We start from the raw sequence: 57,671 nt of genomic DNA, 5'->3' as shown, positions 1-57,671 counted from the left end.
AGGGCGACGCGCGGAAGCACGCCGCCGATGACGCTGTACCAGGCGTCGGCACCTGAAAGCAGCGCTTCGGCCGCGCGCCAGTCGCCGCTGTAGCCGATCGCAAGCCTGGTCTTCTCTCGCAATGCCGCCAACTCGCCTGCGAAATCGCCGTCAGCAGGCAGAGGCATCTTCACGGCGCTGACCGTCTCGAAATCGGATAGGCGCTGCAGAAGATCCCGGCTGAAGGTGAAGTGGGTCGTGCCGGGATTGTTGTAGATACAAAGCGGCAGCTTCGCCGCCTCGGTAACCGCCAGGAAATGCTCGTACGCTTCGTCCTGGGTCAGCGGCGTGTAGGACACCGGCGCAAGCAGAAGAGCGTCTGCACCGGCGACCTCGGCATCCCTTGCCAGGCTCCGAGCATGGTCTGTCCTCAGAGCACCGACGCCGACGACGAGGGGAATACGACCGCGAATGCACTCGACCGCAGCCTCGACGGCTCGCCGTCGTTCCTCGCGTGTGAGAAAGGCATAGATCCCGGTGCTGCCGAGAAGGCCTATCGACGCGACGCCTGCATCACACAGGCGTTCCAGCAGGCGGCCGAGGGCTTCGGTGTCGACCCGGCCATCTCTATCGGCGGGCGTGGGCGGAAAGGCCGAAAGACCATGAAACGGAGAAGCGATAGACATGATGAAAATCCGGTCAATGTGAGAACAGAAGGCGCGATCCGGCGCCCGCGAAGAAGACGGCAAGACTGCCCTCGATCCACCGCCGCGCACGGGCGTAGCCGCGCACCATCGGTGCCGTGGAGAAGAGCACGGCATAGCCGGCAAAAATCGAGATCCCCAAGAGCACGCAGCCGCCGAAGGCGGTGACGGCCATCTCCGGCGAAGCGCCCGGCTTGAGGCCGAGCGACATGATCGCCACCCAGGCCAGAACCGCCTTCGGATTGCCGAGATGCATCAGAACGCCGCGACGATAGAGCGCGCCGCGTTGCGCGGCAGGCCGCACGGCCTCGCTTGCCGGCCTATCCGGGGCGGCGGCCGAGCGGGCCGCTCTCCAGGCGAGCCAGAGAAGGTACAATCCGCCTGCGATCTTAAGGAACAGCAGGGCATGGGCATAGCGGACGAGGAGTGTCGAGATGCCGGTGACCGCGATCAGCCCCCAGCATGTCGACATCGTTATAACACCAGCGGCAAGGGCGAGCGCCGGTCGACGCCCTTGCCGCATCGCCACATTCATGATGGCCATATTGCTTGGTCCGGGACTGCCTGCAGCGATTGCGTAGGCAATGTAGACGACGAGAAGATCCTGGTAGACGACGAGAAGATCCTGCATTTACGTTTTTTTCCGAAGTTTGCGCCCGCACGCCCCACGAAGACGAAGAATGCCCCGTCGGGAACCGCCAATAAGCTTCCTTTTCTTCCAAAATTGGTTCATCATGAAGCGCCATTTTGAAGAATTTGTATAGACCATTTTGCGATGTCCAAACGGCGCAGCACCATCGAAATACCATCGCTCGAGGCGATCGATCGAACGGCCAATGTCGGTCGCCAGCTTGCGCAGGCCCTGCGGAACGCAATCGCCCGCAGTGAGCTGAGGTCGGGAGAACGCCTTCCTTCGACGCGTAGCCTTGCGGCTTCGCTGAAAATCGCGCGCGGCACTGTCGTCGAGGTGTTCGATCAGTTGACCGCAGAAGGCTATCTCGAAGCGCGGGTCGGAGCCGGAACCCGCGTTGCCGCTGATCTGATGGACGCGACGCCGGCCCGCCCGCCCACTCCGGCAGTGCCGTCTACTGCGGATGCTGTCGATCTGCCGTCCCAGGCGGCCCGGCTGATTTCCATCGCCCGTGCGCTCACCCCTCACCCGCCCGTTCCCTTCGCCATCGCCGTCCCGGCCTGCGGTATTGCGCCGGACGACAACTGGCGCCGTCTCGGCAACCGTGTGCGCGCGTCGCGACAGGCCGCCCCCTCGGGTTACCACGATCCTATGGGTTTGCTCGAACTCAGGTTTGCCATTGCCGATCACGTCCGCCGCGCGCGGGCCGTTCATTGCGAGCCGGAACAGGTCATCGTCACGTCGGGCACCCAGCAAGGCCTCTATATGGCAGGCCGGGTGCTTCTCTCGCGTGACGATGCGGTATGGGCCGAGGATCCAGCCTATCCCGGGCTGACGGCGGTGCTCGACGATCTCGACGTCCAGACGCACCGCCTGCCGGTCGATGCACAGGGAATGAACGTGGAACGCGGCCTCGAGCTATGCCCGCAGGCGCGCGCCGCATTCGTGACCCCGTCGCACCAATATCCGATCGGAATGCCGCTCAGCATGGCTCGGCGCAATTCCTTGATCACCTGGGCCGACCAAAATCGCGCCTGGATCGTCGAAGACGACTACGACAGCGAGCTGCGTTATGCCGGACACCCCTTTCCCTCGATGCAGGGATTGCGTCCCTCACGCGTCATCTATCTCGGCACCTTCAGCAAGGTGCTCTTTCCCTCCCTGCGCCTCGGCTACGTCATCGCCCCTTCGCCACTCGCGGAAGCCTTTGCCGGCGCCCGTGCCATTCTCGACCGGCATTCGCCGACCGCCGAACAGCACGTTCTGGCGGCCTATATGCGGGAAGGCTATTTCGAAGCGCACATCCGACGCATCCGCGGCCTCTATGCCGAGCGCCGCGCTGTTCTGCTTTCGGCGCTCGATCGGGCCTTGCCTGAGGGCTGCCGCGTCCAGCAGAGCGACCAGGGCATGCATATTCTTCTATGGCTGCCCGAGGAGGTCGACGACGTGCAACTCGCAGCCCGCGCCCTCTCGGCCGGCCTCGCCGTGCGGGCGATCTCCCCGATGTATGCCACGCGGCCGGCGCGCCCCGGCCTGATGCTGGGCTTCGGCGGATTTTTGCCGGACCAGCTGCAGGCGGCGGTCGGCGAACTCGTCAAACTGCTGAGCCAGCAGATGTCTCAAGCGGGAGGCCCGCAACAAGCTGAAGGCTAAACCGTCAGCCGTTCCCAGCTGTCGTCCATCTGGTTGCGGAACCATGTCATTTGCCGCTTGGCATATTGCCGCGTCGCCGCAGCACCCTTCTCCAGCACCTCGTCGCGCGTCATCTCGCCCCTGACCATCGCCGCAATCTGCGACACGCCGATTGCCTTCATCACAGGCGCCTCGGCCGGCAGGTCGAGCGCAAGCAGCGCCCTCACCTCGTCTTCCGCACCTTGCTGCAGCATTTTTTCGAAACGCCCGTTGATGCGCTGATGCAGCACCGCCCTATCCGGCAGCACGACGATCTTACGGGCCTCATCGGCGTCGATCACCACCGGCCCCGACCGGCCCTGGAAATCGACGATCGACCGTCCCGTCGCCTTGATCACCTCCAGCGCCCGGACGATCCGCTGCCCGTCCTGGCGGTTGAGGCTTGCCGCCATGGCGGGATCGGCCTCGGCGAGTTCGGCATAGAGCCCGTCCGGCCCCTCCTCCACCAGCCGCGCCCTGAGTTTCTCCCGCAGCGCCTCCGGTACCTCCGGCATATCGGAGAGCCCGCCGGTCAGCGCCTTGAAATAAAGTCCCGTGCCGCCGACGAAGACCGGCAACCGCCCTGCGGCCCTGAGCGTCGGCAGCAGTGCTGTGACATCGCGCAGCCAGGCGCCGGTGGAATAGGCCGCATCCGCCGGCACGTGGCCGTAGAGATGATGCGGCACGCCCTGCATTTCCTCTTCCGACGGGCGCGCGGTCAGCACCCGCAGCGTGTCGTAGACCTGCATGCTGTCGGCGTTGACGACCGCGCCGTCATGGCGTCTGGCCAATTCGACGGCGAGCGCGGACTTGCCGCTGGCGGTCGGCCCGGTTATCAGGATCGCGTTCACTGTGCTCAGAAGGTTTTCCATCATGGCCCTCGTTGCCACGCTTGTTGCCAATCCGTCAAATCCCGTGCTGACACCGGAACTCGCCGAGCGGGCGGCCGAGGCCGTGAACGCTTCCGGTCTCTACTGGCTGGCCGATGGCGTTGCCTGCGACATCGCGCTGCGCGACGGCAGCGATAGGCAAGCGGCCGAGGCCAATATCCTTGCCGTCATATCAAGCGCGCCCATCGACCTCGTTATCCAGGAGCAGGAGACCCGCCGCAAGAAGCTGCTGATCGCCGATATGGATTCGACGATGATCGGCCAGGAATGCATCGATGAACTCGCTGCTGAAGTCGGCCTGAAGGAGAAGGTGGCGAACATCACTGCTCGCGCCATGAACGGCGAGATCGCTTTCGAGCCTGCCCTGCGTGAGCGTGTCGCCCTGCTGAAGGGGCTGCCGATATCGGTCGTCGACGAGGTCATCGCCAAGCGCATCACGCTCACCCCGGGCGGTCCGGAACTGCTTGCCACCATGAAGTCGAAAGGCCATTACACCGCGCTTGTCTCCGGCGGCTTCACCGTCTTCACCAGCCGCATCGCCGCTACCCTCGGCTTCGACGAGAACCGTGCCAACACGCTGCTCGAAGACGGCGGCATTCTCTCCGGCTTCGTCGCCGAACCGATCCTCGGAAAACAGGCGAAGGTCGATGCGCTGAACGAAATTGCGGCAAGCCTCGGCATTTCGCCGGAAGAAGCGATCGCCGTCGGCGACGGCGCCAACGATCTCGGCATGCTGCAGCTAGCCGGCTCCGGCGTCGCCCTCCACGCCAAGCCCACCGTCGCTGCTCAAGCGCAGATTCAAATCAACCACGGCGACCTGACCGCCCTGCTTTATATCCAGGGTTACCGCAAGACGGATTTCGTCACGGCTTGAAGGCGATACCAGCGACATTCTCGAAATCGGGGCTGATCTCTGGCGGCTCGCACGGAAGGGCAACCTCCGTCAGCCCGCCAAATAGCCCTGTCACCTTCGGACCGCTCCGCCAACGGTCTCGTTTCGAAAGGCCGCCCGACACACTCTCTCCGCCCTTGTGCTCGTCACAGGAATCCAGCCACCACGCGTCTGCGCGGTGAACGACTTACGCCAAGAGAGAAGAGTCTTCTGAGCCCAAGGACCTTGGGCGCACTGGATTCCTGTGACAAGCACAGGAATGAGGGAGAGTTGGAGACCACGGCGGCTAATTCACTACCGCCGTAGTTCCCCTATTCCATCGGCACCGCCACGAACCGCAGATCGCCATTCGCCCCTGCGATCATCAGCTGGGCGTTGCGGCGGCCTTCCTGTTTCAGCGCCTGCACCTTGGCGGCGACCGCATCCGGCGACTTCATGAACTCCTGCGCCACCTCGACGATGACGTCGCCGGGCTTCAGCCCCTTTTCAGCCGAGGCGGAGCCGGGTGTCACTTCCGTCACGACGACACCATCGACACTCTCGGCGATGCCGAAGGCCTTGCGCGTCTCAGCGCTCAACAGCGACAGCGACAGCCCGAGCACGTTCTTCGGCGTGGCCGTATCCGGCGACACCTGGCCCTTATGCTGGTCAGGTGTATCGGGTGCAGGCTTGGCCTGATCGCCGGAATCCGGCTGGTCCATGTCATTGTTCTCGCCGGGATCCGGAGTGATCACACCGTCGTCCTGCGAGCCATCGGGTGCTGCATCGTCGGATGCAGCCGCCTGATCGCTGTCCTCGAGCCGGCCGAGCTTCACCTTGACGGTCTGTTCCTTGCCGTCGCGCAGCACCACGACGTCGACTTCCTTGCCGACCGTGCTTTCCGCCACGACGCGCGGCAGGTCGCGCATTTCGCTGACGGTCTTGCCGTCAAATTTCAAAATGACGTCGCCAGCCTTGATCGAGCCGTCGTCGACGGGGCCGCCCTTGATGACGCCGGCGACCAGCGCGCCCTTTGCAGTGTCGAGCCCGAGGCTGTCGGCGATATCGTCGGTCACCGGCTGGATGCGCACGCCGAGCCAGCCGCGCCGCGTCTCGCCATATTCGCGCAGCTGGTCGACGACGCCGGAAGCAAGCTCCGACGGCACCGAGAAGCCGATACCGATCGAGCCGCCGCTCGGCGAAATGATCGCCGTGTTGATGCCGATCACTTCGCCCTTCATATTGAACAGCGGGCCGCCGGAATTGCCCTTGTTGATCGCCGCATCGGTCTGGATGAAGTTGTCGTAAGGACCGGCATTGATGTTGCGGCCACGCCCGGAAATGATGCCCACCGTCACCGAACCGCCGAAGCCGAACGGATTGCCGATCGCCATCACCCAGTCGCCGATGCGCATCGTGCTGGAATCGCCGAATTTCACGGATTTCAGCGGCGTCTTCGGCTCGACCTTCAGCACCGAAAGATCGGTCTTCGTATCGGTGCCGATCAGCTTCGCCTTGAGCTTCGAACCATTGGCGAAATTGATCTCGATATCGTCAGCGCCCTCGATCACGTGGTTGTTGGTGACGATATAACCGGCTGGATCGATGACGAAGCCGGAGCCAAGCGAGCTGACATTATGGTTGCCGCCCTTGTTGCCCTGCTGCTTGTTGAAGAAGTCGTTGAAGAACTCCTGGAAAGGCGAGCCGTCGGGCGCGCGCGGCGCCGGACCCGCGCCCTCATCGTCCTTCACCTTCTGCGAGGTTGAGATGTTGACCACGGCGTCGAGCAGCCCCTCGGCGAGATCGGCGACGGAAGCCGGGCCGTTATTGGGCACGGCGGCCTGGATCGGAGCGGTCTGCTGTGGTGCGCCGGCTGCGGGAGGCGTAGGAGCGGGCGCAGCCGTTTCCGGAGTAGCTGGAGCGGGTGCAATAACCCCGGGTGCGGTCGTCTCAGGCGCGGTTTGCGCATAGGCAATCCCGCTCACGCCGGCTTGCGCCAGGATTGCGGCGCTGGCCATAAGCGCGAGCGTTCGTCTGAAGGGCGAGCGAATCGTGGGGGCCATCAAGCTTCCTCATAAGGGTGCAAGCGCACATTGAGCATCAGCATAAGGCGGAATGATGGAGGGTGAAATCACCTTTTCGCGAAATCCCCGTGCAATGTGACGTGGCCTCGCAAAAGCCTGATCGTCTCAATCATTCCACGAAAAAAGGGCCGGCGCTCGGGCCGGCCCTTCCGAAATTGTCGGTGGTCGTTTCGCTGGCTGTCAGTTCGCCGGGACCGGTGCCGCGGGAGCAGCTGCGCCCGGAACTGCCGGAACTGGCGCGGCCGGATTTGTCGGCTGCAGGGTGCCGGCGGCATTGTCGAAATAGCGGAAGAATTCCGAATTCGGCGACAGCACCAGCGTCGTGTCCTGCGACGAGAGAGCGGAGGAATAGGCCGCCATCGAGCGATAGAACTCGAAGAAGGCTGGATCCTTGCTGAAGACTTCGGCAAAGACGCGGTTTCGTTCCGCATCGCCCTGGCCTCGAAGGATTTCCGCATCGCGCTGGGCGCCCGCGGTGAACTCGACAACCTGACGGTCGGCGATGGCCCGCCGCCGCTGGCCTTCCTCATTGCCCTCGGCACGGATGCGCTCGGCCTCGGCAAGGCGTTCCGAACGCATGGCGTTATAGGTGTTGGGCGCAACCTCCGGCGAAAGGTCGGTGCGGCGGATGCGAACGTCGTCTATATGCAGGCCGAGATTTTCGGCATCCGTGCGCAGGTCGTCGCGAATCTCCAGCATCATCGCGACACGCTCTTCCGAGAGAGCGGCATTGTAGTCACGCAGACCGTAGACACGACGAAGCGATGAATCGAGCTGCGCTCTCAACCGCGCTTCCGCGGCTTCGCGATCGCCCGAGACCGTTTCGCGGAAGCGGCGAACATCCGAGATGTTATAGATCACGAAGGCATCGACGTCGAAGGTCTGGCCATCCTGGACCTGAACGCGAATATTGTCGAGATCGAGCCTCAGCGCCTGCTTTTCGACCAGCTGAACGCGGTCGGCATCCATGAAGCCGAAGGGCAGCTTGAAATAAATGCCAGGCTCGGTCTTGACCGACTGGATCTGGCCGAAACGGACGACGATGGCCTGCTCGCGTGCATTCACCACGAAGATGGACGAATAAAGCCCGACCAGCACGATGGCGAGGATGATGAGAATGATGGGAAGTCTGTTCGATGTCATGACTCAACCTCCCTGCTGCGCCGGCTTGCCGAGCTCATTGAGCGGCAGATAGGGCAGGACGCCCTGCTTCTCGTCGATAATGACCTTCCGGGAATTCTTCAGCACCTGCTCCATCGTTTCGAGATACAACCGCTTGCGGGTCACGTCGGGCGCCTTCGAATATTCGTCGTTGATCGCCGTGAATCGCTGCGCTTCACCTTCCGCCTCCTTCACGACGCGGTCTTTGTAAGCGGCTGCATCTTCACGGATTCTGGCCGCATCGCCTCGCGCCTGGCCGAGCTTCTGGTTCGTGTAGCGATTGGCCTCTTCGATCGTGCTGTCGCGGTCACGGCCGGCACGCTGCACTTCTTCGAAAGCATCGGCGACTTCCCGCGGCGGCGCCACATTCTGGATCGTCACGCCGGTCACGGTCACGCCCGCGCCATAGCGGTTCATCGTGTCCTGCAGGATATTGAGCACGTCCACTTCGATCGGCTGACGATTGCTGCGGAAAGCGTCCTGCGCCGGACGTCGGCCGACGATCTCACGCATGGCACTGTCGGATACCTGCTGCAGCGTCTCCGCCGGATTTTCGACGTTGAAGAGATAGGCTTTGGGATCGCTGACGGTATAGAAGACCGCGAACTGCACGTTGATCACGCTTTTGTCGCTGGACAGCATCAGGCCGTTCGAAGACGATGCCGAAGTCGCCCCGATGTTCAGCTGCTGTACGGTCACCTTGACCGTCTCCACTGTTTCCATCGGCCAAAAGTGGAAATGCAGGCCCGGCATGGAAATCTCGTCCTTCGGCGTGCCGAACCGCAGCTCGACGCCGCGTTCGTCCGGCTGCACGACATAAATGCACTGGATCAGCCAGAAGACCGCGACGATCGCCGCGACGATCACGGCCACGCCGCCGTTGAAGCCGCCGGGTATGATGTTGCGCAGCTGGTCCTGGCCGCGCCGGATAATATCTTCCAGATCAGGCGGTCCGCCCTTGCCGCCGCCACCGCGCGGCCGGTTCGGCCCCTGTCCCCATGGTCCCTGATTATTACCGCCGCCGCCGCCCCAAGGGCCGCCGCCGCCATTCTGATTGCTCCAGGGCATCAAAACCTCGTTGTTCGTTAAGTCTCCACGCATCCGAACCGTGGGGGCTGACCGGCGGACGCGTTGGTGACCGTTATAGGTATCGCCGCATCGGCTTTCAACGCAACGTGAGAAACTTGGTCAATTTAATTGGAAAATAGTTCATTTTCAGGCGTATCGGCACTCAAGATTTGATGGAACGCGTGTCTGGAAAGAATTCATACTGCACGCCATCATCATCAGAAGCGACAACCTTTTTCTCATACAACTCAAAGTATTTATCGAAATCCGGCTCCCTACCCATAAATTCTTCTTTAGATTTGAATCGATGTTCAGGCTTTCGCCTCTCATAACGAGTTATTCGAAACGGGTATTGATCATGCTCACTCTTAGGGTAATCGTCTTCGAACCCATGCTTCCACTCGGACTTTGATCCAACTGAATCCTTCTCGAAATCGGTCTCGAATTTCGCGTCTCCATTGATAGGACCACAAAAGACTTCCGTCAGAAAAACCTGATTTATATAGCGCTCGAATATCGTATAGATTTGCTCTCCACCTATAACAAAAAACTCAAGCTTCCCAGATATAATTGAGCTTACATCGGCGAATAACAACGCCGTTTCAACGTCTCTCGCCCATTTTACAAAAGGTGAATTTGAAAGGATTTCCGAGCGAGAAAGAACAATATTTGTTCGATTTGGTAGCGGCCGATTGCCAAGTGATTCAAAGGTTTTTCGGCCCATTATAATAGCATGGCCAGACGTTCTTTTTTTAAAAATCTGCAGATCAGTGCGAAGATGCCATGGCAATCGATTCTCAATGCCAATGACATTATCCGGATAACTGCGAGCAACAATTGATGTCGCCGACGGCATTTTCACCCGTTTTCTTTTGATTCTCATTGTATGCAATCTTCGGTTGCAGAGCGCTTATCCGATGTGGTTACAGTACAGAGAGATCGCATTCAAGTCGAATGTGACTAGTTGAAATCAAAACCACGAATGAAATATCAGACGGCGATCGGCGCCTTGATGCTGGCATCGGCCTCGTAGCCGATCAACTCGAAATCGTCGAAGGTGAAGCCGAAAATGTCCTTCACATCAGGCTTGATGCGCATGAAAGGCAGCGGCTTCGGCCGGCGCGCCAGCTGCAGCTTCGCCTGGTCGAAATGGTTGTGATAGAGATGGGCGTCGCCGAGCGTGTGGACGAAATCGCCAGGCTTCAGCCCGGTCACCTGAGCCACCATCATCGTCAGCAGCGCATAGGAGGCGATGTTGAATGGCACGCCGAGGAAGATATCGGCCGAGCGCTGGTAGAGCTGGCAGGAGAGCTTGCCGTCAGCCGCATAGAACTGGAACAGGCAATGGCACGGCGGCAGCGCCATTTCGTCCACTTCGGCCGGATTCCAGGCCGAGACGATGTGGCGGCGCGAATTCGGATTGTTGACGATGCCTTTGACGAGATTGGCGATCTGGTCGATATGGCCGCCATCGGGCGCTGGCCAGGAGCGCCACTGGGCGCCGTAGACCGGCCCGAGATCGCCGTTTTCATCGGCCCATTCGTCCCAGATCGAAACGCCGTTCTCTTTGAGATAACGGATGTTCGTCTCGCCCTTCAGGAACCATAAAAGCTCATGGATGATCGAGCGCAGATGCAGCTTCTTCGTGGTAAGGACGGGGAAGCCTTCTTCGAGGTCGAAGCGCATCTGGTAGCCGAAGACCGAGCGCGTGCCGGTGCCGGTGCGGTCGCCCCGGTCGGAGCCCTTTTCCATCACATGATTCAAGAGATCGAGATATTGCTTCATGTCGCGCTGATTCCCTTTCGGCCAATTTAAGCCTTCGGAGCCGGGAAACCAATCACCGGCCGGTATTTTCCCAATGTTTCTGATGGGTCGCATAACGCTTTTATGACGTTTGCCCTTTCCTTGGGCTGAGGAAACCACTATATCAGCCTTGCCGGCTTTCGGGTCGGCTATGGCGATAAATGAGCGGTGTAATAAACCTATTGGACCCGGGGGCGGTACCCGGCGCCTCCACCAAAAACCGGCGGTCTTAGAGGCCGGCTTTTGATGGGGGCGAAACAGGATCGACAAGGGTGTAAAGATCGTCTTTTTGCTCGGCATTGTACCGCCGTTATCGGGCTAAAATTGTAGTTGCAAACGACAACTATGCGGAAGCTCGTCTCGCTGCTTAATCGCGGTGTGACACTTCAATCAAAGTCCTAGTGGTTCGCACCTCTAGGCGGGGTCCGAAGGCACCTGGCAACAGAAGCCTTCACCTTCTCCCTGCCGCCGAAATCATGTATGCTGCTTAAAAACGTGACTCGGCTCCGGTCTTTCCCAAGGCGCCCGGACGTGGCATATAACCTTGTGAAAAGACTTCCGAACCGACGAAAGACAGGAAAAGCATGGGGCAGGATCATATCCGCTACGACATTCTGGCACAGGATGCACTTCGCGGCGTCATCCGCAAGGTTTTGGCGGAAGTCGCAGCGACGGGCCGTCTGCCCGGTGATCATCACTTCTTCATCACCTTCCTCACCGGCGCCACCGGCGTGCGCATCTCCCAGCACCTGAAGTCGAAATACCCCGAGCAGATGACCATCGTCATCCAGCACCAGTTCTGGGACATGAAGATCACCGAGACGCATTTCGAGATCGGTCTTTCCTTCTCGGACGTTCCGGAAAAGCTGGTCATTCCATTCAATGCGATCCGCGGCTTCTACGATCCCTCCGTCAACTTCGAGCTCGAATTCGACGTACCGCTCGCCGATGGCGAGGAATTGCCGTCCGGCGAAATCACCGCCTATCCGGTGGATGCGGCCGGGAAGCCCGTTGACGCCGCAGGCGCAAAACCCGCCGACGGCGAGGAGAAGAAACCGGGCTCCGTCGTCTCGCTCGACTCCTTCCGCAAGAAGCAGTGATCTGGAGGGAGGCCAAGCCTCCCTTTTTCGTGAGGGTCCAGGCAACCGCATGAGCGCCGAAATCATCAATCTGCGCCAGTTCCGCAAGAAGCAGGCCCGCTCCGAAAAGGAGAAGCAGGCCGAACAGAACCGCGTCTCCTTCGGCCGCACCAAGGCCGAGAAACAGCTGACGCGCAGCCTCAACGACAAGGCCGACAAAGCCCATCGCGACGGCCGGATCGAGACGGATGACGACGGCGCGTGACGGTTTCACGCAACGCGTGAAAGCCGGAATGGATTCTGCGATCAGCCACTTGCGCACTTTCCTTGAATCGATCTGCCAACCCACCCTTAATTTGATGGAGAGTCCTGAGCGCGAGCGCGTCGTCTCGGACGCGCTGTGCTCTATCCGGGATGTGAAGGCCCAATGATTCGTAAGCATTCGGCGACATTGCACGGCCATCGCACCAGTTTCTCGCTGGAAGATGAGTTCTGGGCCGAACTGAAGACGATCGCCGGAGCCCGTTCGATGCCGCTCGCCGCCCTGATCTCCGAAATCGACGACCACCGCCCACCGGACAGCAACCTGTCCTCGGCGCTGCGCTTGCATGTGCTTTCCTGGCTGAAGGCCGCCGCCAGCCACCAGGCTTGATGCATGTTGCTCAAAATCGCGCAGCGATTTGGGATGACATCAATGAAAACAAAGGCCTGAAGCGTCTTGCATGAATCAAATTCTCTGCGCTTTCACTGCGCCTGAACGCCCGGCAACTGGTCGAAATTGAGCGGACCGGGCTGCGCCTGCCCGCTGCGCCGTGCTGCTTCCGCCTCGGCCGCGGCCCTCGCCTGCGCATCCGCATCCGCCTTTGCTTTGGCTTCCGCCGCGCGTGCGGCCTCCGCCTCGGCAGCAGCCTTCTCAGCGGCGGCTTTCCGCGCCAGCGCGCGCAGCCGCACTTCCTCTGCCTGCCGTTGCCGCTCGATCTCGGCCGCCTTGATGCGCTCGGCGTCGTTGAACCGGTAGAGCGCCACTTCGCGGCGCAGCCGCTGTTTTTCGAGCACGATCGCCTGCAGCCGCTCGACGCGCCGGCGCTCGCGCTCGAAGGCCCGCAGCGACAGATAGCTGGTGATATCGGTCACATCCATCGTCTTGCCGGGCGACGGCAGCATGCCGGAAAAATTCAGCCGGAGCGCCGGCTCGGCGCCGGAAAGCGCTTCCGTGCCAGGATTGAATCCGACACCCAGCGTCGCGCTGATGCGCTCTTCCGGCAGCGCGATCTGCGCATCGGCGGTGATGCGGGCGAGATCGTTGGCGACGGTGACATTCTGCACCCTCAGCGTCCCGTCGGCGATATTGAAGGGGATGCCGAGCGGCGGCAGCTTCGCCTCGCCGTTGCTGAGCAGCGTCTCGATGATCGGATGCACCTTGCCGGCATTGATCTGCTCCTGCATCGTATCGGTCGCGGCAAGCAGCGGCGGCAAGATGGCAAGATTTAACCCGCGTATGCTGGTATCGCCGAGCCTCAATTCGCCCGAACCATTGAGCGAACTGGCGATCTCGCCGATCGTCTTGCCCGAGGCCTCCATCGACAGCGACAATCCGAATTTGCCGTTGGCGATCGGCGCGCCGTCGCGCAGCCAGACGACGCCGGAAAGATCGGAATCGGCAAGCGCAAGCTTCGTCTGCAGGAAACCTGTGCCGCTGGCATTGGTGAAGAGCAGATTGCCGGAGAGCTTTCCGCCGTCCCAGTTCCCGGCCATGTCGTTGAGCTGCAGCTCATCGCCCTTGTAGGCAACATCGCTGGTGAAGTCCGACACCGCCGTTTCCGGCAGGCCGGGCCAGAACTCCTTGGCCGCCAGCTTCACGTTGACGTCGAGATCCTTGAAGATGGGCAGCCCCAGCGGCGCCGTCATCAGCTGACCGTTGGCGGGATCGACGATCTGACCGAACACCGCCTCGCCGAGCCAGCCGGCATCGGCCTTGGCGAGTGTCAGCCCGCCGCTCGCGGTCGTCTTCGCAGCCTTCCGGTCGAAGGTCAGCGCACCCGAAAATTCGTTGTCGGCCGCATGTCCCTTGAGATCCGAAAAGACGATCTTGTCGCTGTCGACGGCGGTATTGACCTGCAGGCCGAACGGCAGCCCGGTTCCGGTCTGCGGCAAGGCTATGCCGTTCATGATGAGATAAGGGTCGATATCGGCGCTGTCGAGCGAAAGCGCGATCTGGCCGTTCATGAAGGTCTCCGGCCGGACGTCGACCTTGCCGTTGGCCATGAACGAGGTCCGGTCGGTCGCAAAGGTCAGCGCCGCGTCGGCGGGATCGTTGCCCGATGCCTTCACCTTCAGCGTTAGTCGGCCATTGGCGCCGACATCGACCGGCAGCGGGTCGAGCCCGGCCTGGCCGAACAGGACTGATGGCACGGCGTTTTCGAGCGTCGCCTCGAGGCTCGTCGTGCCGTTGCCGGTCAGCGCCAGGAGGTCGGACATGCGGTAATCGAGATTGACGCGGCTGCCGTTCGCCACACCGGCAAGCGTCACCGTCAATGCGTCGCCCTCGTCGCCGCCGAGCGTCAGTGCGCCGCGCAATGCCGTATTGCCGTACCAGCCGGCGTTGCGCACCAGCCGGTCGAGCACTGGGTGATGCGGCAGGTGTTCGCGCAGCATGGTGAAGAAGCCGCCGGGATCAGCCGATTTGAAGGTGATTTCGCCCGCACCCTTGTAATCGAGCAGCGAACCTTCCGCCCTGCCCGTCGCCGTCAGCTCGGCGCCGGCGATATTCTTGATCGACAGCCGGTCGACGGCAAGCGCCCCATCGGCGATCGTAAACGTGGTCTCGACATTCTCGGCACTGACGCCGAAGGCGGTGAACTTGTCCGCCTTGAGCTGGGCGGCGATCTTGTGGTCAAGCGCGTTGTCGCCGGCATCCTGGCCGGTCATCAGCCCGCTCAGCGCCTGCAGCGCGTCGAGATCGAGCGTATCGCCGTTTAGCGCCACCGACAGCGTCGGCGGCTGGCCGGAGATTGCCTGGCGCTCCAGCCGACCCTTCAGCGTCGCCGGTCCGATGGCGATCTCGAGATTTTCAAAACGCTGCAATTCGTGCGTCAGGCTGACATTGGCGGAAAAGCCCGCCTGCCGCAATTGCCGGATGGCCGGATCGACCGAGCCGGCAAGCCAGGAGGCAAGCCCGGTCGGCTGGCTGGATGCCATCACGATCTGGCCGTTGAACGAAGGTTCGCCCTGAAGCAGGAGCTTGCCCTTGCCTTCCACTTGCGTGCGCCCCGGCAGCGTGCCGGTGGCGCTGTCGATCATCCAGCCGATGCCGGCCGGTTCGAGCTCCAGCTGCACGTCGCGCAGCGTCGTATCGCCGGCGACGATCGCCGGCAGCTTGACGCTCGCCTTGCCCGGCACCTGCGGGATCGGCACCTGCGCGACGATGTCAATCAGCGAATTCAGCCGCTGGCGCGCCGAAACAGCGGGATCCCGCGTCGTCTTGCCAGCCGAGCCCTGATTGCCGATGCGGTTGACGTCGATCTGCTGCCCGACGGCGGTCAGCAGGAATTCCGGCGCATTGCCGGTATCGAGCGTCGCCTCGCCGGTTATGACATAGGGATCGTCCGTCGGGCCGATCTCCATCCGGTATTCGGGGATGCGGATGCGTTCGTTGGTGAGCTCGAAGCGGCCCTTGACGCGCGGCGGCTGCTCTTTCTTGTTGGCGGGCTTGGCGCTGTTGCGGATCTCGATCGCTGCCGAAAGCTGGCCCTGATAGTTCGGCTTGCTGTCGACGAGCTTCAGCTCGCCATCGAGATCGACGCTGACAGGGTGCTTGTCCGGCGAGAGCCTCGTGCGCATGCGCAGCACGCCCTTCTCGTCCGGCTGACTGCTCGAGATCGAGAAGCCGCCGTGCTCGCCATCGAGCGCAGCGTCGCCCTCGATGCGCCAAGGACCGGCCAGCGACTTTGCCGACATTTCCGCGTTGAGGCCGGTGATGCGACGCGAGCGACCCGACTGATCGTCGATGAATTCGACCTCGCCGCCGCTGACATGCACGTTTTCGAGAACGACGGTTCTTGCCGGTATTTCCGCGCGGCTGCCGCGCATCCAGTCGAGCGTGCCGTCCTTGAGCAATCTCAAGCGTACCTTCGGATTGACGACGCGCATGTCGAAGATCAGCGCTTCGCCCGACAGGAAAGGTGCAAGCTCCGCATCCATGGAGAACTGCTCGACCTTGACGATCGGCGTGCCGTCCGCTTCCTGGCCGACGCGCACGTCATGCAGCGTCACCGACGGGAACGGCAGCAGGCGCGCATCCACCGTGCCGTAGACGGTGACCTTCTTACCGATGATGCGGCTTGCCTGATCCTCGAAATTCTTGCGGAAATCCGTCCAGTCGATGAACAGCGGCGCAAGCAGCGCCACAAACAGCACTACGACGATCACTCCCCCCAGAAAGACGAGGAACCGGCCTACCAATGCAAAGCGTCTCCATTCGGGATTCTGTTGCCGACACTAGAGCATGATGCCGAAAAGTGTGAGCGGTTTTCGGACGACATCATGCTCTAACTCTTTAATTGAGAACAGGATTCAGATTTCAAGGCGAGCCGGCCTAACATCATCCTGTTCTAGCGCCATTCATGCCGGGGGCAAGACCCAACTTCATGAGAATGTTCCGTTTTCAGCCATGGTGGAAAATCTTGCCGGGATTGAAGATATCGTCCGGATCGAGCGCCTGTTTCACCTGTCGCATCAGATCCACCGCGCCGCCGAGCTCCTGTTCCAGAAACGCCATCTTGCCCTGTCCGACCCCGTGTTCACCGGTGCATGTTCCGTCCATCTCGAGCGCCCGCCGGTTGAGCCGTTGCACGAAAGCCTCGGCCACGGCGACGCCTTCGGTGCTCTTGTCATCAAACAACAGCAGCACATGGAAGTTCCCGTCGCCGGCATGGCCGACGATCGGCCCCAGCAGCCCATGCTCCTCGATATCCGCCTGCGTTTCGGAAACACAATCGGCAAGCCTCGATATCGGAACACAAACATCGGTCGAAAGTGCGGCAAGCCCGGGCGCCAGCGCCCTTGCAGCCCAATAGGCGTCATGGCGCGCCTTCCAGAGCTTCGTCCGCTCCTCGGCATTGGCGGCCCATAGGAATTCGCCGCCGCCGCATTCCGCCGCGATCTCGGCAAAGGCTGCCGATTGCAGCGGCACCGTCTCGTCGGTGCCGTGGAATTCGAGGAACAGCGTCGGGCTTTCGGCATAGGAAAGCTTGGAATAGGCGTTGCAGGCCCGCATCTGTACCGTATCGAGCAACTCGATACGCGCCACCGGAATGCCCATCTGGATCGTCATGATGACGGCATCGCAGGCGGCCTTGATGCTCGGAAAGGCACAGGCCCCCCCGGCAATCTTCTGGGGGATCGCCTGCAGGCGCAGCGTCACCGAGGTCAGGATGCCAAGCGTGCCCTCGGCGCCGACGAAGAGCCGCGTCAGATCGTAGCCCGCCGAGGACTTGCGGGCGCGCCGGGCCGTGCGGATCTCCTCGCCATTGGCAGTGACGGCGGTGACGGCAAGCACATTGTCCTTCATCGTTCCATAGCGCACGGCATTGGTGCCGGAGGCCCGCGTCGAGGCCATGCCGCCGATCGAGGCGTTGGCGCCGGGATCGATCGGGAAGAACAGGCCGGTATCGCGCAGGTAGATGTTCAGCGCCTCGCGTGTCACACCCGGTTCGACGGTGCAGTCGAGATCTTCGGGATTGACCTCGATCACCCGGTTCATGCGGCTGAAATCGATCGAAATACCGCCATTGGCGGCATTGACCTGCCCCTCCAGCGAGGTGCCGACGCCGAAACCGATTACCGGCACCTTGTGGGTCGCGCAGGCATTGACCGCCGCCTTCACATCCTCGGCACTCTCGGCGAAAAGCACCCCGTCGGGCAGTTGCGGCGGAATATAGGTGGTCGTATGGGCATGCTGTTCGCGGAAGGACTGGCGGGTCTGGAAACGCTCGCCAAAGCTCTGCTTGAGAATGCCGAGCACAGCGGCAATCCCCGCCTCGTTGCGTGTGCCCGCCTTCGCATCCTTCAGCGCCATCCCTTTGATCTCCCTGCCATTCCGCAGAAACCATATCGTGTTCTGCAGGCTACAGCGCCGCGCGTCTTTTCAGCCGCGCAAAGGACGCTGTAGGACTCTAGAATTGCTGCATAATTTCATCCTTAAATCGATTCCGATTTAAGGAATTATGCAGTAGGCTGGGTATGCGGCAAGTCAAAGCGGCTGTCCAGTTAAGATTGGCAGAAGATTTCATTCCCCTTTTGTTATAGGGCGGTTGCTATAGCCAAGTCCGCCGCCCTCGCACCTCAGACAATCGGCGGATTGAGCCGTGCAAAACCCTCCTGCCGCCGATAGGGAAAATAGGGATAGGGCGCCGTCACGGTGCTGACCGCGTCGAGCCTTTCGATCTGCTCCCTCGACAGGCTCCAGTCGACCGCGCCGAGGTTCTGCCTGAGCTGCTCCTCGTTGCGGGCGCCGATGATGACGCTCGATACCGTCGGCCGGTTAAGCAGCCAGTTGATGGCGATCTGCGGCACCGTCCGACCGGTCTCACCTGCGATGGCGTCCAGGACCTCGACGATGTCGAACAGCTTCTCGTCGTCGACGGGCGGGCCGTATTGCGCCGTCTCGTGCAGCCGGCTTGCCTTGGGCAGCGGCTGGCCGCGGCGGATCTTGCCGGTCAGCCGTCCCCAGGCAAGCGGGCTCCAGACGAGAGCTCCCACACCCTGGTCGGCGCCGAGCGGCATCAGCTCCCATTCGTAATCGCGCCCTGCCAGCGAATAATAGACCTGATGGGCGACATAACGCGGATAACCGTGGCGCTCGGCGGCGGCGAGCGACTTCATCAGTTCCCAGCCGGCAAAATTGGAAACGCCGACATAGCGGATCTTGCCTGCTGCAACGAGCCCGTCGAGCGTCGACAGCACCTCCTCGACCGGCGTCGAGGCATCGAAAGCATGAAGCTGCAGCAGATCGATATAGTCGGTCCCGAGCCGGCGCAGCGCATCCTCGGTCGCGCGGATCAACCGCGCCCGCGACGTTCCCCAGTCCTGCGGCCCCTCGCCCATCGGCAGCGCCGTCTTCGTTGAGATCAGCACAGCGTCGCGCCGGCCGCGGATGGCCTGGCCGAGCACCTCCTCGGACGCGCCGGCCGAATAGACGTCGGCCGTGTCGAAGAGATTGACGCCGGCTTCCAGGCAGATGTCGATGAGCCGCCGCGCTTCCTCGGCATCGGTATTGCCCCAGGCGCCGAACAGCGGCCCGCTGCCGCCGAATGTGCCCGCGCCGAAGCTCAAGACCGGCACTCTGAGGCCGGAGGCGCCGAGATTTCTATAGTCCATGGATCTGTCTCCTCTATTTCCTATGAGATAGACCTCGGACGTTCGATGATATAGAGTGCCTATCAGCAAATCATCTGTGACTTGAATTCATTATGAGCCGCCAGGACATCAACCGCTCCGGTGAAATGGAAGTCTTCGTCAGCGTCGTCGAGCGCGGTGGCTTTTCCGCCGCCGCCACGGCCCGGCGCATGACGCCATCGGCTGTCAGCAAGCTCCTCGCCCGGCTGGAGACACGCCTCGGCGCTCGTCTCGTCAACCGCTCCACCCGCAGGCTGCAGCTGACGCCGGAAGGCTGTGCCTTCTACGAGCGCTGCGTCGCCATCCTTGCCGATATCGCCGAGGCTGAACGCCAGGCCTCGACAGGTGAACAGGCCTCAGGCCGGATCCGCATCAACACCAGCGGCTCTTTCGGCAACCATGTGCTGGCGCCGCTCGTGCCGGCCTTTATGGCGCTTCATCCGGCCGTGACGCTGGATATTTCCCATACCGACAGGATAGTCGACTTGATGGAAGAACGCGCCGATGTCGCAATCCGCGCCGGCCCCCTGAAGAATTCCAGCCTGATCGCCCGCAAGCTTGGCGCCACCGGCAAGATCATCGTCGCATCGCCGGATTATCTCTCGCGTCATGGCAAACCACGCACGATCGCCGATCTCCGCCGCCATTGCCGTATCGGCTTTTCCTACGCCCGCGCCACCGAGGGCTGGCCGCTGCGCGAAGGTGGCGAAACGGTAACGATCCCGATCACCCCGGGCCTGCAGGTGGGAGACGGCGAAGCCATGCGTCACCTCGCATTATCAGGCGCCGGACTTGCCCGGCTCGCCGCCTTCACCCTGCGCACCGATATCGATGCCGGCCGCCTGGTGCCGGTGCTCGAAGAGGCCAATCCCGGCGATCTCGAGGAGTTCTATGCCGTCTATATGGGCCAGGGCGGCCCGCTGCCGGCGCGCGTACGCGCACTGCTCGATTTTCTCGTCAGCCATGTCCGTTTCTGAGGCACCCAGCCCGAAACCGCTCAGCGCTTTTGGAATGATGACATGCATAAAAACAACGACTTGAAGCGGTCGCATGAATCAGTTTCGCATTCCAGGGCGCCGAGAAGCCAGATTTCGCAATTGACCGCCCGCCTCGCGTCCGCCTATACCGAACCCGCGTCAGTCGGTCCTTGCAGCCGGCCTCTCTTCGTCATGCCGGAGCCTCTTCCCATCTTCAGCCCTTAAGGGCTCGCGCCGGTCATGCTCTAACTATTTAATTAGAGCAGGATTCAGATTTTGGCCGCCCCGGCCTAAAATCATCGTGTTCTAGGAAAGATACGGAGATCATGTCATTCAGCGACACGAGCCGCCTGCTGCGGGATGCCGGTCTGCCGAAATGGGCGCTGCTGCTGGCACTTTCGGCCGCTCTCGTCGTCTTCCTCGAACTCTTCGCGCTGCCGGCCTCGCTGCTGATCGGACCGATGGTCGCGGCGATGGCACTGGCATTGACCGTCGGCAAGGGAAAGCTTCGCGTGCCCTTCTGGCCGCTGCAGTTCGGCCAGGTCCTGGTCGGCCTGATGATGGCGCGCACCATCACCCCTGACATTCTCGGCACCATGGCGAAGGACGCACCGCTCTTTCTGCTGTTCATCTTCTCGGTCATCGCCATCGCCACCGGCCTCGGCTGGCTTTTGACGCGCTGGCAGGTGCTGCCGGGCACGACCGCGGTCTGGGGTTCTTCGCCGGGCGGCGCCTCCGCCATGGTCATCATGTCGGAAGCCTATGGCGCCGATGCCCGTCTCGTCGCCTTCATGCAGTATCTGCGCGTTGTCTTCGTCGCCGTCGGCGCCTCTGTGGTCTCGCGCCTGTGGGTGGCAGCCGACGGCGCCGAGCCGCCGCCGCTCGTCCTCTTTCCCGAGATCGACTGGCCGGCCTTTGCAGCGACGATGGCTTTTGCTGCCTTTTGTGCCTATGGCGTCCGGCGCCTGCGCCTCCAGGGGGGCACGATCATCGTGCCGCTCTTTCTCGGCGCCTTGCTGCAGGGCGTGGGCCTCCTGAAAATTGAATTACCGATGTGGCTGCTCGCCATCGCCTATGCACTGGTCGGCTGGAGCATCGGCCTGCGTTTCACCCGCTCGATCCTCAGCCACGTGGCGCGCGCCCTGCCGAGGGTATCGGCCTGCATCGTGCTGCTGATGGCGCTCTGCGGCTGCATGGCGGTGGCGCTTCACGTCTTCGCCGGCATCGATCCGCTGACCGCCTATCTCGCCACCAGCCCCGGCGGGGCCGATTCCGTCGCCATCATCGCCGCCTCCAGCGATGTCGACGTGCCTTTCGTGATGGCGATGCAGACCGGCCGTTTCCTGGTGATCCTGATGATCGGACCGATGCTCGCCCGTTTCATCGCGCGCCGTTCCGGCCTTGCGGAAAATCCCGCCTGATGCCCTGCCTGGGGTTATGCGCCAGCGCTCCCCATTGGCCGGGCGTCATGCCATAGGCCTTCTTGAAATGGCGGTTGAGATGGCTCTGGTCGGCAAAGCCGGTCGCCGCCGCCACATCGGAAATCCCCTCACCCGCACCGATCATCGCCCGCGCCCGCTGCAGCCGACGCATCAGGAGGTAGCGATGCGGGCTGGTGGCGAAGGCCGCCCGGAAATGCCGCGACAGCGCGAAACGATCGAGCCCCGTCACCGCCTCAAGCTCGCCGGAATTCACTGCCCGGGTCGCATGCGCCTCGAGATAATCCCGTGCCGCCCGCGCCTGCCGCCAGGCGACGAGGCCCAGCGGCCGCGGCGGCCGGCGCGCATGCCGCGTCAGCCCGCCCGCCACCTGCGATACGAAATCGTCGACGAAAAGCGCGTCCAGTTCGCGGTCGAGTTCGCCGAGAGCCGCCAGCAGCACGCCCGCCAGCGCCGGATCGCCGATAACGGGTTCATCGACGAAAGGCAGGCCGACGCCATCCGCCTTCAGGCATTCAAGAAGCAGCGACGGTTCCAGATAGAGCATGCGGTATTGCAGCCCATCCTCCGTCCCCGCCCCGCCGTCATGCTCCTCATCGGGGTGCAGCACGATCACCTGCCCCGGCAGGCTGAAACGCCGCTCGCCGCGATAGCGGAAGGTCTGAACCCCCTTCAGAGTCACGCCGAGTGCATAGGTGTCGTGCCGGTGCGGCTCGAAAGCATTGCCTGAGAACTGCGCCTCGATGCGCTCGATGCCGGGAAAGGCCGGCGCAGCCAGGATGGCGTTGCCGGATGGTCCCGCGCACAAACGTTCAAGACCTTCGAAGACCTGCGGATGTAAGTCCTGGTTCAACGCGCCCGATACTCCATAACCCGTAGACAGGTGAAAGATCGTCCGATGTTTGATACCAAAATTGCCGTCGTCCTGCGAAACAATCTTGCCGGCTGGCAGAAGCTGAACGTCACGGCCTTCCTGATGACAGGCATCGCCGGCCGGCATCCCGAGATCATCGGCGAAGCCTACAGGGACCGCGCCGGCAATCTCTACAATCCCCTATCGATCCAGCCGATCATCGTGCTCTCCGCCGACGAGGCGACGATATCAGCCGTTCACCGCCGCGCGCTGGAGCGCGATATCACCAGCTCGCTGTTTATCGAGGAGATGTTTGCGACCGGCCACGACGCGGCCAACCGCGCCGTCTTCGCAGAATTTTCGCCCGAAGACGCCAAGGTGGTCGGTATCGCTCTGCGCGCCGAAAAGAAGATCGTCGACAAGATCACCAAGGGCGCAACGATGCAGCACTGACGAAAAAGGCCGGGCGTGACCCGGCCTTTCCGCAAACGGTATGAGCCAGAATCAGCCCTGCGTGATCGGCGCGATCTGGATCTCGACGCGGCGGTTCTGCGCGCGGCCGGCCTCGCTCGCATTGGAGGCGACGGGCTGCGACGGGCCGAAACCGACGGCGGAGACGCGGCGCTGGTCGATGCCCTGGCCGCCGAGATAATCGGCAACCGAAAGTGCGCGGCGCTGCGACAGGTCCTGATTGTGCTGCAGGCTGCCGGTCGAATCCGTATGGCCGTTGACGTCGATCAGCGTGCGGTTGAACTTGCGCAACACGATCGCTACCGAATTCAGCGTCGGATAGAAGCCCGGCTTCACAGCGTCCTGATCGACGTCGAAGGTGATGTTCGACGGCATGTTGAGGATGATGTTGTCGCCGTTGCGGGTCACCGAAATGCCGGTGCCTTCGAGCTGGGCGCGAAGCTCGGATTCCTGCTGGTCCATGTAATTGCCGATCGCACCGCCGGCGAGAGCGCCGACGCCTGCGCCGATCAACGCCGCATTGCGCTTGCCGTGGCCGCCGCCGCCGACAGCCACGCCGACGAGAGCACCGCCGAGCGCGCCAAGCGCCGCGCCGCCGGCCGTATTGGAAACCTTCTGTTCACCGGTATAGGGATCGGTCGTCGTGCAGGCGCTGAGATAGCTTGCGGCAATAGCGAGAAGTATGAATTTTTTGATCATGGACAGGACGGTCTCCGTTCGACTGATGCGAGCAAATGGCAAGGATTGCGGCAAGAAAATGAAGATGTTCTCCTGATAGGGCAAATTCGGGCGCCGAAACACAGCCATGTTGCGGGAATGCGCTGATATCACCAGTTTTAGCGGATGGCCGCCCCTGCGCGGCGGCAGGCACAGCGATCAGCCCTCATGGTGCGGGTGAGGAGCGGAGCAATCGATCCAGTGAATCGATTGCAGTGACGAACGAAGGGCCGTGTCAAACCACGAGGGCGGCTGGCCGGAGGATCGTACCTTTAGAAGTTCTGGAAGAGCTGCCGCATTGTGTCGTAAGTGGCGTTGGCGATGTTCAGCGACTGTAGGCCGAGCTGCTGCTGCGTTTGCAACGCCCGCAGTCTGCTCGACTCCTCCTCCATGTCGGCATCGACAAGCCGGCCGATGCCGGCGGTGATGTTGTCGTGCAGTTTCGTGGCGAAGTCGTTCTGCAGGTTGATGCGCTTTTCCAGCGCGCCGAAGGCCGAACCGACCGTCGTCAGCTGCGTCAGCGCGGCGTCGACGACGCTGATCATCTGGCCGATCTGGCCCTGTGTCGTGCTTGATGTCACCGAGATCACCACCTGCCCGGTGGTGGTGCCATTCTTGCTCGTCATCAGCACGTAATTTTGCGCAGCACCGAGTTCGGTGGCGAAATAGGCCGATGTCAGCACCCCATATTCGCCGGAACCGGTGGCACGGTCGTCGATCAGGTAGCGCGCGTCCTTGGAGGTCGTCGCTCCCACCGGCGTATTGTCGATATGGTAGCTCAGCATGCCGATCGAGATCGTGCCGTCGGCGTTGCGGATGAACGAGGCCGGGATCTGGCGCGGCTGCGTCGGCGTCGCATCGTTGGTGAGGACCACCCAGTTGTCGCTGTTGAAGGTCGCCGATTCCGAAACGCTGCGCAGTTGCTCCTGCAGCTGTTTGATCTCTTCGTTGACCTTGTTTTTGTCGATGCCGTCTTCGGTTGCGGCAACCAGCTTTGCCTTGATTTCGGAGACGACGTCGATGACGCTCTGAACGCCGGTATAGGCCGTTCCCATCGTCGCCGCGGCCATGCCAAGCGCATCCTGGATCGCCGAAACCGCTTTATTGTCGGTCCGCGCGGTGGTGGCGATCGACCAGTAGACGGCGTTGTCGCTGGCCTTTTCGACACGCATACCCGTCGTGATGTGGTTTTGCGTGACCGTCATATTCCGATTGATATCGCGCAGCACATAAAGCGCCGCATCCACGGAGACGCGCTGATAAATACTCACGGGACTAAACTCCAAAACACAACAGACGCAAACTGAACTAAAAATGAACCGTGCCGCACGGACATTCATGTCCGGGGTCGCTGAAACTCCAGCGCATCGCAGCCTTCAAGAAACGAAGAAGACCAGTCGGTTACTGGTCACAATCATTGCCGTTTATGCTTAACAAACGACTAAACTTCAGAAGTAATTTAGCTAATTTTTCAAGGTTTCATACACCATGAGAAACGCCGCCGGACGAGGTTGGCCGGCGGCGTTTCGCAGTCGGATAAAACCTTATTCGGCGGCCTGCAGCTGCTCGTCATCGGGTGCGGCGCGTGGCCGTGTGGCGACCGACATCTCTTCGTGCAGGCGCGCTTCCTCGTGGGCGTGCGGCTTGGCGAAGCGGGCAAGCAGCAGATAGGCGACCGGCGTGATGAACAGCGTCACAAGCGTCGCGAAACCGAGGCCGCCGACGATCACCCAGCCGAGCGCAACGCGTGCTTCGGCGCCAGCGCCATGGGCAAAGACCAGCGGCACGCCGCCGAGGATGGTGGCGATCATCGTCATCATCACGGGACGAAGGCGCAGCGCGCAGGCCTTCTCGATCGAGGACCGCACATCCTCGCCCCGGTCACGTAGCTGATTGGCGAATTCGACGATCAGGATACCGTTCTTCGCCATGACGCCGACGAGCAGCACCAGGCCGATCTGGCTGTAGATGTTGAGGCTGGAGCCGGTGATAACAAGTGCGAAGACGGCGCAGGCAAGACCAAGCGGCACCGTCGACATGATGATCAGCGAGGACAGCACGCTTTCGAACTGCGCGGCCAGCACCAGGAAGATGATGACGATGGCGAAGCCGAAGGTCAGCGCCATGCCGCTCGAATTCTCTTCGAGCGTCGCCGCCTCGGCCAGTGGCAGCAGGCGGGAGCCTGGCGGCAGCAGCGGCTCGGCGAGCGCCGTCACTTGGCTGACGGCATCGCCGAGCGACATGCCGTTCCTGAGGCCGGCAGTGATCGCGACGGAGGCGAGCTGCTGCTCGCGGTTGAGCTGCGGCGCGACCGAACCTTCCTTCATCGTGGCGATGACCGACATCGGTACGATCTTGCCGTCGCCGGTCTTCAGAAACACGTTCTCAAGATCGGTCGGATCGTCGATCGGCCGCGTCGTCGAGGTCAAAAGCACGGGATAGGATTCGCCGTCGACGAAGACGTCGACCACCGAGCGCCCTTCGAGCAGCGATTGGATTGCCGTGGAAAGCCCGGTTATGTCGATGCCGAGATCCGAGGCGCGCTCGCGATCGATCGCCACCGATACCTGCGCCTGGCTGGGCTCGTTGGTCAGGCGCGGCGTATCATACTGGCCGGTGGCCTCGAGCGACTGCACCAGCTTGGCGGCCGCCGCCGTCAGCGCCTCGTGATCATTGCCGATCAGCGCCATCTGCAGACCACTGCCGGCACCGCGGATGCGAAGGCTGTTCGATGATATAGCATTGCCGCGCAGGGCCGGCACCCTGGAGGCTGCCTGGTTGATATCTCCGACGATCTCCGTCTGCGTCCTGTCACGCTCTCCCCAGGGGGCGAGCGTCAGCACCATGAAGCCGCTGTTCAGCGAACCGCCTTGCCCGGAGATCGAGAAGACATTGCGGATGTCGCCGCTGTCGACCAGCGGCTGCAGATATTCTTCGACGAGTTGCATCTTGTCGCGGGTATATTCGAGGCTCGATCCCTGCGGCGTCGTCAGCCGCATCATCACCAGCGACCGGTCCTCTTCGGGCGTCAGCTCGCTCTTCACCATCGAGAAAGCGACGAGTGCCGCACCGGCGAAGATCACCGAGAACAGGATGACGACGAAAGGCGCGTTGAGACAGCCGTGCAGCGCCCATTTGTAGAGATCGGCAAGCGTTGCACCGAAGCGGCCGAGCGCGCCGTGATCCTCGAGCATCGGTTTGGTCAGCATGCGCGAGGCGAGCATCGGACATAGCGTCAGCGCCACGATCGACGACAGACCGACCGAGAAGGCGAGCACGAAGCCGAATTCGCGGAAGAGGCCACCGACCTGTCCCGGCAGGAATGAGAGCGGAATGAACACCGCGGCCAGCGTCGCCGTCGTGGCGATGACGGCGAAGAACACCTCGCGCGTTCCGAGCACGGCGGCAGCGCGCGGCCCCATGCCTTCGGAGCGCCGGCGTACGATATTTTCAAGCACCACGATCGCATCGTCGACGACGAGGCCGGTCGCCAGCACGATCGCGAGCAGCGTCAGGATGTTGATCGAGAAGCCGACCATGTAGATCGCCGCCAGCGTGCCGATCAGCGCCACCGGCATGCTGACCGCCGGGATCAGCGTCGCCCGCCAGTCGCGCAGGAAGAGGTAGATGACGGCGGTGACGATGACGGCGGCGAGCACCAGCGCCAGCACCACCTCGTGGATCGCACCCTGGATGAAGACGGCGTCGTCGCTGGTGATGGCGATCGTCGTGCCCTCGGGCAGCGTCTTCGACAATTGGTCGACGGCCGCCTTGATGCCGGTCGATATGTTCAGCGTATTCGACTGCGCCTGGCGGATGATGCCGAGGCCGATCCCCGGCTTGCCGTTGGAGCGCAGCGCCGTTTCGCCGTCGCGTGGTCCAAGCATCACCGTCGCGACATCGCCGAGCCTGACGCGGTCCTGCAGGATGACGTTGGAAAAATCCGCCGGGGTCTGCAGGTTGGCGGTGGCGCGCACCACGATATCCTGCGTATTGCTCTTCAGCGAGCCGGCCGGCACGTCGAGTGCCGCATTATCGAGTGCCTTCGTCAGGTCGCCGATGGTCAGCCCGCGGCTGGCAAGCGCCCCCTGGTCGACATCGACGCGGAAGACCTTCTCCTGGTCGCCATATTCCTCGACGTCGGCAACCCCGTCGACAGAGGCGAGGCGATCGATCACCTCGTTTTCGACAAGCTGGGTCAGATCGTCCATGTTGAGATTGGTGGAGGTGACGGCAAGGCGCATGATCGCCGAGGAATCCGAATCCGCCTTGACGATCTGCGGCGCATCCGCTTCGTCGGGCAGGTTCTGGGTGATGCGGCCAATCGCGTCGCGCACGTCGTTGGCGGCGACCGAGAGATCGATCGCATCCGAGAATTCCAGCGTCACCCGGCTCTGACCGAAGGACGAGGTCGATGAAATCGATTTCAGGCCGCTGACGCGCGCGACCGCCCCCTCGATCACCTTGGTCAGTTCCTGGTCGATCGTCTGCGGCGATGCGCCATCGAAGGTGGTGCGCACGGTGACGACGGGACGGTCGACGTCGGGCAGTTCGCGCACCTCGACGCCGACATAGGCGGCAAGGCCGGCAACGACCATCAACGTGTTGAACACCAGCGCCAGGATCGGCCGGCGAACGAAAAGTGCAGTGAAGCTCTGCTTGCCCGACGCCCTGTCCTGATGAATCTCGGTCACGTTCATTGCGTGGCGACCTCCGCAGTCGCGGCGACATCGGCGCTCACACGCACCGCCCCACCCTCACGCACGCGCTGCAGTCCCTGTGTGACGATCACGTCGCCATCCTTGAGATCGGCTTTGACCAGCACGAAATCCGGATTGCGCTGCACGATGCTGACCCGCACCTTGTGCGACTTGTCGTCATTGACCTGCCAGACGAAGGAGCCCTGCGAATCCCACTGCACGGAGACGGGATCGACAGCCGGATATTTGTCGCCAGGAAATTTCATGCTGACACTGAAGGACATGCCGGCACGCAGCTCATCGGAACTATTGTCGATCCGGGCGCGCAGACGAAGCGTGCGGCTTGCCGCATCGATGCGGTTGTCGACGGCTTCGACCACGCCTGAAAACACCTGCCCCGGCCTTGCCACAGACATCGCCTCGACCGGCTGGCCGACCGACACCGTATTGGCGAAGCGCTCCGGCACCCAGTAGTCGACGAGGATTTCCGAACGGTCATCGAGCGTGACGATCGGGATGCTCGTCGTGACGTTGTCGCCGATATTGACCGGCACGATGCCGACGATGCCGTCGATCGGCGCGGTGATGTTGCGCCGGGCGAGATTGAGCTCGGCGGCCTGCAGCTGCAGCCGCGCGCCCTGCTCGGCGATCTCCGAATCGAACACGTCCATGCGCGACACGCTGGACTTGATGTTGTGATAGAGATTGGACTTCTCGACGGCGGCCTTGACCGCCACATCAGCCTGGCCGCGGGCGATCACCTGCTCCTCGCTGTCGAGCTTGGCGAGCACCTGACCGGCCTTCACCCTGTCGCCCGACTTGATGAGAATTTCGCGGATCGTGCCCGATGCCTGCGGCGTGACCGCGACCGAACGGATCGCATCACCGGTGCCGATGGCGTTCAGCCGGTCGTTGACGATACCCTGGACGACCGCCTGCGTCGCGACGAGAATGGTGTTGTTGCGCCCGCCGCCATTGCGGCGGTTCCCCTGTCCCTGCCCCTCACCACGCTGCTGCCCTTGCGCCCGGGCCGGAGCGTCGGCATCGGCCGTCTCCTCGGCCTTCGGCGCGATCTTGGAAACGATGCTGTCTGGAATACCTGCATCGCGCATCGTATCGCCGGCGCCGGGCACGAAGAAAACCCACGCGGCAAAGCCGGCAATAATGACGATGAGCGAAAGTACAAACTGCTTCCAGAAGGCCATTCACGTCTCCGGAGGGACTCGAGGTTGGACCAGGGTCGGTCGAAAGAGGCGCTGCGGGATCGAGATTCCCGTCTGATGCGACAATATCGCGCGTTTACAGCTTACCGGCAAGCATAAGCAGCCGGCATTACCGATTTGTAATATCAACAAAGAATGGAAATAACCCAGCCGCTCACTTTTGCTTGAATGAACACTCGCCCGTGTCTTTGATCCCGCCGATTGTCGGGCAAGATACCGTACAAAATCCCTGAGGATGCGGGTTGGATGCCTATCGGCGCATCGACCACCGCACGCCCATCACGGCCGCAATGCCCAGTATCGGCCACACCGCCCAGAACTGCCCCGTCCAGGTGAAGAGGTTGATGCCGGCAAGGCCGAGCGCCAGGATCGCCAGCAAGGTGATCTTGCGATTGAACCGGGTCTGGTCGCGGTTCCAGGCGAGCGCCGCGACGACGGCAAGCGCGAGCACCGGAAAACGCGCCCAGAAGACGCCCTGCCACGACAGGAGATTGATACCGATCAGGGCGGCGGCGATGACGCCGAGCACGCCATATAGCCTCTGTTGTCCGCCCGGTGCTGGGGTTGTCTCGGCCTTTGTTGCCGCCATAACCGGCGCCGGCTGCGGCTGCGGCCGCGCGGGGCCGGATCGTTCGGCAGATGGCATCTCGTCCCTGGCATCGCCGATCTTCACCGCGTAACTTGGCACGCCTTCGTCGACATTCTTCACCATAAGCGATCCGAGAAACTCGAAACCGACCGCCACCTTGTTGCGGACCTGGTCATAGACGGTGCTCGATATCACGATGCCGCCTGCCGCAGCCGACGTCTGCAGCCGCGCCGCAATATTGACGCCGTCGCCATAGATGTCGTCGCCCTCGACGATCACGTCGCCGAGATTGATGCCGATGCGGAAGAGCATGCGACCGTCGGCCGGGCGGTCGGCATTGAAGCCGGCGAGTTCGTTCTGGGTGTCGACGGCCGCCCGCACCGCCTCGACCACGCTCGGGAAATCGGCGATCAGCCCGTCGCCCCAGGTATTGACGACGCGGCCGCCATGGCTTTCGATCAGGCGCCCCATCGCCTCCCGGCAGCGCTTCAGGCTTGCAAGCGTCCCCTCCTCGTCAGCCCCCATCAGCCGCGTATAGTCCTGCACGTCAGCACAGAAGATCGTCGTCAGCTTGCGCCGCGTTTCACTCATGGTCTTTCGTCTCCGCGCTCTCTGCCCCCGGGAAAGCTCGCTGCAAAGGCTGAAACTGGTCGATTGGAGATCATGGGCTATTGCAGCGGCGGTAAGTTACTAAGCCTTTGTGTTCGTTACCACCGATAATTGCCGACCCGCGTTTTCCGGGCATGAGAGGCAGCGTGGGCGATTCAGCTTCCTTCATTCGCCCAGTCATCGACCTTTAAAGGCTCCGAGACGCGGGCAAAAGCCTTGTCGCGCGTGACGAGAGTTGCGGCAGTTGCAACGGCATGGGCGGCAATCATCATATCGAGGGGCGCCAGGGTCACCCCTTTGGCTTCACAGGCAGCGCGCAGGTCTCCATAAGTTCGCGTGACATCGTGATCCCAAGGCAGAATGTCGACCCGGAGCAGGAATTGGCGGATGCGTTCTGACAGCGCTTTCGGATAGCCTCGCTTGGCAAGACCGTAGAACAGCTCCCCTTCGGTGATCGATGAGATGACGATGTCCTCCATCGGAAGCGCGGCCAACCTTTCGATGATCTCCGGCCGATCGCCCTTGATCACATGGCTTACCATATTGGTATCGAGCATCCAGGCTGTCACTCCTTCCAGCCTTCGAATGGATCACGATCATGAGAAGGCTGCCGGCGGTCGTCTGGCCCCAGGAAATCGTCCGGAACCTGATCCTTGCCATAGAGTTCAAAGAGACCATCCCATGAATCCGGCTTGCGTGACAAAATGACATCGCCGGTCTTCGGATCACGACGGACGAACACCTCGCTCTCCTCGAAGCGGAACTCCGCAGGGAGCCTGACCGCCTGGCTGCGGCCGGTCGTAAAAATCTTGGCTGTTCTCGTTGCCATGATAGCCTCCATATCTCGATAGCTACCATGGTATATACCGATAGCCGGCAGCGAGCAAGAAGTCCGGCGCCTCAACAAAACCGCTGGATCACTGAACGATCTTGCGCGGGCTCGCCGTGTGTTCTCTCGCCACGATGTTGGAATCATCGATTTCCTGAAGCAGGACGTCGTAGCCCCAGAGATCGGCAAGATGCTGCAGGACGAGTTTCATGTCGGCTTCCTGGAGATAGCAGCCATTCATGACGATGTGCTGCAGAAGCAGGCGGCGGTCGCCGGCGAGGTCGACGTCGACGATATCGATCGCCGGATCGGTCCAGCCGATATCGTATTCGCGGGAGAGCTGGCGGCGGATGCGCAAATATCCGCGCTCGTTGTGGATCGCCGAAACCAGTACCCCCTCGGTCTGCTCCGGATCGTCGTAGAGATGGAACAGCCGCAATTGCCGGATCAGGTTCGGGCTAAGGAACTGGCTGATGAAGCTCTCGTCCCGGTAATTGGCCCAGATGTCGCGCAGGACCGCCATCGCATCGCCTCGTCCGGCGATATCGGGAAACCATGCGCGGTCCTCTTCCGTCGGCGTCGTGACGATCCTCTCTATGTCCTGCATCATCGCAAAGCCAAGCGCATAGGGATTGAAGCCGGAGAATCGCCGGTCGTCATAGCTCGGCTGGAACACGACGTTGGCGTGCGACTTCAGGAATTCGAGGAAGTTTCCGTCGCTGATCTGCCCCCGCTCGTGAAGCCGGTTCATGATCTGGTAGTGGACGAAGGTGGCGGTTCCCTCGTTCATCACCTTGGTCTGCCGCTGGGGATGAAAATATTGCGCGACGTGGCGGACGATGCGAAGGATCTCGCGCTGCCACGGCTGCAGCCGCGGCGCCGACTTTTCCAGAAAGTATAGGATGTTGTCCTGAGGGAGCCCGAGGGCGGCGCGGCGCTTTTCCAGGCCGCTGTCGCCCGCCTTCCGCGCCTTGCCGACGGGAACCGTGCGCCACAGGTCGTTGAACATCTGCTCCTCGTGGGTGCGGCGCTCCTGCTGCCGCTTCTCCTCCTGGCGAAGGTCAATCGTTGTCTTGCCCGCGTATCGATGCACCCCGTGCGACATCAGCGCATGGGCTGCGTCGAGCGTGCGCTCGACGGCCGCCTCGCCGTAACGTTCCTCGCAGCGGGTGATATAACCCTTGGCGAAATCGAGGTAGTCGAGGATGCCTTCCGCATCGGTCCAGAGCTTGAAGAGATAGTTGTTCTTGAAGAAATGGTTGTGGCCGAAGGCCGCATGCGCGGTGACAAGGGTCTGCATCGTCGCCGTGTTCTCCTCCATCAGATAGGAGATGCAGGGAGAGCTATTGATGACGATCTCATAGGCAAGGTCGCGCATCCCGCGGCGGTAGAAGGTTTCGTGATGCGCGAAATGCTTGCCGAAGGACCAATGCCGATAGAAGAGCGGCATGCCGGTCGAGGAATAGGCATCCAGCATCTGCTCCGAGGTGATGACTTCGATCTGGTTCGGATAGACGTCGAGGCCGAGTTCGCCGAGCGCGATCTCCTCGCAGGCGTCGTGGATGCGCTGGAGCGTTGCGAAATCCCAGTCGGCCCCCTCGAATAATAGCCGCTCTCGTGGCCTCATCGTCATGGTCATGGCGTCACCTTCGACTGTGCGTCACGTTTCTGGAAGAGATCGTGGAAAACAGGGAATATTTCGTTTCGCCGGCAGACCTTGCGCATCGAAAGCGGCTGCAGCTCGGAACGGATCCCGTCATAGAGCATCCAAAGCGGCGAGCGGGATACCGAGGAGTCACCGCCTTCTTCGCCGACCTCGATATAGGCGAAATATTGGCACTGTGGCAAAATCTCGCGCAGCAGCTGTCCGCTCAGGTTCCCGTCCGAATGGGCGTTGTCTCCGTCCGAGGCCTGGGCGCCATAGATATTCCATTCCGCCGGATCGAAACGTGCCGCGATGATCGCCCGCATTGCCGCTAGCGCACTTGAGACCAGCGTACCGCCGGTTGCCGGGCCATAGAAGAAGGTTTCCTCGTCGACTTCCTCGGCCTTGTCGGTATGGCGGATGAAGACGATCTCCACTTTCTTGTAGCGCTTCGACAGGAAAAGGTAGAGCAGCAGGTAGAACCGCTTCGCCAGGTCCTTCATGTGTTCCGACATGGAGCCGGAAACGTCCATCAAGCAGAACATCACGGCCTTCGCCACAGGCTTCGGCTCGTTTTCGAAGCGGCGATACCGCACGTCGAGCGGATCGATATAGGGAATGCGCCGGCTTTTTTCCGTCAGAGATTTGAGTTTTGCCTCAAGCGCCAGCCGGCTCTCGTCGTCCTCGCATTCCTCGATCTGCCGCTGCAGGGCTTCGATTTCTTCGCGGCGCGGACGGTGAAGCGCGACACGGCGCATCATCGCGAGCCTGGTCGTGCGACCGACGGCGATGTTGGACGGCGATCCCGACACGGAATAACCGGCACGGAACGGAGTTTCCTCCTCGGTTTCGGCCAGGCGCCGCTTGGCAAGGTCGGGCAGTTCCAGATCGTCCAGGAACACATCCAGGAATTCCTCGCGCGTCAGCACGAAGCGGAAGCCGTCCTCGCCGTCGCCCTCACCCGCATCCTTGGGTTTTCCGCCCCTGCTCCCCGGCGGGCGCGGAAGAATGTCGCCTTCGACGAAGGCCCTGTTTCCAGGCAGGATGTGGTCGCGGATGCCGCCGTCGCCCCTTCTCAAGTTCGGCTCGGCCATTCCATCGATCGGCAGGCTGATTTCCCCGCCGTCGAGTACATCGCGAATGTTCCGGTTTTGCAGAGAACGCTTTACCGCCTGCTGCACGGCGCCTTTCATGCGCCGAAGAAACCGTTGCCGATTTTCCAGACTTTTACCGCGCGGATTTAGCCGACGGTCGACAATGTGCATATTGGCTCCACATTAACTTGCCTGTTTGACGCGCATGTACCATTCGACGAGGCGCCGAACCTGCCTCTCCGTGTAACCCCGCGCGGCCATGCGCGAGACGAATTCGCTGTGCTTCTTTTCCGTTTCGGAATCCTTCTTCGATCCGAAGGAAATAACCGGCAAAAGATCTTCGACCTGCGAGAACATTCGCTTTTCGATGACTTCCCGGATTTTCTCGTAACTCGTCCATGACGGATTCTTTCCGCCGTTGGCTGCCCGCGATCTCAAGCAGAACTTGACGATTTCGTTGCGGAAATCCTTCGGATTGGCGATTCCCGCCGGCTTTTCGATTTTCGTCAGTTCCTGGTTGAGGAGCTCGCGGTCGAGAAGCTGGCCGGTATCGGGATCCTTGAAGTCCACGTCTTCGATCCAGGCATCGGCATAGTCCACGTAGCGGTCGAACAGATTCTGTCCGTAATCCGCATAGGATTCAAGATAGGCCTTCTGGATTTCATTTCCAATGAACTCTGCGTAACGCGGCGCAAGATCGGCCTTGATGAATTCCAGATATCGCTTCTCGACATCGTCGGAAAACTGCTCGCGCCGGATCGACTGCTCCAGCACATACATCAGATGAACGGGATCGGCGCCGATATCCGTGGTGTCGTGATTGAAAGTGGAAGCGAGCACCTTGAAGGCGAAGCGGGTCGATATGCCGTCCATGCCCTCGTCGATGCCGGCGGCATCCCGATATTCCTGGACACTGCGGGCACGCGGATCCGTCTCCTTCAGGCTTTCGCCGTCATAGGTGCGCATCTTCGAGAAGTATGTCGAATTCTCATGCTTGCGCAGGCGTGAAAGCACGGAGAAGCGGGCCAGCATTTCGAGCGTTGCCGGGGCGCATGGCGCATCGGCGAGTTCCGATCCCTCGATCAGCTTCTCGTAGATCTTCTGCTCTTCCGTCACGCGCAGGCAATAGGGCACCTTGATCACGCAAATACGGTCGATGAACGCTTCGTTGTTCTTGTTGGCCTTGAAGGTCTGCCATTCCGCCTCGTTCGAATGCGCAAGGACGATGCCGGAGAAGGGTATGGCGCCGATATTCTCGGAGCCGATATAGTTCCCCTCCTGCGTCGCCGTCAGCAGCGGATGCAGCATCTTGATCGGCGCCTTGAACATCTCGACGAATTCGAGCACGCCCTGATTGGCGCGGTTGAGGCCGCCCGAATAGCTGTAGGCATCCGGATCGTTCTGGGAATAGGTCTCCAGCTTTCGGATATCGACCTTGCCGACCAAGGACGAGATATCCTGATTGTTCTCGTCCCCAGGCTCGGTCTTGGCGATGGCGATCTGGCGCAACCGCGAAGGCTGTACTCTGACGACGCGGAAGCGGGAAATATCGCCTCCGAAGTCGTCGAGCCGCTTCAGGCACCACGGGCTCATCAGTCCGCTCAGGCGCCGCAGGGGAATGCCGTATTGCTCCTGCAGGAGCGATCCCATCGTGTCCGGGTCGAAGAGGTTGAGCGGACTTTCGAAAACGGGGCTGATCTCGTCACCGGCCTTCAGCACGTAGATCGGATGAACCTCCATCAGCAGCTTCAGCCGCTCCGCCAGCGATGACTTGCCGCCGCCGACCGGGCCGAGCAGATAGAGGATCTGCTTGCGCTCCTCAAGCCCCTGCGCCGCGTGCCGGAAGAAGGAAACGATGCGTTCGATTGTCTCTTCCATGCCGTGGAAGCCGACAAAGGCCGGATAGATCCGGATGGTCCGGTTCATGAAGATCCGGCCGAGGCGGGTGTCCCTGGCGGTGTCGACCATCTGCGCTTCGCCTATCGCGGCGAGCAGCCGCTCGGTCGCATTGGCATAGGCAAGCGGTTCCTTTTTGCAAAGATCGAGATACTCCGAGATCGACATATCGGTCTCGCGACGCGCATCATAGCTGCGGGTGAACGCATCAAATACGGATTCGCTCAGCATGGGCCCTCCATTCAAGGTTAATGCCACAGGCTTCAGGTGTCCCTATAACCATCGAGATGGCCATGACGTTCCTGAGAATCAATAGTTTCGTCGGTTATTCCACGCTCACCGGCCGTTTCTAGCAATGCACGAAATTGTGCATCCACCGGTTCTTTAATTACTGTACGAAACTGTTGGTGAGTATAGTTCAGAAAGACGCCATCGCGGTATCAGCACATTTCACGACGTGACAGAAAGATGAAAAAGGTGTGCAATACCGCCCGTGATTCGAGATCCCGAAAATCAGCGATCGGCAGGCGGCGGGCCCGTTCGATCGGCGAATATCGATTTGCGACGGGCCATATGACGCTGGAAAGTTCGGGATATTCTTAGAAACAGAATATTCTTAGAGAATGGGCGCATGACGATCATGCGCCGGATATTGCGATCATGTCTCCGCAGGCCTTCAGCCGTTGAACGCATCATCGAGCGCAGCGACGTCGATCTTGACCATGCCGAGCATCACTTCGGTCACCCGCCTCGCGCGCTCACGGTCGCTGTCGGCGACCATCTCGGAGAGCACGCGCGGCACGATCTGCCAGGAGAGGCCCCAGCGGTCCTTCAGCCAGCCGCACGCCTCCGGCGTGCCGCCATTGGCGAGGAATGCCTCCCATATCCGATCGATCTCGGCCTGGCTTTCCACGAGAATCGCGATCGAGAAGGAATGGTTGAAACTATCGAGCGGGCCGGCCTTCATGGCCAGGAAGGCCTGGTCGGCAAGCGTAAACTCGATCAGTTCGACGCTGCCGGGAGGCCCGCTCGGTGTTTCGGCCGGCAATATGGTGGTGCGGCCGATCCGGGAATCCGGGATAACAGACACATAGAATTCGACGGCTTCGCGCGCTTCCTCGGCGAACCAGAGATTTGAAACGACCTTCGGCATGAAACGATCTCCTTGGTTGACGGATGTTGATCCGGACTCCCGTCCGATGCTCCAAGGACGCGCAGCGGGCGCGGGTTCCGACATGCTGTGGCTGCAATATTTCCGTCGTGTCGCCGCCGTCGCGCCGGCGGGCGCTGTCGCTGAGAGCCAACTGCTTGGGATAGCGGGTGGGTCGGGAATGAAAGCAGAACATCTTTTCTGGTCTTTCCTTCCCGAATCACTACATTACGCGCCATGAGCAATAGTTTCGACGATATGCCCTTCTTCGACGAAGAGCCGGGCGAGATGGCGCGCAAGCCACAGCCGCCTGCCGCCCCCGCCGAAAGGGCGCCCGTCGCCGGTGGCGGCATCGCGGCGCGCGCCATGGCAGCACGCGACGGCGGCAAGCGGCCGGATTACCTCGCCGGGCTGAACCCCGAACAGACCGAAGCTGTCGAAACGCTGGAAGGCCCCGTCCTCGTGCTCGCTGGCGCCGGCACCGGCAAGACCCGCGTACTGACGACCCGCATTGCCCATATCCTCAACACCGGTCACGCCTTTCCCTCGCAGATCCTCGCCGTCACCTTCACCAACAAGGCCGCCCGCGAGATGAAGGAGCGCATCGCGCTGCTCGTCGGCGGCGCCGTCGAAGGCATGCCCTGGCTCGGCACCTTCCATTCGATCGGCGTCAAACTTCTGCGCCGCCACGGCGAGCTTGTCGGCCTGCGCTCCGATTTCACCATTCTCGATACCGACGACGTCATCCGCTTGATCAAGCAGATCATCCAGGCCGAAGGCCTCGACGACAAGCGCTGGCCGGCCAAGCAGTTCGCCGGCATGATCGACACCTGGAAGAACAAAGGCCTCGGCCCCGCCGATATCCCCGAGGGCGACGCCCGCGCCTTTGCCAATGGCCGCGGCCGCGATCTCTATTTTGCGTATCAGGCGCGGCTGACGACGCTGAACGCCTGCGACTTCGGCGACCTGCTGATGCATCCGATCGCGATCTTCCGCAAGAACCCGGATCTCTTGAAGGAATATCACGGCCGCTTCCGCTATATCCTCGTCGACGAGTACCAGGATACCAACACCGCCCAGTACATGTGGCTCAGGCTTCTCGCTCAGCGCCCCAAGGGCGAGCCGCAGAACGTCTGCTGCGTCGGCGACGACGACCAGTCGATCTATGGCTGGCGCGGCGCGGAGGTCGACAATATCCTGCGCTTCGAAAAGGATTTCCCCGGCGCCAAGGTGATCAAGCTCGAGCGCAACTACCGCTCGACCGAACATATCCTCGGGGCCGCCGCCCATCTGATCGCCCATAATGAGGGCCGCCTCGGCAAGACGCTGTTCACCGACCGCTCCGATCCGGACGACGTCAAGGTGCAGGTGCACGCTTCCTGGGATTCGGAAGAGGAGGCGCGCGCCATCGGCGAGGAGATCGAGCAGCTCCAGCGCGGCAAGCATCTCTTGAACGACATGGCGATCCTCGTGCGCGCCTCCTTCCAGATGCGCGAATTCGAAGACCGCTTCGTCACTCTCGGCCTCAACTATCGCGTCATCGGCGGCCCGCGCTTCTACGAGCGCCTCGAGATCCGCGATGCCATGGCCTATTTCCGCCTGGTTGCTCAGGCCGCCGATGACCTCGCCTTCGAGCGCATCGTCAACACCCCGAAGCGCGGCCTCGGCGATACGACGGTGCGCGCGCTGCACGACTATGCGCGTGCCCGCGATATCCCGATGCTTGCGGCAGCCGCCGACATCATCGAGACCGACGAGCTGAAGCCGAAGGCGCGAAAAGCGCTCTTCGACGTGATTCAATCTTTCCGCCGATGGCAGGAACTGCTTGAAAACACGCCGCATACCGAACTTGCCGAGCAGATCCTCGAAGAGTCCGGCTATACCGACATGTGGAAGAACGACAAGAGCGCTGAAGCCCCCGGCCGCCTCGAAAACCTCAAGGAACTGATCCGCTCGATGGAAAGCTTCGAGTCGATGCGCGGCTTCCTCGAACACGTCTCCCTGGTGATGGATGCTGAGACCAACGAGAACCTCGACGCCGTCTCGATCATGACGCTGCACTCGGCCAAGGGCCTGGAATTCGACACCGTCTTCCTGCCGGGCTGGGAGGAAGGCCTCTTCCCGCACCAGCGCTCGCTGGATGAGAGCGGCCGCGCCGGCCTGGAGGAGGAACGCCGCCTCGCCTATGTCGGCATCACCCGCGCCAAGCACCGCTGCCACGTCTGGTTCGTCTCCAACCGCCGCATCCATGGCCTCTGGCAGTCGACCCTCCCCTCGCGCTTCCTCGACGAACTGCCGGAAACCCATGTCGAGGTCGCCGCAATGGAGCAGAGCTACGGCGGGTATGGCCGCGGCGGCTACGGCCAGTCCCGCTTCGACAAGGCCGAACCCTTCGCCAACTCGTATTCCACTCCTGGCTGGAAACGCGCCCAGGCCAACAAGACCGACGCTACGCGCGATAATTGGGGCACCCGCTCCGGCCACGCCGTCGAACGCATCGGCTACGGCGAAAGCGGCCCGAAGGGGCGTACCATCGAAGGCGAGTTGGTGGCGAAATCGACCTCGTCGGAACCATCGAGATTCACCCTCGGCGATCGCGTATTCCACCTGAAATTCGGCAACGGCAACATCACTGGCATCGAGGGCAACAAGCTGACGATCGAGTTCGACCGGGCCGGACAGAAACGGGTGCTGGACGGATTCGTCGATCGCGTGTGACTCAGAGCAATTCCAGGAAAAGTGCGAAGCGGTTTTCCGTCCGGAATTGCGTAAAATAAAAGATTGGAGCGGTTCTGCGCTCCCATGAAAAGCTGAACCGATCCAAGTCAGCACGACGCGAAAACGCTCACCCGAGCATCCGCATCCTTCCAAGCCCGAGAATATCGTTGACGAGGGCGATGCCCATGCCCGCGGCGACGATTCCCAACCCGATCAGAAAGAGCCGGCGCGACCGATCATAATTGGTGGCGACGAGGGAGTTCCGCGCCAGCAAATCGGCAAAGACCTTCACCTGGACGGCGATGCCCACGGTCAGGAACAGCATCGGCAGAATATCGATGCGGCTCCAGTCATTGGGATTAGAAACCCAGACACTGATGAAATTGAGCGAGAAGCCAAGGATGATTCCAGCCGCCGTCAGCGACCCGTTGCGAAACGTCGCATCGATCTTTTCGTCGGGATCCGGCTCTGACATGGTTTCGCTTCCGGCTTGCTTCCAAGGGTAAGAAAGGCAGAAATCATGACCCGGAGCAAGGTCGGTTGACGTCGCCTCTCGCGGAAAGCAGACGAAATGCCGTAGCCGCGCAAACCCGGGCACTCCGCCCATAGCTCTTCCGCACTGCGTTACGGCATTTCGGGCCAACACCGGCATGGATTTAATCGCGCTCAGACACCGATCGCCCCGTCAACTCTCGCAATGATCGTATTAGAGCATTCTGTTTCGACGACTTACGACCGCTAGTGCCAGAATTAACACTTGCGCGTCCGCGCCTGGAAATCCACTAGTTGATCCATTCAGTGCGCTTGGCGTCTTGCACTGCAATAGAGCGAAGGGATTGGCCTTGATGAAAGCGCTGCTGCTCGTCGATATTCAGAACGGCTTCTGTCCGGGCGGCAATCTGCCGGTGCCGGAGGGCGACAAGGTTGTTCCCGTCGCAAACAGACTGATCGACAGCGGCAAATACGATCTGATCGTCGCTTCGCAGGACTGGCATCCGCCGGGCCACGGCAGCTTCGCCTCCGCCCATCCCGGTGCCGCCCCCTTCGAGATGGGAGAACTGTCGGGCAAGCCGCAGATGATGTGGCCCGATCACTGCATTCAGGGTACGCTCGATGCCGAACTGCACCCCGAGCTCAAATCCGAAGAGATCGACCTGATCCAGCAGAAGGGCGAGGATCCTGCTATCGACAGCTATTCGGCCTTCCGCGACAATGACCGCGATGCCTCGACCGGCCTTTCCGATTTCCTCGAGGATCAGGGCGTCACCGACCTCGACGTCTGCGGGCTGGCGACCGATTATTGCGTCAAGTTCTCCGCGCTCGATGCGCTGGAGATGATGCCTGACGTTCGCGTGCGCTTCATCGAGGATGCAAGCCGCGGCATCACGCCCGAAGGCGTCGCCGCCGCCATCGAAGAAATGCGGACACATGGCATCGCGATCATCGACAGCGCCAAGGTCCTGGCCGGCTGATTGAGACCAGCGACAAAAGACAGTGTGGCGGATGTCGGATCGGCACCCGCCCATCCGTCCTTGGCTCTGAACGCACCAATCATGGGAGTTGAGAGATGAGAAAGCTTGTTACCGCAGCCTTCGTGAGCTTGGATGGCGTTATGCAGGCGCCGGGCACGCCGCAGGAGGATCCGACCGGCGGCTTCACCCTTGGCGGCTGGACCGTCAATTACTGGGACGAGCCGATGGGCGGTTTCATGGACCGGATTTTTACCGACCCCTTCGCGCTGTTGCTCGGCCGCAAGACCTACGAGATCTTCGCAGCGCACTGGCCCTTCGTCGGCAAAGACGATCCCATCGGAAGAGCCTTCAATTCCACGACCAAATATGTCGCAACCACTTCCGCCGAGCCGCTCACCTGGGAAAATTCTGTTGCGCTGCGCGGCGATGCCGCCGCCGAAATCGCCCGCTTGAAGCAGGAGGACGGTCCGGACCTCCTGACGCAGGGCAGCAGCGGCCTGCTGCAAACCCTGCTGGTGCACGACCTGATCGACGAACTCCGGCTCCTGACCTTCCCGCTCATCCTTGGCCCCGGCAAGCGCCTGTTCGGCAAGGGCACCAAGCCGGCGGCGCTGAAGCTCACCGCCAGCTCGGTATCGACGACAGGCGTCATCATGAGCGTCTACGAGCGCGCCGGCAAAGTCGACACCGGCAGCTTCGCGATGGCCGAGCCCTCGCAGGCGAGCGCGAGGGCTGAGAAAGCGCGGGCGAGCGAAAGAGCGGAAGTTAGGCAGGCAGTTGTCTGGCTTCTTATTTCAAGACATAGGCGTCGTAGGTCTCATCGCTTCCGGCAACCGCACCGAAGCTTTTGACGAGCTCTGTCGCGCTTTGGAAAGCCGAAATCTCCTCTGGCGTCAGAGACAGCCGCCATACGTAGCTTTCACGCAAGGAGACGGGAGCAGTGATCCGATCGAGCCGCTGCGAGAGAAGAATGATGACAGGCACCCCCTCACTCTGCTGCAATCGGCGTGCTGATTGGAGGATATCGGCAAGGCTGAGCGAAAGCCGCGCGTTGCGGGTATATCGCACAATGGCGCCGAACCGCTCCTCCCGCAGGAGATAGGTGCGATTGGAGACGTAATAGGGCAAGGCTTCCACGAGATAGTCGGGATCCGCTATGATGACCGCGTCCTTGAGATCAGGGCGCGATTGCATGAACGCGCCGAAATCCTTACTTCGGCTCAGGGGTATTTCGGCTATGAAGGCCTGATTGATCTTTTCGATACCGGACACGACCTGTAGCGCCAGCAATATCAGGAAGCACAGACGCCCGAACCTTACGATCCCGCCAGCAGCCTCGATGCTGGCAGCGCCCGCCCCCTCGCGCTGAGTATGTCTGGTCAAGGCGGTGATCGCGATCATGAAAACCAGCCAGAGCACCTGATGTCTGTATCCGCCCGGATAGACAAGCGTAAAAAGCAGCGAAAGCCCCAAGAGAACCAGTCCGGCTGCGATCATCGCCGGCCGCCGGTTCGCCAGTGCCAACAGGCTGGCGTAGATGAGCACGGACATCAACGCTGCGAAAATATGGGAGGCCAACGGATATGCCACGACCAGTTCAAGGACGCGGTTGGGATAGAATTCCATAAAATGGGAACTGGGCACGGCAAGCGCACCAAGGGCAAACAAAGCGAAATTCTTGCCGCTGAGATCGTTCTGCCCCGTATCATTGAAGGTCGGATAGACCGTTACGAAACATAGAACAACTCCAACCGCGGCAATGGCAGCGGCTGTCGCAAAGGCCCGATATTCCGTCAGAGGAGGCCTTGGTCGCGCCAGAAGCAAATCGAAAAACCAATAGGCAAGGAAGCCGCCGACGAGCACGACCGAATGGACATTGGTATTTGCAAGCAAGGCAAACAACAGGCCGAGCAATATGCCGTTGCGTGCTCCTCTCTCCCAATTCAGGACGATAAGAAAAATCACCAGCATGCTGATGCCGTAATTTCGCGACATCGCGGCATATTCGAAAATCGAAAAGCTGCTGAACAACGACAGCAGCATGATGGAAAGCGGCAGTTTCAGCCTGAAAACCAGAAGATAGGCCGCCGCGGCCGCAACCGTCAGGGCGACGACCTTCAGGACGACAGGCGAGCCGACCACGACATAGGCGGCGCGCAGCAGAATATACCAAAGAGCAGGATGACCCTCGCCATGCATCCGGCGAAGCATATCGATGAAATTATCCCCCTGGAGGGCGAGTGACAAAGCACGAACCTCGTCACGCCAGACCGTTTCGGACCAGCAAAGCGCAGACGCCAGCGTAAGCCAGACCGTGAAGATCAACGCTTTGCCGAGCTTGGCGGATCGAGGTTCATCGATAACAGAGACAATCACGGCCAAATAACACGCAACCCGGTGAACGAAAGCGTCACGACCATATCGGTGCAGAAATAATTTGGCGTTAAGTGAAGGCTCTGGTTTGATTCTAAGGCGCTAGAATTTTTTCCTCCCTCTCAAGCAGATGGATATCTTCGGCCATGTCTTCCATTCGCTTCAACAGGGCTGCCTGCGCATCTCTCAGCCCTCGATTGTAGACGTACGGGCCGATCTCCTCGACGAAGAAGTCAAGCAGGAATTCAGCCGGCAAAGCGCCGATGGGATCCAGCTCCCGGTCGAAATAAGCGCGGATGCGCGAAACGATCTCAGCCTTTTCTTCCTTCGAAAATTCGATCTTCTTCATGGTTGCCTCTTTACCGAATGCGATCGGGAGTTTGATGGTTCAGCGAAATCGATTGGTCAATCAATGAAATTCAATTGCCGTTGCAAGCAGTAGACCATAAGGGAAAACCTGAATTCCAACAGGAAAGATCCCATGAATCGCGCCGACTTTGTTGAAGGTTTGCGGGGCGGCTCCGCCGTCGCGCTGGCATCGGCGCCCTTTGGCGCCCTGTTCGGAGCGCTCGCGGTCGAAAACGGCATGTCGCTCTCCGAAGCCGCCTTCATGAGTGCCACGGTCTATGCCGGCGCCAGCCAGATGGTCGGCATCGAACTCTTCGGCCACAATGTCCACGCCTGGCTGATCGTGCTGTCGATCCTCGCCGTCAATTTCCGCCACGTGCTCTATTCGGCGGCGCTGGCGCGCTACATCGGCCATTTCACGCCGGTGCAGAAATTCTTCACCTTCTTCCTGCTCGTCGATCCGCAATTCGCCGAAGCGGTAAAGCGCGGCGAGGCCGGCCGACAACTCACCTTCGCCTGGTATTTCGGCTTCGCCATCATCATCTACATCCCATGGGTGCTGATCAGCGTCGCCGGCGGCATGCTCGGCGGCTTCATTGGCGATCCTAAGGCCATCGGCCTCGACATCCTGCTGCCGGCCTACTTCCTCGGCATCGTCCTCGGCTTCCGCAAGCGAGACAATTTCCTGCCCGTGGCGCTCGTCAGCGCGGTGGCTTCCGTACTCGCCTACCGCTATGTCGGCTCGCCCTGGCATGTCAGCCTCGGTGCTGCCGTTGGCATCCTACTCGCCGCCGTGCTGCCTTTGCCGCCGCAAGAGGCTGATCTCGAAGCCGACGCCCTTAAATCCGAAGTGCACGAGGTCTAAGCCATGGAATTTGATCTTCACATGGCGCTCGTCATCCTCGCTGCAGCCGCCGCCACCTTCGCCACCCGCATCGGCGGGTATATCCTCATCACCCGAATGAAGAGCATTCCCCCGCGCATGGAGGCGGCGCTGAATGCCGTGCCGGCCGCCGTGCTGACGACGCTGGTCGCACCCGCCTTCTTCATCGGCGGATGGGAATCGAAGCTGGCGCTGATCACCGCCCTCTTCATCGGCCTGCGCTTCACCCATACATGGATGCTGGTCGCCGCCTGGATCGTCGTGATGACCTGGCGCCACACGATCGGCGCCTGAGCACCGGCCCGACAGCCGGCGCAGAAATTCAAGGCATCCCGTTTTCTCAATATTCCAGCGGCAGCGTGGCGTTTTCGAGCCAGGCCCTGACATCGTGATCGTGGATGAGTGGCATCAGCGCCTCGCATGTGCGGCGATGATAGTCGTTGAACCAGTGCAGTTCGTCATGAGTCAGAAGCTCGGGAATGACGAGGCTGCGGTCGATCGGGCAGAAAGTCAGCGTCTCGAATCCGAGCATCGGCGCATCGCCGCCCTCGATCTCTTCGGCGCCGCGCACATAGATCAGGTTCTCGATGCGGATGCCGAAGCTGCCGGGCCGGTAGTAGCCAGGCTCGTTCGAAAGGATCATGCCGGGCAGCAGTTCCTGCGTCGACAGCCGGGAGATGCGCTGCGGCCCCTCATGAACCGAGAGATAGGAGCCGACGCCGTGGCCTGTGCCATGGGCGAAATCGGCGCCGGCCCGCCACAGCGCGATACGCGCCAGCGGATCGAGGTCGCAGCCGCGCGTGCCCTTTGGGAAACGCGCCGTGCTGATCCCGATCATCCCCTTCAGCACCAGCGTGAAGAAGCGCCGATGCTCCTCCGAGACTGCGCCGATGCCGACGGTGCGGGTGATATCGGTCGTGCCGTTGATATATTGCGCGCCGGAATCGATCAGGAAGAGTTCGCCGGCCTCGATTATCCGGTTGGTCTCGGTCGTCACGCGGTAATGCATGATCGCCGCATGTTCGCCGGCGCCCGAAATCGTGTCGAAGGAAATGTCCTTCAGCGGGTTCTGCATGCTCTGGCCGACGCGGGCGCGCGCCGCTTCGAGATGCTCGGCAGCAGCGATCTCGCTCACCGTGCCGGGCTTCGTCTGCGACAGCCAATAAAGGAATTCCACCATCGCCGCCCCGTCCTGCAGATGCGCGGCGGCCGAGCCGTTGATCTCGACGTCGTTCTTCACCGCGCGCGGCAGCTTGGCGGGATCGGCGCCCTCCACCACTTCGCCGCCCGCCTTGCGGATGATCTCCGCCAGCGCATAGGCGGCGATATCAGGGTCGATCAGCACGCGGCCGCCATCTCTGGAAACGACGGCGAGCTTTTCTTCCAGCGCCGATGGCGGCAACTGCGTGCAGATCTGCGCGAGATAGGCCTCCGGCTCGATGCCGGTCTTGCGCTTGTCGAGGAAGATCTCGGCTCGGCCGTCGGCATGGATGATGGCGCGCGCCAGCGGATGCGGCGTGTGCGGCACGTCGGCGCCGCGGATATTGAAGGTCCAGGCGACCGAAGAGGGATCGGCGATCAACACCGCCGCAAGGTTCTTCTTCGAAAGATCGGCGGCAATCGTCGCGATCTTTTCCCTCGCCAGCATGCCGGCCTGCGCGACGTTCTGGATGCTGGCCGCGCCAAGCGGCTCGGCCGGACGGTCAGCCCAAAGCCTGTCGAGCGGATTGTGCGGCAGGAAGACCAGCGTGCCGCCGATCTCCGACAGCGCCCTTTCCAGACGGCGCACCTCGGCCCCTGCATGCAGCCAGGGGTCGATGCCGAGCCGCAGGCCCTTGGCTCCGTTTGCGGCGAGCCAGACATGCGGCGGCTCGTTGACGAGATCGCCACCCGAAAAGACCGAACCGTCGACCTGTTCGGCAAGCTGCGTCACATAGCGCCCGTCGACAAAGACGATCGCCTGCGTACGCAGGATGAGCGCAATGCCGGCCGAGCCGGTAAAGCCCGTCAGCCATGCCAAGCGCTCCGAACATGCGGGGACGTATTCGCCGTTGAACTCGTCGGCGCGCGGCACAAGAAAGGCGTCGATGCCGAGCGAATCGAAACCGGCGCGTAGCGCCGATACGCGATCCCTGCCGAATTGCGGCGTGGAGGTAACCTCGAAAGACTGAAACATGCTGGAAACCCGAATGATTGAGACGAATCCGGTTAATGGGATAGCGGCCATGTTAGCGAAATTTCAACCGATGGGGAGAAAAAGCGACCTAACGAGTCGAAACCTCTGGGGCCGCTCAACATTTTGACAGAACTGTGACGCCAAAAGTTAATTTGGCACGCTTTATGCGTTGGCCGCATGGCTCCCATGAGCGAAACCCTCTGCCTCCGCATTTCAGAATAGCTATATAGGCGTCATCGAACGGTTCGCGATGAACCTGTAAACAAAGGAATTCTTGAAATGACCGCCTCTCTCTCGCGCTTCGCATATAGCAGCCCGGTGCAGGCTGGCGAACGCCAGACCGTGCGTCACGTGATCGGGGCCCGCCGCCCGCAGAACGAGGACAGCCTCAAGCTGCTCGGCGCCGGCCAGCGGGCCACGCGCCACAAGGGCACCCCCAGCTACGCGTTCTAAGCCTGAAAGCCAGTCCGTCTCCTCCCTCCCGGACCGGCCTATTGGAATGCAGTAGAGCCCGCTTGAGCGCTCCTCCCCTTGAGCTCGCGGGCATTGACCGGATAGACCGGTCCAAGGCGGTGCCATCGGCACCGCCTTTTTCTTATCTTCAACAAGGCTCACAGAGCGGTTCCGTTTCGATAAGGCGGTGCGGCACCCGCCACCGCCCTCATCCCTGTGCTTGTCACAGGGATCCAGTGCGCCCAAGTCCTTGGGCGCGGGAAACTCTCTTCAAGCTCGTATGAAGTCATTCACCGCGCAGACGCGCGGTGGCTGGATCCCTGTGACGGGCACAGGGATGAGGGTGGGGAGGAGGCGCGTTGCCTTAAACAAGGCATGCGTTGCAGGAGAAATCACCTGCTCACAACCTTGAAAGCTCAGGGCCGATCGAGATGGATAGTCACCCAGCCGTTGCGCCAGATGGTTCTGACGTGGCGAAGCCTCGCGCCACTATAGGCGGCAATCACCTTCCAGCGCTGCCCGGCAAGGATGCCGGAGAGAATGACCGATCCGCCAGGCGCAAGATGCGTCGCAAGCTTCGGCGCCATGCGGATCAGCGGCCGGGCGAGAATGTTGGCGATGATGAGATCGAAGGGGCCATGCTCGGAAAAGGCCGTGGAATGAAAGCCCGGCGCGGTCCTGGTAACGATGCCCGAGGCGATGCCGTTGCGGCGCACGTTCTCGGCCGCCACCTTCGTCGCGATCGGATCGATGTCGGTCGCCAGCACCGGTATGTTCCTGAGCTTGCGCACCGCAATCGCCAGTACGCCGCTACCGGTGCCGAGATCGAGCGCGTTGCGGACCGAGCGCGAACGCACCACGCTATCGATCACCTCGAGGCAGCCGGCTGTCGTGCCGTGATGGCCGGTGCCGAAGGCCTGGCCGGCATCGATCTCGATGGCGATGTCGCCGGGGCGGATCTTGTCGCGGTCATGCGAACCATGCACCAGGAAACGCCCTGCCCGGACAGGCTTCAGCCCCTCCAGCGATTTCACCACCCAGTCGATCTCGGGGATGACTTCCCGCTCCAGCCGGGCATCAGGGAAAGAGGCCTTCAATGCGTCCTCGACACGGGATTGCACCTCAGCCTCGTCCTCGGCCATCATGTAGATTGAGGCTTCCCAGATATCCTTCTTCTCATCGATCTCGGTGGTGCCGATGGCAAAGTCTTCTTCACCGAAGACCGCGCTCAGAAGGTCGAGGATCTCCTCGGCCTTGGCTTCGGTCGTCGTCACGTAAAGGCGGATTTCACTCACGATAGGCGGTCTTTCCCGTTTCCGTTGCCCGCCGCCGATCGAGCCAACGCCCCATCACGCTGAAGCTGTCACCCCTTGCTGACGAGATTCTCCAGCTTCTTTACCGCCGTGTCCGGGTTTTCGCCATAGGCGATCGTTCCGGAAAACCGCCCGGCCGAATCGAGCAGGAAGACCGAGGCGGTGTGATCCATCGTATAGTCGCCATTCGGATCCTTCTCGTCGACCGGCACTTTCTTGGCGTAGACGCGGAACCCCTTGACCATCTCGGCGATCTTGTCGGGCGCGCCTGAAATGCCGGTGATGCGCTTGGAAACATTGGAGACGTATTCGTTCATGATCTCGGGCGTGTCGCGCTCCGGATCGACGGTCACGAAATAGGCCTGCAGCTTATCGCCCTTCGGATCGACCTTCTCCATCCAGCCGTTCAGCTCGAAAAGCGTCGTCGGGCAGACTTCCGGGCAATGGGTAAAGCCGAAGAACAGCGCCGTCGGCTTGCCGCGCAGCGCCTCCTCGGTGATCGGCTGTCCGCTTTGGGAGACCAGCGTGAAGGGCACGCCGAAGGGCGGTTCTGCCACCATGTCCCTCGACTTCGTCAGGTTGAGCGTGACCGCGCCAAGAAACCCGGCAAGTATCAGGACACCGACCCAGACGGCGATGCGGAATGTCTTCATTGGCATGATCCTCGATCCGGGCGGAGACGCACGGTCCGCCCCTTGCCCCGCGTGATTATAGCCTCGATCGGACGCGCGCAATTCAAGAATATGTTTCTGACCGGTGATTAATTGTCTCACCGATAGAAACTGCAACGGCAACGAAATCCGACCTTAGGAATCGGCACGGATCAAAAATGGCATGTTTGTGAATAGCTTGCCGTTTGAGCGACGGGTAATCGGAAAATACATATCGTTAGGAAAGACTTAAGCCGTCACATCTATATTTAACAGCGGTTCTGCATCGCCTCTCCCGCTGGGGACAACTGGGAAGAATTCTGACCATGAACAACAACAACGCCATCAAGCAGTCGGGCGCTTATCTTGAAATCGTTTCGTTCCATCTGGGCGATCAGGAATTCTGTATCGACATCATGGCTATCCGCGAAATTCGCGGCTGGGCGCCGGTGACGCCGATGCCGCACACCCCGCCCTACGTCTTGGGTCTCATTAACCTGCGCGGTGCGGTGATCCCCGTCATCGACATGGCCTGCCGCCTCGGCATGAAGATGACCGAGCCATCTGAGCGCTCGGCGATCATCGTCACCGACATCGCCGGCAAACTGGTCGGTCTGCTGGTCGAGCAGGTTTCCGACATGATGACCATCAAGAGCGAAGACCTGCAGCCGCCACCGGAAATCATCCCGGAAGCCCAGCGCGCCTTCTGCCGCGGCATCGTCGCTCTCGAAAAGACCATGGTCTGCTTCTTGAACCTCGATACCGTCATTGCCGACGAACTGACGCAGGCCGCTTGAGGTTGCTCATATCTGGATTTCGAAGGCCCGGCTCGTCCGGGCCTTTTTAGTTTCGGGTGGAGAATAAAGCCGGCATCGGATCAGTTTTTAGGAAAACCCCTCCCCAACCCCTCCCCACAAGGGGGAGGGACTAAGCTCGGGCCCCGACTCGCTCCTCCCGAAACGTCGAAAATCTGGAAAGCGGGTGCGGCAAGTTAAGCCCCTCCCCCTTGTGGGGAGGGGTTGGGGCGGGGTCTTTCATCGCAAGCGCGAGAGACCCCGGAACCTCCCAGACTTATTGCGGCTTCCCATTCTTCCAGACAACGCTCTGCCCATAGAGCGGAATGGTCGAGATCGACATCTTCGCCGAACCGTCGGTCAGTTCGCGCGAATGGGCGAGATAGATCAGCGTGTCGTTCGTCTTGTCGTAGATGCGGTTGACGACCAACGTCTTCCAGATCAGCGACATGCCCTGGCGGAACACCTCGCTGCCATCCTTGGACAAGTCGACATTGCCGATCTCGATCGGCCCCGTCTGCCGGCAGGCAATGGAATTGTTGGACGGATCCTCGAACCAGTTGCCGTTCTTGAACCGGTCGATCAGGCTGCGGTCGAAATAGGTGACGTGGCAGGTAACGCCCTTGACGTCAGGGTCGGAGACCGCCTCGACGATGATGTCGTTGCCGATCCAGTCGACCCCGACCTTGCCGACGACTTCGGCCGAGGCAGCACCTGTAGAAAGGGCGGCGAAAGAGAAGGCGGCGAGGAGAAGATTGCGCAGTCTGGACATGGCGGCTCCCTGAATAATCCGCATTCTAGATAAGCATGCACCCATGCTTTGCAAGAAAACGAAGTTTGCAGAAAGGGATCAGCCTTTTCGGCAGGTGCAGGGCTCGTATGCCCGCGCCGTCAGCCGGCCGGGTCTCATGCCGATCAATGCCGGTATGGCGTGGATGGCATGGGCCTTGACCGCCCTTGCCATCTCGATTGCGGCCGCTGCGCAGACGGCGGCATCTTCGGCGGCATTGTGGTGCACGAAACGCAGGCCGAGATGCTCGGCGATCAGGTTCAGCCGGTGCGAAAGGAAATGCGGCCAGATCCGCTGCGCCATCTTCAGGCTGCAGAGATAGGTAAGCTCCGGATAGGATTGCCGGTAGAGATCGAGGCTCGCCCGCCAGACGCTGAAATCGAAGGCGGCATTGTGCGCGATCATCGTCGCGCCGCGAAAATCCTCCTCGAACTCGTCCATTACCTCGGGAAACTCGGGCGCGTCCTCGACATGCTCCGGACGGATGCCGTGGATCGCGATGTTCATCCCGGAAAAGCGCATGTCCCGCGGCCGGATCAGCCGCTCCTCGACGCGCGTCACCCTGCCGTCCTCGATCCAGGCAAGGCCAACGGAACAGGCGCTGCCGCGCTGTTCGTTCGCCGTCTCGAAGTCAATCGCGATGGTTTTCAATGCCGCAGTCCGAATCGTTTCTTCGGGAACAGGAATACCGCCCCGCTTCCTGCCACGCAAATTCGACACGACGCCCGGTTGACTTTTTAACCCGCATATCGAAACTTGTTGGCATGATCGGTTCCGTAACCATGGCAGCACTTATCCATCACACCACGACCCTTGAAGGGTACGCGGGAGCGATGGTGCGTTAGCAGCGATCCGATCATCCCGAAAACCCTGCCGAGGCGAGCAGGGTTTTCGTAAAGCCGGCTCTCCTCCTGAAACAAACGGAGAGCATGAATGTCCGAAAACAAAGAGAACGAACCTCGCGGCCGAGCGCGCCTGCCGGATGGCGTACTCGTGCGCGCCGTTCGCCTGTCCGATGCGGAGGAGATCACCGATCTCATAAATCTGCCCGGCTACCGGGCCGGCACCTTGCGGCCGCCATACCAGAGGGTCGAGGAAGTTCGCAAGTACATGGAAAACCCGTCGCCGGGCGCACTCAACCTCGTCGTCACCCAGGACGGCAAAATCGTTGGCAATGGCGGCCTCAACCGTCTTTCCGGCCGCAGGCAGCACGTCGCCAGCATCGGCATGGGCGTGCATGACGATTTCATCGGCCGCGGCTTCGGACGGATCCTGCTCGGAGCAATGGTCGATGCTGCCGACGACTGGCTCGATATCAAGCGGCTGGAACTGACTGTCTACACCGACAACGATGTTGCCATCGGCCTCTACCGGAAATTCGGCTTCGAGCAAGAAGGCCTGCTGAAGGCCTTCGGATATCGCGCCGGTCAATACGTCGATGCCTATACGATGGCGCGCCTCAGGCTATGAGAAAACGGGGCTGCCGACTTGCCGTCAGCCCCTCACCCGCTGATCAGTGCCAGCCATTCGTCCTCGTCCATCGTCTGCACACCGAGTTCGCGCGCCTTGTCGAGCTTGGAGCCGGCGCCGGGGCCGGCGACGACGATGTCGGTCTTCTTCGAGACCGATCCCGCCACCTTGGCGCCAAGACTTTCCGCCCTCGCCTTTGCCTCGTCGCGGGTGAATTTTTCCAGCGAACCGGTGAAAACCACGGTCTTACCGGCAACCGGGCTGCCTGCCGTCTTCGGTTGTTCGGCCTCCTCGGGCGTCACCTCCTCAAGCAGTCGGGTGATCACCTCGACATTGCGCGGCTCCTTGTAGAATTCGACGATGGCCCGCGCCACGACCTCGCCAATACCTTCGATGGCGTTAAGATCGCTCCAGGCGTCGCCGGAAAGCGCCTCGGCCTCTCGCATTGCGGTTTCAAAGGCCGCATAGGTGCCATAAGAGCGCGCCAAGAGCTTCGCCGTGGTCTCGCCGACATGACGGATGCCGAGCGCGTAAATGAAGCGGTGGAGCGCAATGCTGCGCCGTTCGGTGATCGCCGCATAGAGCTTGCCGACGCTGACCTTGCCGAAGCCGTCAATATTCTCCAGCTTGGTCAGCGATTGCTGCTGACGCTTCTCCAGCGTGAAGATATCCGGCGCGGTGCGGATCTGCAGCGACGCGTCCTCGTTTTCGAAGAAGAAATCGATCTGCTTCGAACCGAGCCCTTCGATATCGAAGGCGTTTCGCGAAACGAAATGCTTCAGATGCTCCGTCGCCTGCGCCCTGCAAATGAAGCCGCCGGTGCAGCGGGTAACCGAATCAAGCTTGCCGGTCTTCTCATGTCTTTCACGCACGGCATGCGAACCGCAGACCGGGCAGGTCTTCGGAAATTCATAGGGGCTAGCCTCGGCCGGCCGCTTCTCCATGACGACGTCGAGCACCTGCGGGATCACATCACCTGCGCGCTGGACGATGACGGTATCGCCGATGCGGATATCGTGCTCGTCGTCGCGGATGCGCTCGCCGCTATTGCCGATGCCCCGGATGTAATCCGCGTTGTGCAGCGTCGCATTGGTGACGACCACGCCGCCGACGGTGATCGGCGTCAACCGCGCGACAGGTGTCAGGGCGCCGGTGCGGCCGACTTGGATGTCGATATTCTCGACGATCGTGAAAGCCTGCTCCGCCGGAAACTTGTGCGCCGTCGCCCAGCGCGGCGAACGCGAGCGAAAACCGAGACGAGCCTGCAGCTCGAGACTGTCGACCTTATAGACGACGCCGTCGATGTCGTAGTCGAGGTCCGGACGTTTGAGGCCGATCTCGTCATAATGCGTCAGGATGTCGGCGACCGAGCTCAGCCGTTTCATCAGCGGATTGACCGGAAAACCCCAATCCTTGAAAGTCTGCACCATCCCAAATTGCGTGTCGGCGGGCATTTCCGACATCTCGCCCCAGGCATAGGCGAAGAATTTCAGCTTGCGGCTCGCCGTCACCTTAGCGTCGAGCTGGCGCAGCGACCCGGCCGCGGTGTTGCGCGGATTGACATAGGTCTGCTTGCCCTCCGCCTCCATTTGCAGATTCAGCGTTAGGAAGTCGCTCTTGGCCATATAGACCTCACCGCGGATCTCGACGACGGCAGGAACGCCCTTCGGCAGCTCGTTGGGGATTTCGGCGATGGTGCGGATATTGGCGGTGACGTTCTCCCCAGTCGTGCCGTCGCCGCGCGTCGCAGCCGTCGTGAGCCTGCCGTTTTCGTAACGGATCGACATCGACAGGCCATCGATCTTCGGCTCGGCGGTAAAGGCGATCGACTGGTCCGGCAGCCGGCCGAGGAAGCGATAGACGCCGGCGACGAAATCCTGCGCATCATCCTGCGAGAAAGTGTTGTCGAGCGACAGCATCGGCCGGGCATGGACGACAGGCGAGAAGGTGACGGAAGGCGCTGCACCGACATGCCGCGACGGGCTGTCCTCGCGGATCAGCTCGGGAAACCGCACTTCCAGCGCATCGTTGCGGCGCTTCAGCGCGTCGTAATCGGCATCCGAAATCTCCGGTTGGTCCTTGCCGTGATAGAGCGCATCATGATGCGCGATCTCCTTTGCCAGCCGCTCGAGCTCGGCGGCAGCCTCTTCGATCGTCAACGTGTCGACGGTGAAACCTTCGGTGGACATGGAACATCACTCCAGAGAATCTGGCCAGAAAATCTGGATTGTTTTTAGAGCAAAATTTCCGGATGAAAAGAGAGGCTGGATATCCTGCATCGGGAAGATCGGTCTACCCCGCCTATTCCCAATCCCTGGCATTGCGCAGCCGGATGCCGCTGACATGCAGTCTGGTGTTCCAAAGGTTCTTCAACGGCCGCAGGCTATCGACTACCCGAAGCTCCACCCTGCGCGGCGCAAACTCCTGGTCGAGCCGCGAGATGGCGGTCCTCTCCAGGGGAATGACGCGTCTGCGGGCCACCCACATGCCAGCATCCTGAAGATCTTCGAAGCCCCCGGCCGGCATCTCGTAACGGTGGATCGTCTCCGCTTCGAGCCTTTCCAGCCAATGGCGCTCGACGTAGGCGACGGCCCGCCAGTCGCCGAACCAGTGCCGCCGTTCGGCCTCCGGCGTATCGGCTGTCGCCCAGAGCAGGATGCGGGGGGCAATCGCGCGGAAAGAGATACATGAAATCATGATCGGCATCGATTGCCCAGACGAGCGGACCGTTCAACCATTCTCGGCCGGGCGCACGGGCAGACGGGACGCGAACCGGGCGTGGCTCGAACGCCGCAATACCGGAATCGTCGCTGAAATGGAAAAGCCGCATGGCATGAGCTCGTCGCCGATCGGGAAGCTTCAGCCCATATCGCGCCGCAGGATGATTGTCATCCCGCCGGCCCGGGCGGGAAGAGCATCGCAAGAAAAATCAGCCGTTGCCGGCCAGCAGCCGCTTTGCCGCCGCCCTCGCCTCTTCGGTGACCGAAGCCCCAGCCAGCATACGGGCGATCTCCTCGGTGCGGTCCTTCTGCGCCATCGTCGCGACGCGCGTGGCGATCTTTTCCGAACCGTCGGCCGACGGTCCCTTGGAAATCAAGAGATGCGTCGCCGCCCGCGCCGCGACCTGCGGCGCATGCGTGACCGACAGCACCTGCACCCGCTCCGACAGCCGCTTCAGCCGCTGGCCGATCGCATCGGCCACCGCACCGCCGACGCCGGTATCGATTTCGTCGAAGACGAGCGTCGGGGCCGATCCGCGATCGGCGAGCGCCACTTTCAGCGCCAGCAGGAAACGCGACAGCTCGCCGCCCGAGGCGACCTTCATGATCGAGCCCGGTCGCGTGCCGGGATTGGTCTGGACATGGAACTCGACGACGTCGATGCCTTCGGCCAGCGCCTCGCCCGCATCCGTGGTGATCTCGACCATGAAAAGGGCGCGTTCGAGTTTCAGCGCCGGCAGCTCGGCCATGACGGCCCCGGCCAGTGCGGTTCCGGCATGATGGCGCTTGTCTGACAGCGATCGCGCCGCCGCATCGTAATTTTCCCGCGCCAGGCCGACCTCGGCATCAAGCCGCGCAAGCCGCTCCTCGCCCGCGTCGAGATCGGCAAGATCTGCGATCATACGGACGGCAAGCGCCGGCAGTTCGGTGACGGGAACGGAATATTTGCGCGAGGCGGCCCTGAGCGCGAAAAGCCGTTCCTCCACCCGCTCCAGCTCCCTGGGATCGTATTCGGTCTTGCGCAGTGCCGCCTCAACCTCCATCTGCGCGTTGGAAAGCTGGTCCAGCGCGGCATCGAGCAGCGTCACTGTGTCTTCGAGCAATCCCGGCGCCTCATGGCTCTTGCGCTCCAGCCGGCGCACCAGCGAGGCGATATGGGGCACCGGCGAGGCATTGCCGTTCAGGAATTCGGACGCCTCGGCGATATCGCCGGCGATTCGCTCGGCCTTCATCATCTTCTGCCTGTTATCGGCGAGCTCTTCCTCCTCGCCGTCCTGCGGCGAGAGCTTCTCGAGTTCTTCGACGGAAGAGCGCAGGTAGTCGGCTTCGCGCGCCGCACTTTCCACCTTCTCGCGGTGCTTCTTCAGCGTCCGCTCGCTGTCGCGCCACAGGCGATAGAGCCGGGCGACCTCTGAAACCTCGTCGGTGAGGCCCGCGAAGGCGTCGAGCAGGGTGCGGTGAGCGTTGGTGTCGACAAGGGCGCGATCGTCGTGCTGTCCGTGGATTTCGACCAGCAGCTGACCGGCCTGGCGCATCAGCTGCACGCTAACCGGCTGGTCGTTGACATAAGCCTTGGTGCGCCCGTCCGCCGATTGCTGGCGGCGGAAGATCAGATCGCCCTCGTCATCGATGCCGTTTTCACGCAGGAGGGTGCGGGCGCCGTGTTCCATGCCCACGTCGAACACCGCCGTCACCTGGCCCTTATCCTCGCCATGGCGCACCAGGTCGCCGTCGCCGCGCCCACCGAGCGCCAGCGACAGGCTGTCGAGCAGGATGGATTTGCCCGCCCCGGTCTCGCCCGTCAGCACGGAGAGGCCTATCTCGAAGGCAAGATCCAGCCGCTCGATCAGGACGATATCGCGGATCGAAAGCTGGATCAGCATTGGCCTCAGGAACCGAGAAGAAGTTTCTTGCCCGCAGCCGCGATCCACGAGCCCTTGTTTTCACGCGGCTCGGCACCGCCGCTCTGCAGCAGCTTGTAGG

49 protein-coding genes, 1 other RNA gene and 2 pseudogenes (2 of these 52 cut by a window edge) are annotated in these 57,671 nt (G+C 61.5%); 17 read left to right on the top strand and 35 right to left on the bottom strand.

Features of this window, described 5'->3' with window-relative positions:
• On the bottom strand, positions 1–665 hold the 5' portion of the coding sequence (locus RWJ89_RS04265) for a dihydrodipicolinate synthase family protein (protein WP_316030615.1). It extends 262 nt beyond the left edge of the window; only the first 665 of its 927 coding nucleotides appear in the window; the start codon lies at positions 663–665; its stop codon lies beyond the left edge, outside the window.
• Between the two features lie 13 nt (positions 666–678).
• On the bottom strand, positions 679–1,314 hold the full coding sequence (locus RWJ89_RS04260) for a LysE family translocator (protein WP_168258933.1): 636 nt from the start codon (positions 1,312–1,314) through the stop codon (positions 679–681).
• A gap of 144 nt (positions 1,315–1,458) precedes the next feature.
• Between RWJ89_RS04260 and pdxR the strand changes: the two genes are divergently transcribed.
• A complete protein-coding gene (gene pdxR, locus RWJ89_RS04255; RefSeq protein WP_316030614.1) occupies positions 1,459–2,967 on the top strand; it encodes a MocR-like pyridoxine biosynthesis transcription factor PdxR in 1,509 nt (502 codons plus the stop codon).
• On the opposite strand, the gene miaA is transcribed toward pdxR, so the two are convergent.
• A complete protein-coding gene (gene miaA / locus RWJ89_RS04250; protein ID WP_077978752.1) occupies positions 2,964–3,860 on the bottom strand; it encodes a tRNA (adenosine(37)-N6)-dimethylallyltransferase MiaA in 897 nt (298 codons plus the stop codon). The two genes, pdxR and miaA, sit on opposite strands and share 4 nt — an antisense overlap.
• Between miaA and serB the strand changes: the two genes are divergently transcribed.
• On the top strand, positions 3,859–4,749 hold the full coding sequence (gene serB / locus RWJ89_RS04245) for a phosphoserine phosphatase SerB (protein ID WP_316030613.1): 891 nt from the start codon (positions 3,859–3,861) through the stop codon (positions 4,747–4,749). The genes miaA and serB overlap by 2 nt on opposite strands.
• A gap of 329 nt (positions 4,750–5,078) precedes the next feature.
• On the opposite strand, the gene RWJ89_RS04240 is transcribed toward serB, so the two are convergent.
• From RWJ89_RS04240 to RWJ89_RS04220, 5 genes are all read right to left on the bottom strand, one after another.
• Positions 5,079–6,809, bottom strand: coding sequence for a Do family serine endopeptidase (locus RWJ89_RS04240; protein ID WP_316030612.1), 1,731 nt, complete (start codon positions 6,807–6,809; stop codon positions 5,079–5,081).
• 201 nt (positions 6,810–7,010) lie between these two features.
• On the bottom strand, positions 7,011–7,973 hold the full coding sequence (hflC, locus tag RWJ89_RS04235; protein WP_168287723.1) for a protease modulator HflC: 963 nt from the start codon (positions 7,971–7,973) through the stop codon (positions 7,011–7,013).
• A gap of 3 nt (positions 7,974–7,976) precedes the next feature.
• Positions 7,977–9,059, bottom strand: coding sequence for an FtsH protease activity modulator HflK (gene hflK, locus RWJ89_RS04230; RefSeq protein WP_027668568.1), 1,083 nt, complete (start codon positions 9,057–9,059; stop codon positions 7,977–7,979).
• Between the two features lie 163 nt (positions 9,060–9,222).
• Positions 9,223–9,942 carry a dihydrofolate reductase gene (locus tag RWJ89_RS04225; protein WP_316030611.1) on the bottom strand — a complete coding sequence of 240 codons (720 nt, stop codon included), beginning with the start codon at positions 9,940–9,942 and terminating at the stop codon, positions 9,223–9,225.
• Between the two features lie 107 nt (positions 9,943–10,049).
• Complete coding sequence (locus tag RWJ89_RS04220; protein ID WP_020050783.1) at positions 10,050–10,844, bottom strand: thymidylate synthase; 795 nt, start codon at positions 10,842–10,844, stop codon at positions 10,050–10,052.
• Between the two features lie 111 nt (positions 10,845–10,955).
• Here RWJ89_RS04220 and ssrA point away from each other — a divergent pair.
• The 4 genes from ssrA (at position 10,956) to RWJ89_RS04200 (ending at position 12,593) form a co-directional block, all read left to right on the top strand.
• Positions 10,956–11,318: a transfer-messenger RNA gene (gene ssrA, locus RWJ89_RS04215) on the top strand.
• A 128-nt stretch (positions 11,319–11,446) separates the two neighbouring features.
• Entirely contained in the window at positions 11,447–11,962 is a 516-nt protein-coding gene (locus RWJ89_RS04210; protein WP_020050784.1) for an SspB family protein, read from the top strand.
• Between the two features lie 49 nt (positions 11,963–12,011).
• Positions 12,012–12,206, top strand: coding sequence for a DUF4169 family protein (locus tag RWJ89_RS04205; RefSeq protein WP_131639470.1), 195 nt, complete (start codon positions 12,012–12,014; stop codon positions 12,204–12,206).
• A 162-nt stretch (positions 12,207–12,368) separates the two neighbouring features.
• Positions 12,369–12,593 carry a ribbon-helix-helix domain-containing protein gene (locus tag RWJ89_RS04200; RefSeq protein WP_316030610.1) on the top strand — a complete coding sequence of 75 codons (225 nt, stop codon included), beginning with the start codon at positions 12,369–12,371 and terminating at the stop codon, positions 12,591–12,593.
• A gap of 92 nt (positions 12,594–12,685) precedes the next feature.
• Here RWJ89_RS04200 and RWJ89_RS04195 read toward each other — a convergent pair whose 3' ends face one another.
• The 3 genes from RWJ89_RS04195 to RWJ89_RS04185 form a co-directional block, all read right to left on the bottom strand.
• Entirely contained in the window at positions 12,686–16,402 is a 3,717-nt protein-coding gene (locus tag RWJ89_RS04195; protein WP_316030609.1) for an AsmA family protein, read from the bottom strand.
• A gap of 202 nt (positions 16,403–16,604) precedes the next feature.
• Positions 16,605–18,017, bottom strand: a complete 1,413-nt coding sequence (locus RWJ89_RS04190) for an FAD-binding oxidoreductase (RefSeq protein WP_316030608.1) — start codon at positions 18,015–18,017, stop codon at positions 16,605–16,607.
• 266 nt (positions 18,018–18,283) lie between these two features.
• Positions 18,284–19,318, bottom strand: coding sequence for an aldo/keto reductase (locus RWJ89_RS04185; protein WP_222010318.1), 1,035 nt, complete (start codon positions 19,316–19,318; stop codon positions 18,284–18,286).
• A 92-nt stretch (positions 19,319–19,410) separates the two neighbouring features.
• Between RWJ89_RS04185 and RWJ89_RS04180 the strand changes: the two genes are divergently transcribed.
• Entirely contained in the window at positions 19,411–20,313 is a 903-nt protein-coding gene (locus RWJ89_RS04180) for a LysR family transcriptional regulator (RefSeq protein ID WP_222010317.1), read from the top strand.
• A gap of 326 nt (positions 20,314–20,639) precedes the next feature.
• Positions 20,640–21,734, top strand: coding sequence for an AbrB family transcriptional regulator (locus RWJ89_RS04175; protein WP_131666718.1), 1,095 nt, complete (start codon positions 20,640–20,642; stop codon positions 21,732–21,734).
• Here RWJ89_RS04175 and RWJ89_RS04170 read toward each other — a convergent pair.
• Complete coding sequence (locus RWJ89_RS04170) at positions 21,694–22,605, bottom strand: AraC family transcriptional regulator (RefSeq protein WP_131666717.1); 912 nt, start codon at positions 22,603–22,605, stop codon at positions 21,694–21,696. The two genes, RWJ89_RS04175 and RWJ89_RS04170, sit on opposite strands and share 41 nt — an antisense overlap.
• Before the next feature lie 45 nt (positions 22,606–22,650).
• Between RWJ89_RS04170 and RWJ89_RS04165 the strand changes: the two genes are divergently transcribed.
• Positions 22,651–23,058, top strand: a complete 408-nt coding sequence (locus RWJ89_RS04165) for a DUF2000 family protein (protein ID WP_131666716.1) — start codon at positions 22,651–22,653, stop codon at positions 23,056–23,058.
• Positions 23,059–23,109: 51 nt separating this feature from the next.
• Here the strand turns inward: RWJ89_RS04165 and RWJ89_RS04160 are convergent, their stop codons facing one another.
• From RWJ89_RS04160 to RWJ89_RS04110, 11 genes are all read right to left on the bottom strand, one after another.
• Positions 23,110–23,775: an OmpA family lipoprotein gene (locus tag RWJ89_RS04160; protein WP_003541337.1), complete on the bottom strand. Its 666-nt coding sequence runs from the start codon at positions 23,773–23,775 to the stop codon at positions 23,110–23,112.
• A 290-nt stretch (positions 23,776–24,065) separates the two neighbouring features.
• Entirely contained in the window at positions 24,066–25,064 is a 999-nt protein-coding gene (locus tag RWJ89_RS04155; protein ID WP_026158766.1) for a flagellin N-terminal helical domain-containing protein, read from the bottom strand.
• Positions 25,065–25,337: 273 nt separating this feature from the next.
• Positions 25,338–28,493, bottom strand: a complete 3,156-nt coding sequence (locus RWJ89_RS04150; RefSeq protein ID WP_168284097.1) for an efflux RND transporter permease subunit — start codon at positions 28,491–28,493, stop codon at positions 25,338–25,340.
• Complete coding sequence (locus tag RWJ89_RS04145; protein ID WP_077978767.1) at positions 28,490–29,698, bottom strand: efflux RND transporter periplasmic adaptor subunit; 1,209 nt, start codon at positions 29,696–29,698, stop codon at positions 28,490–28,492. The genes RWJ89_RS04150 and RWJ89_RS04145 overlap by 4 nt, the downstream gene beginning before the upstream one ends.
• A 268-nt stretch (positions 29,699–29,966) precedes the next feature.
• Positions 29,967–30,896 (bottom strand): adenylate/guanylate cyclase domain-containing protein, encoded by a 930-nt coding sequence (locus RWJ89_RS04140; RefSeq protein WP_131666714.1) that lies wholly within the window; start codon positions 30,894–30,896, stop codon positions 29,967–29,969.
• 173 nt (positions 30,897–31,069) lie between these two features.
• Positions 31,070–31,483 carry a type II toxin-antitoxin system VapC family toxin gene (locus RWJ89_RS04135; RefSeq protein WP_131666713.1) on the bottom strand — a complete coding sequence of 138 codons (414 nt, stop codon included), beginning with the start codon at positions 31,481–31,483 and terminating at the stop codon, positions 31,070–31,072.
• On the bottom strand, positions 31,480–31,743 hold the full coding sequence (locus RWJ89_RS04130; protein WP_027664288.1) for an antitoxin: 264 nt from the start codon (positions 31,741–31,743) through the stop codon (positions 31,480–31,482). Before RWJ89_RS04130 ends, RWJ89_RS04135 begins: the two co-directional genes overlap by 4 nt.
• An 88-nt stretch (positions 31,744–31,831) precedes the next feature.
• Positions 31,832–33,382: a SpoVR family protein gene (locus RWJ89_RS04125; RefSeq protein ID WP_168284096.1), complete on the bottom strand. Its 1,551-nt coding sequence runs from the start codon at positions 33,380–33,382 to the stop codon at positions 31,832–31,834.
• Entirely contained in the window at positions 33,379–34,653 is a 1,275-nt protein-coding gene (locus tag RWJ89_RS04120) for a YeaH/YhbH family protein (protein ID WP_020050803.1), read from the bottom strand. The genes RWJ89_RS04125 and RWJ89_RS04120 overlap by 4 nt, the downstream gene beginning before the upstream one ends.
• Before the next feature lie 12 nt (positions 34,654–34,665).
• Positions 34,666–36,609 carry a PrkA family serine protein kinase gene (locus tag RWJ89_RS04115; protein WP_020050804.1) on the bottom strand — a complete coding sequence of 648 codons (1,944 nt, stop codon included), beginning with the start codon at positions 36,607–36,609 and terminating at the stop codon, positions 34,666–34,668.
• Between the two features lie 445 nt (positions 36,610–37,054).
• Positions 37,055–37,531: a VOC family protein gene (locus RWJ89_RS04110; protein ID WP_168284095.1), complete on the bottom strand. Its 477-nt coding sequence runs from the start codon at positions 37,529–37,531 to the stop codon at positions 37,055–37,057.
• Positions 37,532–37,765: 234 nt separating this feature from the next.
• Here RWJ89_RS04110 and RWJ89_RS04105 point away from each other — a divergent pair, with 234 nt between their 5' ends.
• Complete coding sequence (locus RWJ89_RS04105; protein ID WP_221942372.1) at positions 37,766–40,246, top strand: ATP-dependent helicase; 2,481 nt, start codon at positions 37,766–37,768, stop codon at positions 40,244–40,246.
• A gap of 127 nt (positions 40,247–40,373) precedes the next feature.
• On the opposite strand, the gene RWJ89_RS04100 is transcribed toward RWJ89_RS04105, so the two are convergent.
• The gene (locus tag RWJ89_RS04100) at positions 40,374–40,721 is read right to left on the bottom strand and encodes a hypothetical protein (RefSeq protein ID WP_131666710.1); all 348 of its coding nucleotides are present in this window, start codon (positions 40,719–40,721) and stop codon (positions 40,374–40,376) included.
• Between the two features lie 370 nt (positions 40,722–41,091).
• On the opposite strand from RWJ89_RS04100, the gene pncA reads away from it, so the two are divergent.
• Positions 41,092–41,718, top strand: coding sequence for a bifunctional nicotinamidase/pyrazinamidase (pncA, locus tag RWJ89_RS04095; protein ID WP_026265348.1), 627 nt, complete (start codon positions 41,092–41,094; stop codon positions 41,716–41,718).
• 95 nt (positions 41,719–41,813) lie between these two features.
• Positions 41,814–42,464, top strand: a pseudogene (locus RWJ89_RS04090) (dihydrofolate reductase family protein); the annotation flags it as partial.
• Between the two features lie 43 nt (positions 42,465–42,507).
• Here the strand turns inward: RWJ89_RS04090 and RWJ89_RS04085 are convergent.
• Both RWJ89_RS04085 and RWJ89_RS04080 read right to left on the bottom strand, forming a co-directional pair.
• On the bottom strand, positions 42,508–44,100 hold the full coding sequence (locus tag RWJ89_RS04085; RefSeq protein WP_131666708.1) for a hypothetical protein: 1,593 nt from the start codon (positions 44,098–44,100) through the stop codon (positions 42,508–42,510).
• A gap of 85 nt (positions 44,101–44,185) precedes the next feature.
• Entirely contained in the window at positions 44,186–44,440 is a 255-nt protein-coding gene (locus RWJ89_RS04080) for a DUF2164 domain-containing protein (RefSeq protein WP_017961276.1), read from the bottom strand.
• Positions 44,441–44,572: 132 nt separating this feature from the next.
• Here RWJ89_RS04080 and RWJ89_RS04075 point away from each other — a divergent pair, with 132 nt between their 5' ends.
• Complete coding sequence (locus tag RWJ89_RS04075; protein ID WP_077978777.1) at positions 44,573–45,304, top strand: AzlC family ABC transporter permease; 732 nt, start codon at positions 44,573–44,575, stop codon at positions 45,302–45,304.
• Positions 45,305–45,307: 3 nt separating this feature from the next.
• Positions 45,308–45,616 carry an AzlD family protein gene (locus tag RWJ89_RS04070; RefSeq protein WP_168321392.1) on the top strand — a complete coding sequence of 103 codons (309 nt, stop codon included), beginning with the start codon at positions 45,308–45,310 and terminating at the stop codon, positions 45,614–45,616.
• A gap of 46 nt (positions 45,617–45,662) precedes the next feature.
• Here RWJ89_RS04070 and RWJ89_RS04065 read toward each other — a convergent pair whose 3' ends face one another.
• Complete coding sequence (locus RWJ89_RS04065) at positions 45,663–47,498, bottom strand: aminopeptidase P family protein (protein WP_222060638.1); 1,836 nt, start codon at positions 47,496–47,498, stop codon at positions 45,663–45,665.
• Between the two features lie 279 nt (positions 47,499–47,777).
• On the opposite strand from RWJ89_RS04065, the gene RWJ89_RS04060 reads away from it, so the two are divergent.
• Positions 47,778–47,951: a hypothetical protein gene (locus RWJ89_RS04060; RefSeq protein ID WP_222060637.1), complete on the top strand. Its 174-nt coding sequence runs from the start codon at positions 47,778–47,780 to the stop codon at positions 47,949–47,951.
• Positions 47,952–48,367: 416 nt separating this feature from the next.
• Here the strand turns inward: RWJ89_RS04060 and RWJ89_RS04055 are convergent, their stop codons facing one another.
• Together RWJ89_RS04055 and RWJ89_RS04050 are read right to left on the bottom strand one after the other, a co-directional pair.
• Positions 48,368–49,246, bottom strand: coding sequence for a 50S ribosomal protein L11 methyltransferase (locus tag RWJ89_RS04055; protein WP_131666704.1), 879 nt, complete (start codon positions 49,244–49,246; stop codon positions 48,368–48,370).
• Between the two features lie 68 nt (positions 49,247–49,314).
• Positions 49,315–49,917, bottom strand: a complete 603-nt coding sequence (locus RWJ89_RS04050) for an SCO family protein (RefSeq protein ID WP_316030607.1) — start codon at positions 49,915–49,917, stop codon at positions 49,315–49,317.
• Positions 49,918–50,240: 323 nt separating this feature from the next.
• Between RWJ89_RS04050 and RWJ89_RS04045 the strand changes: the two genes are divergently transcribed.
• A complete protein-coding gene (locus RWJ89_RS04045) occupies positions 50,241–50,711 on the top strand; it encodes a chemotaxis protein CheW (protein ID WP_003541378.1) in 471 nt (156 codons plus the stop codon).
• 274 nt (positions 50,712–50,985) lie between these two features.
• Here the strand turns inward: RWJ89_RS04045 and RWJ89_RS04040 are convergent, their stop codons facing one another.
• The gene (locus RWJ89_RS04040; RefSeq protein ID WP_316030606.1) at positions 50,986–51,480 is read right to left on the bottom strand and encodes a CreA family protein; all 495 of its coding nucleotides are present in this window, start codon (positions 51,478–51,480) and stop codon (positions 50,986–50,988) included.
• Between the two features lie 78 nt (positions 51,481–51,558).
• A complete protein-coding gene (locus tag RWJ89_RS04035) occupies positions 51,559–52,149 on the bottom strand; it encodes a 3'-5' exonuclease (RefSeq protein WP_316030605.1) in 591 nt (196 codons plus the stop codon).
• A 282-nt stretch (positions 52,150–52,431) separates the two neighbouring features.
• On the opposite strand from RWJ89_RS04035, the gene RWJ89_RS04030 reads away from it, so the two are divergent.
• The gene (locus RWJ89_RS04030; protein ID WP_077978782.1) at positions 52,432–52,968 is read left to right on the top strand and encodes a GNAT family N-acetyltransferase; all 537 of its coding nucleotides are present in this window, start codon (positions 52,432–52,434) and stop codon (positions 52,966–52,968) included.
• Between the two features lie 32 nt (positions 52,969–53,000).
• On the opposite strand, the gene ligA is transcribed toward RWJ89_RS04030, so the two are convergent.
• From ligA to RWJ89_RS04010, 4 genes and pseudogenes are all read right to left on the bottom strand, one after another.
• Positions 53,001–55,157 (bottom strand): NAD-dependent DNA ligase LigA, encoded by a 2,157-nt coding sequence (gene ligA / locus RWJ89_RS04025; RefSeq protein WP_316030604.1) that lies wholly within the window; start codon positions 55,155–55,157, stop codon positions 53,001–53,003.
• Positions 55,158–55,269: 112 nt separating this feature from the next.
• A pseudogene (locus RWJ89_RS04020) lies at positions 55,270–55,798 on the bottom strand (DUF6886 family protein).
• Positions 55,799–55,897: 99 nt separating this feature from the next.
• The gene (recN, locus tag RWJ89_RS04015; protein ID WP_316030603.1) at positions 55,898–57,571 is read right to left on the bottom strand and encodes a DNA repair protein RecN; all 1,674 of its coding nucleotides are present in this window, start codon (positions 57,569–57,571) and stop codon (positions 55,898–55,900) included.
• A gap of 5 nt (positions 57,572–57,576) precedes the next feature.
• A protein-coding gene (locus tag RWJ89_RS04010; protein ID WP_020050822.1) for an outer membrane protein assembly factor BamD crosses the window boundary here: on the bottom strand, positions 57,577–57,671 show its final stretch. 775 nt of this gene lie beyond the right edge of the window; the window shows 95 of its 870 coding nt (coding positions 776–870); its start codon lies beyond the right edge, outside the window — the gene reads right to left on this strand; its stop codon occupies positions 57,577–57,579.

Origin of the sequence: Rhizobium sp. 10PS4 (genome assembly GCF_032464805.1) — a bacterium.
GTDB classification, from domain to species: domain Bacteria; phylum Pseudomonadota; class Alphaproteobacteria; order Rhizobiales; family Rhizobiaceae; genus Rhizobium; species Rhizobium laguerreae.
The sequence above is the reverse complement of the archived record's forward strand: the minus strand, read 5'-3'. Positions and strand labels throughout refer to the sequence as shown.

Bases quoted from the DNA above. Each gene is read 5' to 3' on its own strand.
- RWJ89_RS04260 (WP_168258933.1), bottom strand. From the start codon at position 1,314: ATGCAGGATCTTCTCGTCGTCTACCAGGATCTTCTCGTCGTCTACATT.
- pdxR (WP_316030614.1), top strand. From the start codon at position 1,459: ATGTCCAAACGGCGCAGCACCATCGAAATACCATCGCTCGAGGCGATC.
- serB (WP_316030613.1), top strand. From the start codon at position 3,859: ATGGCCCTCGTTGCCACGCTTGTTGCCAATCCGTCAAATCCCGTGCTG.
- miaA (WP_077978752.1), bottom strand. From the start codon at position 3,860: ATGATGGAAAACCTTCTGAGCACAGTGAACGCGATCCTGATAACCGGG.
- RWJ89_RS04240 (WP_316030612.1), bottom strand. From the start codon at position 6,809: ATGGCCCCCACGATTCGCTCGCCCTTCAGACGAACGCTCGCGCTTATG.
- hflC (WP_168287723.1), bottom strand. From the start codon at position 7,973: ATGACATCGAACAGACTTCCCATCATTCTCATCATCCTCGCCATCGTG.
- hflK (WP_027668568.1), bottom strand. From the start codon at position 9,059: ATGCCCTGGAGCAATCAGAATGGCGGCGGCGGCCCTTGGGGCGGCGGC.
- RWJ89_RS04225 (WP_316030611.1), bottom strand. From the start codon at position 9,942: ATGAGAATCAAAAGAAAACGGGTGAAAATGCCGTCGGCGACATCAATT.
- RWJ89_RS04220 (WP_020050783.1), bottom strand. From the start codon at position 10,844: ATGAAGCAATATCTCGATCTCTTGAATCATGTGATGGAAAAGGGCTCC.
- RWJ89_RS04210 (WP_020050784.1), top strand. From the start codon at position 11,447: ATGGGGCAGGATCATATCCGCTACGACATTCTGGCACAGGATGCACTT.
- RWJ89_RS04205 (WP_131639470.1), top strand. From the start codon at position 12,012: ATGAGCGCCGAAATCATCAATCTGCGCCAGTTCCGCAAGAAGCAGGCC.
- RWJ89_RS04200 (WP_316030610.1), top strand. From the start codon at position 12,369: ATGATTCGTAAGCATTCGGCGACATTGCACGGCCATCGCACCAGTTTC.
- RWJ89_RS04190 (WP_316030608.1), bottom strand. From the start codon at position 18,017: ATGGCGCTGAAGGATGCGAAGGCGGGCACACGCAACGAGGCGGGGATT.
- RWJ89_RS04185 (WP_222010318.1), bottom strand. From the start codon at position 19,318: ATGGACTATAGAAATCTCGGCGCCTCCGGCCTCAGAGTGCCGGTCTTG.
- RWJ89_RS04180 (WP_222010317.1), top strand. From the start codon at position 19,411: ATGAGCCGCCAGGACATCAACCGCTCCGGTGAAATGGAAGTCTTCGTC.
- RWJ89_RS04175 (WP_131666718.1), top strand. From the start codon at position 20,640: ATGTCATTCAGCGACACGAGCCGCCTGCTGCGGGATGCCGGTCTGCCG.
- RWJ89_RS04165 (WP_131666716.1), top strand. From the start codon at position 22,651: ATGTTTGATACCAAAATTGCCGTCGTCCTGCGAAACAATCTTGCCGGC.
- RWJ89_RS04160 (WP_003541337.1), bottom strand. From the start codon at position 23,775: ATGATCAAAAAATTCATACTTCTCGCTATTGCCGCAAGCTATCTCAGC.
- RWJ89_RS04150 (WP_168284097.1), bottom strand. From the start codon at position 28,493: ATGAACGTGACCGAGATTCATCAGGACAGGGCGTCGGGCAAGCAGAGC.
- RWJ89_RS04145 (WP_077978767.1), bottom strand. From the start codon at position 29,698: ATGGCCTTCTGGAAGCAGTTTGTACTTTCGCTCATCGTCATTATTGCC.
- RWJ89_RS04140 (WP_131666714.1), bottom strand. From the start codon at position 30,896: ATGAGTGAAACGCGGCGCAAGCTGACGACGATCTTCTGTGCTGACGTG.
- RWJ89_RS04130 (WP_027664288.1), bottom strand. From the start codon at position 31,743: ATGGCAACGAGAACAGCCAAGATTTTTACGACCGGCCGCAGCCAGGCG.
- RWJ89_RS04125 (WP_168284096.1), bottom strand. From the start codon at position 33,382: ATGACCATGACGATGAGGCCACGAGAGCGGCTATTATTCGAGGGGGCC.
- RWJ89_RS04120 (WP_020050803.1), bottom strand. From the start codon at position 34,653: ATGCACATTGTCGACCGTCGGCTAAATCCGCGCGGTAAAAGTCTGGAA.
- RWJ89_RS04115 (WP_020050804.1), bottom strand. From the start codon at position 36,609: ATGCTGAGCGAATCCGTATTTGATGCGTTCACCCGCAGCTATGATGCG.
- RWJ89_RS04110 (WP_168284095.1), bottom strand. From the start codon at position 37,531: ATGCCGAAGGTCGTTTCAAATCTCTGGTTCGCCGAGGAAGCGCGCGAA.
- RWJ89_RS04105 (WP_221942372.1), top strand. From the start codon at position 37,766: ATGAGCAATAGTTTCGACGATATGCCCTTCTTCGACGAAGAGCCGGGC.
- RWJ89_RS04100 (WP_131666710.1), bottom strand. From the start codon at position 40,721: ATGTCAGAGCCGGATCCCGACGAAAAGATCGATGCGACGTTTCGCAAC.
- pncA (WP_026265348.1), top strand. From the start codon at position 41,092: ATGAAAGCGCTGCTGCTCGTCGATATTCAGAACGGCTTCTGTCCGGGC.
- RWJ89_RS04080 (WP_017961276.1), bottom strand. From the start codon at position 44,440: ATGAAGAAGATCGAATTTTCGAAGGAAGAAAAGGCTGAGATCGTTTCG.
- RWJ89_RS04075 (WP_077978777.1), top strand. From the start codon at position 44,573: ATGAATCGCGCCGACTTTGTTGAAGGTTTGCGGGGCGGCTCCGCCGTC.
- RWJ89_RS04070 (WP_168321392.1), top strand. From the start codon at position 45,308: ATGGAATTTGATCTTCACATGGCGCTCGTCATCCTCGCTGCAGCCGCC.
- RWJ89_RS04065 (WP_222060638.1), bottom strand. From the start codon at position 47,498: ATGTTTCAGTCTTTCGAGGTTACCTCCACGCCGCAATTCGGCAGGGAT.
- RWJ89_RS04060 (WP_222060637.1), top strand. From the start codon at position 47,778: ATGACCGCCTCTCTCTCGCGCTTCGCATATAGCAGCCCGGTGCAGGCT.
- RWJ89_RS04050 (WP_316030607.1), bottom strand. From the start codon at position 49,917: ATGAAGACATTCCGCATCGCCGTCTGGGTCGGTGTCCTGATACTTGCC.
- RWJ89_RS04045 (WP_003541378.1), top strand. From the start codon at position 50,241: ATGAACAACAACAACGCCATCAAGCAGTCGGGCGCTTATCTTGAAATC.
- RWJ89_RS04040 (WP_316030606.1), bottom strand. From the start codon at position 51,480: ATGTCCAGACTGCGCAATCTTCTCCTCGCCGCCTTCTCTTTCGCCGCC.
- RWJ89_RS04030 (WP_077978782.1), top strand. From the start codon at position 52,432: ATGTCCGAAAACAAAGAGAACGAACCTCGCGGCCGAGCGCGCCTGCCG.
- ligA (WP_316030604.1), bottom strand. From the start codon at position 55,157: ATGTCCACCGAAGGTTTCACCGTCGACACGTTGACGATCGAAGAGGCT.
- recN (WP_316030603.1), bottom strand. From the start codon at position 57,571: ATGCTGATCCAGCTTTCGATCCGCGATATCGTCCTGATCGAGCGGCTG.